This window comes from Flavobacterium sp. CBA20B-1, assembly GCF_028473145.1.
In the GTDB taxonomy this organism is placed as follows: domain Bacteria; phylum Bacteroidota; class Bacteroidia; order Flavobacteriales; family Flavobacteriaceae; genus Flavobacterium.
Genome location: NZ_CP092370.1, coordinates 173,015 through 230,685, shown reverse-complemented (window position 1 = coordinate 230,685; position 57,671 = coordinate 173,015). Strand labels below are relative to the sequence as shown.

Annotated in this window: 57 protein-coding genes and 1 pseudogene (2 of these 58 running past the window's edge); 22 read left to right on the top strand and 36 right to left on the bottom strand. The window is 34.5% G+C overall.

Going from position 1 to position 57,671, the window contains the following annotated elements:
• From MG290_RS01105 to MG290_RS01095, 3 genes are all read right to left on the bottom strand, one after another.
• Positions 1–663, bottom strand: the 5' portion of a protein-coding gene (locus MG290_RS01105; protein ID WP_264562091.1) for a metal-dependent hydrolase. It extends 324 nt beyond the left edge of the window; only the first 663 of its 987 coding nucleotides appear in the window; it begins with the start codon at positions 661–663; its stop codon lies off the left edge, out of view.
• Between the two features lie 56 nt (positions 664–719).
• Positions 720–1,199 (bottom strand): Lrp/AsnC family transcriptional regulator, encoded by a 480-nt coding sequence (locus tag MG290_RS01100; RefSeq protein WP_264562090.1) that lies wholly within the window; start codon positions 1,197–1,199, stop codon positions 720–722.
• A 128-nt stretch (positions 1,200–1,327) separates the two neighbouring features.
• Complete coding sequence (locus tag MG290_RS01095; protein ID WP_264562089.1) at positions 1,328–2,416, bottom strand: M14 family zinc carboxypeptidase; 1,089 nt, start codon at positions 2,414–2,416, stop codon at positions 1,328–1,330.
• 314 nt (positions 2,417–2,730) lie between these two features.
• On the opposite strand from MG290_RS01095, the gene MG290_RS01090 reads away from it, so the two are divergent.
• The 5 genes from MG290_RS01090 (at position 2,731) to MG290_RS01070 (ending at position 6,343) form a co-directional block, all read left to right on the top strand.
• Positions 2,731–3,144 carry a helix-turn-helix domain-containing protein gene (locus MG290_RS01090; RefSeq protein ID WP_264562088.1) on the top strand — a complete coding sequence of 138 codons (414 nt, stop codon included), beginning with the start codon at positions 2,731–2,733 and terminating at the stop codon, positions 3,142–3,144.
• Entirely contained in the window at positions 3,145–3,813 is a 669-nt protein-coding gene (locus MG290_RS01085) for a spermidine synthase (RefSeq protein WP_264562087.1), read from the top strand.
• A complete protein-coding gene (locus MG290_RS01080; RefSeq protein ID WP_264562086.1) occupies positions 3,810–4,703 on the top strand; it encodes a transporter in 894 nt (297 codons plus the stop codon). The genes MG290_RS01085 and MG290_RS01080 overlap by 4 nt, the downstream gene beginning before the upstream one ends.
• Before the next feature lie 45 nt (positions 4,704–4,748).
• Positions 4,749–5,495 carry a 3-oxoacyl-[acyl-carrier-protein] reductase gene (fabG, locus tag MG290_RS01075; RefSeq protein ID WP_257499158.1) on the top strand — a complete coding sequence of 249 codons (747 nt, stop codon included), beginning with the start codon at positions 4,749–4,751 and terminating at the stop codon, positions 5,493–5,495.
• 86 nt (positions 5,496–5,581) lie between these two features.
• Complete coding sequence (locus tag MG290_RS01070) at positions 5,582–6,343, top strand: META domain-containing protein (RefSeq protein WP_264562085.1); 762 nt, start codon at positions 5,582–5,584, stop codon at positions 6,341–6,343.
• Between the two features lie 43 nt (positions 6,344–6,386).
• Here the strand turns inward: MG290_RS01070 and MG290_RS01065 are convergent, their stop codons facing one another.
• Positions 6,387–7,280 carry a lysophospholipid acyltransferase family protein gene (locus MG290_RS01065; RefSeq protein WP_264562084.1) on the bottom strand — a complete coding sequence of 298 codons (894 nt, stop codon included), beginning with the start codon at positions 7,278–7,280 and terminating at the stop codon, positions 6,387–6,389.
• A 391-nt stretch (positions 7,281–7,671) separates the two neighbouring features.
• On the opposite strand from MG290_RS01065, the gene MG290_RS01060 reads away from it, so the two are divergent.
• The 5 genes from MG290_RS01060 to MG290_RS01040 are packed head-to-tail and all read left to right on the top strand — an operon-like array spanning position 7,672 to position 9,383.
• The gene (locus tag MG290_RS01060) at positions 7,672–8,079 is read left to right on the top strand and encodes a hypothetical protein (protein ID WP_264562083.1); all 408 of its coding nucleotides are present in this window, start codon (positions 7,672–7,674) and stop codon (positions 8,077–8,079) included.
• A gap of 5 nt (positions 8,080–8,084) precedes the next feature.
• The gene (locus tag MG290_RS01055; RefSeq protein WP_264562082.1) at positions 8,085–8,237 is read left to right on the top strand and encodes a hypothetical protein; all 153 of its coding nucleotides are present in this window, start codon (positions 8,085–8,087) and stop codon (positions 8,235–8,237) included.
• Positions 8,238–8,255: 18 nt separating this feature from the next.
• The gene (locus MG290_RS01050; RefSeq protein WP_264562081.1) at positions 8,256–8,645 is read left to right on the top strand and encodes a hypothetical protein; all 390 of its coding nucleotides are present in this window, start codon (positions 8,256–8,258) and stop codon (positions 8,643–8,645) included.
• 11 nt (positions 8,646–8,656) lie between these two features.
• Positions 8,657–9,052 carry a hypothetical protein gene (locus MG290_RS01045; RefSeq protein ID WP_264562080.1) on the top strand — a complete coding sequence of 132 codons (396 nt, stop codon included), beginning with the start codon at positions 8,657–8,659 and terminating at the stop codon, positions 9,050–9,052.
• 19 nt (positions 9,053–9,071) lie between these two features.
• Positions 9,072–9,383 (top strand): hypothetical protein, encoded by a 312-nt coding sequence (locus tag MG290_RS01040; RefSeq protein WP_264562079.1) that lies wholly within the window; start codon positions 9,072–9,074, stop codon positions 9,381–9,383.
• 95 nt (positions 9,384–9,478) lie between these two features.
• Here MG290_RS01040 and MG290_RS01035 read toward each other — a convergent pair whose 3' ends face one another.
• The 5 genes from MG290_RS01035 to MG290_RS01015 form a co-directional block, all read right to left on the bottom strand.
• Positions 9,479–10,048: a methylated-DNA--[protein]-cysteine S-methyltransferase gene (locus MG290_RS01035; protein WP_319800350.1), complete on the bottom strand. Its 570-nt coding sequence runs from the start codon at positions 10,046–10,048 to the stop codon at positions 9,479–9,481.
• 67 nt (positions 10,049–10,115) lie between these two features.
• Positions 10,116–10,556, bottom strand: a complete 441-nt coding sequence (rplI, locus tag MG290_RS01030) for a 50S ribosomal protein L9 (protein WP_257499167.1) — start codon at positions 10,554–10,556, stop codon at positions 10,116–10,118.
• Positions 10,557–10,619: 63 nt separating this feature from the next.
• The gene (gene rpsR / locus MG290_RS01025; RefSeq protein ID WP_002987043.1) at positions 10,620–10,916 is read right to left on the bottom strand and encodes a 30S ribosomal protein S18; all 297 of its coding nucleotides are present in this window, start codon (positions 10,914–10,916) and stop codon (positions 10,620–10,622) included.
• Positions 10,917–10,921: 5 nt separating this feature from the next.
• Entirely contained in the window at positions 10,922–11,263 is a 342-nt protein-coding gene (gene rpsF / locus MG290_RS01020) for a 30S ribosomal protein S6 (protein ID WP_129758677.1), read from the bottom strand.
• A 216-nt stretch (positions 11,264–11,479) separates the two neighbouring features.
• The gene (locus MG290_RS01015; RefSeq protein WP_264562078.1) at positions 11,480–12,166 is read right to left on the bottom strand and encodes a prolyl oligopeptidase family serine peptidase; all 687 of its coding nucleotides are present in this window, start codon (positions 12,164–12,166) and stop codon (positions 11,480–11,482) included.
• A 116-nt stretch (positions 12,167–12,282) separates the two neighbouring features.
• Between MG290_RS01015 and MG290_RS01010 the strand changes: the two genes are divergently transcribed.
• On the top strand, positions 12,283–12,870 hold the full coding sequence (locus MG290_RS01010; protein ID WP_264562077.1) for a hypothetical protein: 588 nt from the start codon (positions 12,283–12,285) through the stop codon (positions 12,868–12,870).
• Positions 12,871–12,880: 10 nt separating this feature from the next.
• On the opposite strand, the gene pdxH is transcribed toward MG290_RS01010, so the two are convergent.
• The 9 genes from pdxH to aroB form a co-directional block, all read right to left on the bottom strand.
• Positions 12,881–13,525 (bottom strand): pyridoxamine 5'-phosphate oxidase, encoded by a 645-nt coding sequence (pdxH, locus tag MG290_RS01005; protein WP_264562076.1) that lies wholly within the window; start codon positions 13,523–13,525, stop codon positions 12,881–12,883.
• Positions 13,526–13,529: 4 nt separating this feature from the next.
• Entirely contained in the window at positions 13,530–14,435 is a 906-nt protein-coding gene (locus tag MG290_RS01000) for a ribonuclease Z (protein WP_264562075.1), read from the bottom strand.
• Between the two features lie 23 nt (positions 14,436–14,458).
• Positions 14,459–14,785: a ribonuclease Z gene (locus MG290_RS00995; protein WP_257499180.1), complete on the bottom strand. Its 327-nt coding sequence runs from the start codon at positions 14,783–14,785 to the stop codon at positions 14,459–14,461.
• Between the two features lie 114 nt (positions 14,786–14,899).
• The gene (locus MG290_RS00990) at positions 14,900–15,826 is read right to left on the bottom strand and encodes an aspartate carbamoyltransferase catalytic subunit (protein ID WP_264562074.1); all 927 of its coding nucleotides are present in this window, start codon (positions 15,824–15,826) and stop codon (positions 14,900–14,902) included.
• Positions 15,827–15,857: 31 nt separating this feature from the next.
• The gene (gene pyrR, locus MG290_RS00985) at positions 15,858–16,406 is read right to left on the bottom strand and encodes a bifunctional pyr operon transcriptional regulator/uracil phosphoribosyltransferase PyrR (RefSeq protein ID WP_264562073.1); all 549 of its coding nucleotides are present in this window, start codon (positions 16,404–16,406) and stop codon (positions 15,858–15,860) included.
• A gap of 133 nt (positions 16,407–16,539) precedes the next feature.
• Positions 16,540–16,971, bottom strand: a complete 432-nt coding sequence (locus MG290_RS00980; RefSeq protein ID WP_264562072.1) for a DNA primase — start codon at positions 16,969–16,971, stop codon at positions 16,540–16,542.
• Between the two features lie 81 nt (positions 16,972–17,052).
• The gene (locus MG290_RS00975; RefSeq protein WP_264562071.1) at positions 17,053–18,024 is read right to left on the bottom strand and encodes a deoxyhypusine synthase family protein; all 972 of its coding nucleotides are present in this window, start codon (positions 18,022–18,024) and stop codon (positions 17,053–17,055) included.
• A gap of 112 nt (positions 18,025–18,136) precedes the next feature.
• Entirely contained in the window at positions 18,137–19,534 is a 1,398-nt protein-coding gene (locus MG290_RS00970; RefSeq protein ID WP_257499185.1) for an arginine decarboxylase, read from the bottom strand.
• A gap of 266 nt (positions 19,535–19,800) precedes the next feature.
• Positions 19,801–20,868 carry a 3-dehydroquinate synthase gene (gene aroB / locus MG290_RS00965; protein ID WP_264562070.1) on the bottom strand — a complete coding sequence of 356 codons (1,068 nt, stop codon included), beginning with the start codon at positions 20,866–20,868 and terminating at the stop codon, positions 19,801–19,803.
• Between the two features lie 75 nt (positions 20,869–20,943).
• Between aroB and MG290_RS00960 the strand changes: the two genes are divergently transcribed.
• Positions 20,944–22,116, top strand: a complete 1,173-nt coding sequence (locus tag MG290_RS00960; RefSeq protein WP_264562069.1) for a proline dehydrogenase family protein — start codon at positions 20,944–20,946, stop codon at positions 22,114–22,116.
• A gap of 901 nt (positions 22,117–23,017) precedes the next feature.
• Here the strand turns inward: MG290_RS00960 and MG290_RS00955 are convergent.
• A complete protein-coding gene (locus tag MG290_RS00955) occupies positions 23,018–24,211 on the bottom strand; it encodes an ATP-binding protein (protein ID WP_264562068.1) in 1,194 nt (397 codons plus the stop codon).
• 1,259 nt (positions 24,212–25,470) lie between these two features.
• Positions 25,471–26,304 (bottom strand): RteC domain-containing protein, encoded by an 834-nt coding sequence (locus tag MG290_RS00950; RefSeq protein ID WP_264562067.1) that lies wholly within the window; start codon positions 26,302–26,304, stop codon positions 25,471–25,473.
• Positions 26,305–26,520: 216 nt separating this feature from the next.
• Between MG290_RS00950 and MG290_RS00945 the strand changes: the two genes are divergently transcribed.
• Both MG290_RS00945 and MG290_RS00940 read left to right on the top strand, forming a co-directional pair.
• The gene (locus tag MG290_RS00945; protein WP_264562066.1) at positions 26,521–26,928 is read left to right on the top strand and encodes a DUF7793 family protein; all 408 of its coding nucleotides are present in this window, start codon (positions 26,521–26,523) and stop codon (positions 26,926–26,928) included.
• Positions 26,929–27,068: 140 nt separating this feature from the next.
• A complete protein-coding gene (locus MG290_RS00940; protein ID WP_264562065.1) occupies positions 27,069–27,833 on the top strand; it encodes a helix-turn-helix domain-containing protein in 765 nt (254 codons plus the stop codon).
• Positions 27,834–28,030: 197 nt separating this feature from the next.
• Here MG290_RS00940 and MG290_RS00935 read toward each other — a convergent pair whose 3' ends face one another.
• From MG290_RS00935 to MG290_RS00920, 4 genes are all read right to left on the bottom strand, one after another.
• Positions 28,031–30,562, bottom strand: a complete 2,532-nt coding sequence (locus tag MG290_RS00935) for an alpha/beta hydrolase family protein (RefSeq protein WP_264562064.1) — start codon at positions 30,560–30,562, stop codon at positions 28,031–28,033.
• A gap of 11 nt (positions 30,563–30,573) precedes the next feature.
• Entirely contained in the window at positions 30,574–31,941 is a 1,368-nt protein-coding gene (locus MG290_RS00930) for a RagB/SusD family nutrient uptake outer membrane protein (RefSeq protein ID WP_264562063.1), read from the bottom strand.
• 10 nt (positions 31,942–31,951) lie between these two features.
• A complete protein-coding gene (locus MG290_RS00925) occupies positions 31,952–34,948 on the bottom strand; it encodes a SusC/RagA family TonB-linked outer membrane protein (protein ID WP_264562062.1) in 2,997 nt (998 codons plus the stop codon).
• Positions 34,949–35,767: 819 nt separating this feature from the next.
• A complete protein-coding gene (locus MG290_RS00920; protein WP_264562061.1) occupies positions 35,768–35,986 on the bottom strand; it encodes a hypothetical protein in 219 nt (72 codons plus the stop codon).
• A 2,642-nt stretch (positions 35,987–38,628) separates the two neighbouring features.
• On the opposite strand from MG290_RS00920, the gene MG290_RS00915 reads away from it, so the two are divergent.
• Both MG290_RS00915 and MG290_RS00910 read left to right on the top strand, forming a co-directional pair.
• A complete protein-coding gene (locus tag MG290_RS00915) occupies positions 38,629–38,889 on the top strand; it encodes a helix-turn-helix domain-containing protein (protein WP_264562060.1) in 261 nt (86 codons plus the stop codon).
• 191 nt (positions 38,890–39,080) lie between these two features.
• The gene (locus MG290_RS00910; protein ID WP_264561096.1) at positions 39,081–40,061 is read left to right on the top strand and encodes an IS30 family transposase; all 981 of its coding nucleotides are present in this window, start codon (positions 39,081–39,083) and stop codon (positions 40,059–40,061) included.
• A gap of 400 nt (positions 40,062–40,461) precedes the next feature.
• Here MG290_RS00910 and MG290_RS00905 read toward each other — a convergent pair whose 3' ends face one another.
• On the bottom strand, positions 40,462–41,070 hold the full coding sequence (locus MG290_RS00905; RefSeq protein WP_264562059.1) for a hypothetical protein: 609 nt from the start codon (positions 41,068–41,070) through the stop codon (positions 40,462–40,464).
• 1,283 nt (positions 41,071–42,353) lie between these two features.
• On the opposite strand from MG290_RS00905, the gene MG290_RS00900 reads away from it, so the two are divergent.
• The 6 genes from MG290_RS00900 to MG290_RS00875 all read left to right on the top strand — a co-directional run bounded on the left by MG290_RS00900 (position 42,354) and on the right by MG290_RS00875 (position 47,052).
• Positions 42,354–43,211, top strand: a complete 858-nt coding sequence (locus MG290_RS00900) for a hypothetical protein (RefSeq protein WP_336297987.1) — start codon at positions 42,354–42,356, stop codon at positions 43,209–43,211.
• A 1-nt stretch (position 43,212) separates the two neighbouring features.
• Positions 43,213–43,623 (top strand): DUF5675 family protein, encoded by a 411-nt coding sequence (locus MG290_RS00895; RefSeq protein ID WP_264562058.1) that lies wholly within the window; start codon positions 43,213–43,215, stop codon positions 43,621–43,623.
• The gene (locus MG290_RS00890) at positions 43,613–43,858 is read left to right on the top strand and encodes a hypothetical protein (protein ID WP_264562057.1); all 246 of its coding nucleotides are present in this window, start codon (positions 43,613–43,615) and stop codon (positions 43,856–43,858) included. The genes MG290_RS00895 and MG290_RS00890 overlap by 11 nt, the downstream gene beginning before the upstream one ends.
• Positions 43,851–44,024: a hypothetical protein gene (locus MG290_RS00885; protein ID WP_264562056.1), complete on the top strand. Its 174-nt coding sequence runs from the start codon at positions 43,851–43,853 to the stop codon at positions 44,022–44,024. The genes MG290_RS00890 and MG290_RS00885 overlap by 8 nt, the downstream gene beginning before the upstream one ends.
• A 688-nt stretch (positions 44,025–44,712) precedes the next feature.
• Positions 44,713–45,771, top strand: coding sequence for a linear amide C-N hydrolase (locus tag MG290_RS00880; protein ID WP_264562055.1), 1,059 nt, complete (start codon positions 44,713–44,715; stop codon positions 45,769–45,771).
• Between the two features lie 108 nt (positions 45,772–45,879).
• The gene (locus MG290_RS00875; protein WP_264562054.1) at positions 45,880–47,052 is read left to right on the top strand and encodes a porin; all 1,173 of its coding nucleotides are present in this window, start codon (positions 45,880–45,882) and stop codon (positions 47,050–47,052) included.
• A 219-nt stretch (positions 47,053–47,271) separates the two neighbouring features.
• Here MG290_RS00875 and MG290_RS00870 read toward each other — a convergent pair.
• The 11 genes and pseudogenes from MG290_RS00870 to MG290_RS00820 all read right to left on the bottom strand — a co-directional run.
• A pseudogene (locus tag MG290_RS00870) lies at positions 47,272–47,448 on the bottom strand (DegT/DnrJ/EryC1/StrS family aminotransferase); the annotation flags it as partial.
• A 164-nt stretch (positions 47,449–47,612) separates the two neighbouring features.
• Positions 47,613–48,164, bottom strand: a complete 552-nt coding sequence (locus MG290_RS00865; protein ID WP_264562053.1) for a sugar transferase — start codon at positions 48,162–48,164, stop codon at positions 47,613–47,615.
• A 2-nt stretch (positions 48,165–48,166) separates the two neighbouring features.
• Complete coding sequence (locus MG290_RS00860; protein ID WP_264562052.1) at positions 48,167–49,069, bottom strand: NAD-dependent epimerase/dehydratase family protein; 903 nt, start codon at positions 49,067–49,069, stop codon at positions 48,167–48,169.
• 8 nt (positions 49,070–49,077) lie between these two features.
• The gene (locus MG290_RS00855; protein ID WP_264562051.1) at positions 49,078–50,202 is read right to left on the bottom strand and encodes a glycosyltransferase family 4 protein; all 1,125 of its coding nucleotides are present in this window, start codon (positions 50,200–50,202) and stop codon (positions 49,078–49,080) included.
• Between the two features lie 71 nt (positions 50,203–50,273).
• On the bottom strand, positions 50,274–51,350 hold the full coding sequence (locus MG290_RS00850; protein WP_264562050.1) for a right-handed parallel beta-helix repeat-containing protein: 1,077 nt from the start codon (positions 51,348–51,350) through the stop codon (positions 50,274–50,276).
• 13 nt (positions 51,351–51,363) lie between these two features.
• Entirely contained in the window at positions 51,364–52,395 is a 1,032-nt protein-coding gene (locus MG290_RS00845) for an ATP-grasp domain-containing protein (protein WP_264562049.1), read from the bottom strand.
• Positions 52,395–53,174, bottom strand: a complete 780-nt coding sequence (locus tag MG290_RS00840; RefSeq protein ID WP_264562048.1) for a glycosyltransferase family 2 protein — start codon at positions 53,172–53,174, stop codon at positions 52,395–52,397. Before MG290_RS00840 ends, MG290_RS00845 begins: the two co-directional genes overlap by 1 nt.
• Positions 53,171–54,283 carry an EpsG family protein gene (locus MG290_RS00835; RefSeq protein ID WP_264562047.1) on the bottom strand — a complete coding sequence of 371 codons (1,113 nt, stop codon included), beginning with the start codon at positions 54,281–54,283 and terminating at the stop codon, positions 53,171–53,173. Before MG290_RS00835 ends, MG290_RS00840 begins: the two co-directional genes overlap by 4 nt.
• On the bottom strand, positions 54,264–55,406 hold the full coding sequence (locus MG290_RS00830) for a polysaccharide pyruvyl transferase family protein (RefSeq protein ID WP_264562046.1): 1,143 nt from the start codon (positions 55,404–55,406) through the stop codon (positions 54,264–54,266). Before MG290_RS00830 ends, MG290_RS00835 begins: the two co-directional genes overlap by 20 nt.
• A gap of 6 nt (positions 55,407–55,412) precedes the next feature.
• On the bottom strand, positions 55,413–56,432 hold the full coding sequence (locus MG290_RS00825; protein ID WP_264562045.1) for a nitroreductase family protein: 1,020 nt from the start codon (positions 56,430–56,432) through the stop codon (positions 55,413–55,415).
• Positions 56,429–57,671 carry the 3' portion of a lipopolysaccharide biosynthesis protein gene (locus MG290_RS00820; protein WP_264562044.1) on the bottom strand. 173 nt of this gene lie beyond the right edge of the window, so the window shows 1,243 of its 1,416 coding nt (coding positions 174–1,416); the start codon falls outside the window, past its right edge; the stop codon is at positions 56,429–56,431. The genes MG290_RS00825 and MG290_RS00820 overlap by 4 nt, the downstream gene beginning before the upstream one ends.

Sequence of the window (57,671 nt, the reverse complement as noted above, 5' to 3'; positions counted from 1 at the left end):
ATCTGAAATATAAAAACCATTGGTATCTTGAATAATTACATTCCACAAAAAACTGTTTGAAAAAGTGGGTTTTATGGTTGTTTGAACGGTTTTAGAGGGAAATTGTTTATAAAACTGACCTTCCACCCTACTTTTTACCATTTGTTGAACACTCAATCCCCAAATTAAATAAAAGGTGCTTATACCTAAACCTGTGTATGTTATTGCTTTTTTCTTCTTCTTCAAACCCCAAAAAACAGCTATTAATAATGGAAGGGTGTAAAACAAATCGACTACAAAGACTGATTTCAAGGCTATTTTATTTGAAACAGGCCAAAAAAGCTGAGTGCCCCAAGTGGTAAAAACATCCAATAATGAATGCGTAAGCAAAATCAAAAATATGGTTATATATAGTTGTTTTAACGAAGTTTCTTGAAACCAGCGTTTAATTAGAAAAGTTAGGAGCATGCTTAACATTAAAAAGAACATAATGGAATGGGAAAATCCCCGATGGATTTCGATTTCGGTTAGCGGATCATTAAAAATCTTTGCAATGTAAATGTCTAAATCAGGTAATGTAGCAACGATTGCACCCAATAAAAATATCTTTTTGGTGCTTACACTTTTATTTAAAGCTACATGTGCAACGCTTACTCCTAAAACAATTTGGGTAAATGAATCCATAAAAAAACTGCTCATTTATAGGAATGAGCAGTTCAAAAATACAATATATTTCTTAATTACATGTCTTGAAAAATCGTGTGCATTAAGCGTTTTTTATCGTTAATGCTTTCTTCTAAAGAAATCATCGACTCGGTTCTGTAAACACCCTCAATATCATCGATCATAAAAATTACTTCTTTCGCATGACGAGTGTTTTTTGCACGAATTTTACAGAAAATGTTGAATTTACCTGTAGTAACGTGTGCCACCGTTACAAACGGAATTTCATTGATACGCTCTAAAACAAATTTTGTTTGCGAGGTATTGTGTAAGAAAATTCCTACATAAGCTATAAATGAATATCCTAATTTTTCGTAATCTAACGTTAAAGAAGAACCTTGAATAATACCTGCATCTTCCATTTTTTTAACGCGCACATGGACTGTTCCTGCAGATATTAACAATTTTTTTGCAATGTCTGTAAAAGGTACCCTTGTGTTATCAATCAACATATCTAATATCTGGTGATCAATTTCATCTAATCGAAACTTACTCATATAACAATTTTTATCAATTATTTTTTTATTTGTGAGTGCAAAAATACAATGAATTATTATAAAAAATATATTTTATAGTAATTATTTTTTAGATTTTAGCAAAGCATTAACATCTATATACTAAATTACTAAGAAATCATTACATTTTTTAGAGCATTTTCAAGGTCTTTTGAACTATTTACTACTTTTTTAGCAACATTTACAATGTTGTGTGAAAATTGATAGGCAGGCGCCGACTCAAAATCTACTTCGGGTTTTAACAACAATTCACCATTCAAAATATGCTCTTTAAAAACAATAGGAAGCTTTGAAAAGGTAGCATAATCGGGGTTTTCGGTAGCAAAATTTTCAATCAATAGATCTACAAAATTCTTCTGATTTTCAGGTATTTCCATATAGTGAGTAATCGATAAATTCTTATAATCTTCAGACAGTAAGGAATTCAACAAGATAATTAAGCTATCAAAAACCAGTTTTTTGGCAACCAAACGTTGGTAATCATTCGGATAAAACCCAGCTTCAAACAAAATAGTAGGTGTATTTAAATGGGTAAATAAATCACCAATACAATTTATATTGAAGCCATCATCGAACCGGCCAATATGTCCTGGAACCGACTTTTTTAATGATTGATGCATGGCAGCGATTAACTGCATAGCAAACTTTCGGGTGTTGTTGATACTGCGCTCTTCATTGTATGCCGGAGCTAAAAAAGAAAGCGTAGCAGCATTTGAAGTGTTTCCCGCAGAAAAAATAGTGCGTTGATCATGCATATTCAGTGCTAAATTTGGTTGCGTTTCATTAAAAACAGCACGCAACAATTGCGATTCTGGCTGTGAAAGGTTTACCGAATCTCTATTCAAATCAACCGCATTGGCATTTACACGAGTAAAGGCTTCTGCTCCATCAGGATTTAAAACCGGGATAAATGTAAACGAAAATTTTTCTAACCAATGCGTATTTTTTCCTTCATTCACATAGTGTAAAAAATCAACAATTGCCCGAGTAGTCGTAGTTTCGTTTCCATGCATTTGAGACCACAGCAAAATCTTAAAATCACCCGTACCAAAATCAACTCTGTAAATATTTTTTTGTTGCACACTTTTCCCTAAAATTGAAATTTTGAAAATGGATGCATCCAATTGTTGAAGGACTTTTTCTAAGTGAAAATTTGTGAAATATCGTTGATTGATTTCGGCTTGTTTTAGGAATTGCATAAGGCACTTTAAATTTTTATCAAATATAAGCGCATTTATCGAAGTGTTTGCATCCGAAGTGGTGTTTATTTTTGTAAACAAACAAGCAATACCATACCAGGCACTAAAATAAATAATAAATTTAATCTACTTAAAATCAAATAATTAAATATCATAATTTAAACTTTTAGTTTATACTTAAAACACACGTTACAATTGTAAATATTTTATTGTTTACATTTGTAAAAATTCGTAAGTTTACAATTGTAACAGCGTTTTTACGTATTTATCAATCTTTTTTAGTAATGAAATTCAGTTCGCAACTTCAAAAAATAATGCATCATTTTAAACTTTCTACCACCGAAATGGCAGATAAAATTAATGTGCCAAAAGCCACCATTTCGCACTTAATTTCAGAGCGAAACAAGCCCAGTTTAGAATTTATCACAAAGGTGCATACTACTTTTCCATCGATCAATTTGGAGTGGCTGATATATGCAAAAGAACCTTTTTTGATGGCTGAAAAAACTTCAGAAAATAATGTTTTGCATCCATCCCCTACTTATGATTTAGAAAAAAAATCGTACCCCGAAATAGCAATCGCAGATGAAAACTTGACCACTAGCAATGAAAATAGTTCTGAAAAATTAATTACAAATGAAGAAAACATTTTATCTTTCGGCTCTAAAAAAATTGACAGTATCGTGATTTTTTACAATGATGGCAGTTTTAAACAATACCAACCCTGAATGAATTTTTTAAAAAAATACCTAAGTTATTTGAATGTAATTCCCGAAAAAACCTATTCTTCGGCATACAGCGGTATTTTAGAAATTAATTGGCTAAACGGCAAAAAAGTTTTAGACACACAAAACACCAATTATTCTTATGGAAACTTGGGAAAAGTGCTGAAAAAAGCGCTGCAAGCTACCAAAACCGATTTTCGAAGCAACGAAGCATCAATACTTGTTTTGGGGTTGGGTGGCGGTGATGTGGTGCAACAATTGCGGAGAAATTTTCAATCAAAAGCTGTAATTACCGCAGTTGAAATCGATCCAATGGTGATTCAAGTGGCTATGAATGAATTTGGAATTATTCCCAATCAATCGCTTGAAATTGTAAATAATGACGCATTTCAATTCATAAAATATTCTTCAAAAAGATACCATGTAGTAATTGTTGATTTGTTTAACGATACCGAAATTCCTGAATTTGTTTTTCAAAACAGCTTTGTAGAGCAAATTTACAAGGTGCTTTATACAAATGGAACAGCAATTTTTAATACTTTTATACTCAATGAAGTACACAATTTGCGAAATGAAAAATTGCTTGCACTACTAAAAAAGCATTTTGAAGTGCAATCGTTTAAAAATTTATACGGACACAATCATTTAATGGTTACTCAAAAAATAAAATGAAAAAATACAGTTACATAGCAATTGCTTTGTTGGGTTTTATAACCGCAAACGCACAATATACAAAGGATATCAACACCAATCGACCAAGTTCTTCAATGGGTGCTTATAGTGTGAGCAAAGGAATTTTTCAGATAGAAGGTGGATACACTTATCAAAACGATGAATTTCATAGTGATAAAACCAATACTTTTAATAATTCTCAGGTGCAATTGCGCTATGGAGATATGTTGGAAAACTTAGAGTTTGTTGGCGATTTTTATTTCACCAGTTACAAACAAACAGATTATGGAATTGATATAACAAACAGCGGTTTTAGACAGTTGAACTTTGGTGTAAAATACCTGATTTATGATCACTATAAATATTATGTAGAAAAAAGAAACGTGTACAGCTGGAAAGCCAATCAACGTTTTAAATGGGGCAGATTGATTCCGGCAGTAGCACTTTACGCTGGTGGGCAGTTTAATTTTGAGCACAATTTGTATTACCCCAATTTACCCGAAGTGGGCTTAAAAACCATGTTGATTGCACAGCAACATCTAAGCAAACGCTTTAGCATGACCTACAATTTTATTGGTGAAAATGTTACCGAAGAAGCATACAGAAACATTAGTTATATTGTAACAGCTTCGTTGGGATTAAGCGACAGATGGAGTATTTTTGGCGAACACCAAGGAATTATTGATCGCAAATATGAAAACATTTCAGTTCCGTTTATGAACGAAGCTTCGCTGAAAGGTGGATTAACCTATAAAATTCATCAAAATTTACAGATTGATGCGTTCGGTGGAACAAGCCTTGAAAACAGTCCGCATAAAATTCAGGCTGGAATAGGTGTTTCATGGCGCAATCACAAAAAATTCGAGTTTAAAGATCCTACCGAATTATAATTTTTTATTTTTATATTTGCCTAAATGTGTTAAAAAACGTATTACATGAAATTATTAGAAGGAAAAACTGCAATCATAACAGGTGCAACCCGCGGAATTGGTAGAGGAATTGCTTTAACTTTTGCAAAACAAGGTGCAAACGTGGCATTTACATACAGCTCGTCTGAAGAAGCTGCAATTTCTTTAGAAAATGAATTAACAGCTATGGGCGTTCAAGCAAAATCATACAAATCAAACGCAGCAGACTTTAACGAGGCGCAAAGTTTGGTGGATAGTGTATTGGCTAGTTTTGGAACTGTTGATGTTTTAATCAACAATGCAGGTATTACCAAAGACAATTTGTTGATGCGTATGAGCGAAGAAGATTTTGACAACGTAATGGATGTAAACTTAAAATCGGTTTTTAACATGACCAAAGCCGTGCAAAAAACCATGCTTAAAAACAGAAACGGTGTGATTATCAACATGAGTTCTGTGGTGGGTGTGAAAGGAAATGCAGGTCAGGCAAACTATGCAGCATCAAAAGCTGGAATCATTGGTTTTTCAAAATCGGTAGCATTGGAATTAGGTTCTAGAAACATTCGTTGCAACGTGGTGGCACCAGGGTTTATCGAAACCGAAATGACTGCAAAATTGGGCGAAGAAACAGTAAAAGGCTGGACAGACGCTATTCCTTTGAAACGCGGCGGTACACCAGAAGATATTGCAAACGCTTGTGTGTTTTTATCATCAGATTTGGCTACCTACATTACGGGTCAGGTTATAAATGTTGATGGCGGAATGCTTACATAAAATAAACAATCATCTAAAGATATAAACCGTTGGATTTTTTAAGTACCAGCGGTTTTTTTGTATCTTTAATAGAAAATTATCTAGCTATGAAAAAGATCTATTTATTACTCATTTTTGCTCTGTTAACAGTGATTTTTTCGTGTAAAAGCAAACAAACCGCAACCGATGACAGCAAAACTGCAGTTAACTTCGATGAAAAGACATTTGATCCTTATTTTAAAGGATTAGGTACAGAACCTTTTTGGAATATTGAAATAAACGACGATTTTGTTGTTTATAAAGATATTAACGGAAAACAAGAAGTATTTACCATTCAAAACACCCACCAAGCCCAAGATGCAAATGTGCGATTGATTAGGTCAGAAAACAACAACAAACAGTTAGAAATCACGATTGCACAAAAACCGTGCTCTGATGGCATGTCGGATCAATCTTTTGATTACAAGACCGATGTTACGATCATTTCAAAAGATAAAGAGCTGCAATTAAACGGTTGTGGAAATTATGTGATTCCTGTAAAAATGCAAGGAAAATGGGAGCTTATTTCGTTTAAAGGAAATGAAGTTCCTGCTAACAAATTCTTAAAAACACCCTATTTACAATTTGAAAATGAAGAAAATCATGTAAGCGGCAACGCAAGTTGCAATGGTTTCAGTGGTGCTGTTTATTTTGATAACGAACACATTCGCTTTTCCAAATTAGGGGTAACACGCATGATGTGTGTACATGATAATATGGAAACCGATTTTTTGAAAGTTTTAGAAACCATAACCCATTACGAACTTAAGAATGATGAATTGCATTTATTCTCTGGAACTGATTTACAAATGATACTAAAGAAAAACTAACAAAAAAAGAAGACATTTGGTCTTCTTTTTTGTTGATATACCCTTATCGCGTTTTAAACTGTTGCTTTTGGTCTTTGTGTTTCCAGCGTTTGTGCGTCCAGAAATAATATGCAGGAGCCGCTTTTATTTGTTCTTCCACTTTATCCAAAAACATTCGAGTGGGCTTATATTTAGGCTCGTTTTTAATATCGTCGGTAATTTCAGAAAAAGTAGCTTGATAATGTCCGCGTTTCGTTTTTTCCACCTTTAAATACAAAATATTCATATTTAATTTTCTTGCCAAAGCTTCAGCACCCATGTGAACCGGTACTTCAATTCCCATAAAGGGTTCCCAATGCAAGTTTTCTCGTAATAACGGCGTTTGATCGCTTAAAAACAAATACGTTCCATATAAACCCTTTGCTTGATTTTCACGAATAGTGCCTGTTGTGTGATGTGTATCAATCAATTCAGCATTAAAACGCGAGCGAATGTCTCTAAAAAGTTTATCGAAATGTTTATTTTTTAACGCTTTATAAATTCCAAAACCTTTAAAATCTAAATGTTGCCCCAAACCAATCACCCACTCCCAATTTCCATAATGCGGCAACATTAAAATAATGCTTTTTTGTTTTTGTTCGTAGGCTTTCATTAGTTCCACATTTGTAAAAACAAAGCGTTTATCTAACTCTTTTGGAGAAATGGTGATGGTTTTTATCATTTCTAGAAACAAATCGCACAAATGAATGTAAAATTTCCGTTCGATTTCTTTTCGTTCAGCAGCTGATAAATGGGGAAATGTCAATTCTAAATTGTAGCGCACCGTTTTCACCCGATACTTCACCACTTTGTATAATATAAAATAAAAAATATTTGAAAGTAAATACAATACCCGAAATGGCAGTACAGACACACACCACAAAAACGCATATATAACGATAAATAAAAGATATTTCATTAATGAAATTTTTGCAAAGATAAAGCTATCTGTTTAGTAACAAGAATTTATTTGAATTGTTTTAACAGATGATTTTTTAAAATTTGTTAAAAATAAATTTGGATTTTAATTTTTTTTTAGCTAATATTTGCTTTATAAACATATCGAAAAAAATTAAGCGTTAGCTTCTATTTCTACCTTACAGGAATCTGGTAAATTCAAAAAAAGAGATGTAGAATAGATGGGTGAACGCTCACGCTTCGGCGTGGGCTTACCTATTTATATCTCTATGGCTTACCAGAGCCTCTGTAAGAATAAATAAGGTTTTGTCCCACGCTTTGTTATTTTATAAACTTTCATTTTGGGACTGAATGAAACATAATTTAAACCTATAATGAAAAAATTACTACTTATGGCAAGCTCGGTGTTATTAACACTTTCTTGCGGAACATCTGATGATTCATCATCTAACAATTCTAACAACAACTCTTCTTCAAAAATCACTCCCCCTGCTTGGATTCAAGGTACTTGGATCAAAAAGGGAGAAACTGACAATGTAGGTTATAGATTTACATCCGATGATTTTTGTCAACTTGTTATACTAAACGAATTTTGTTGGAAGGCATCTATGGGTGTTCAAAATTCAGATTCCTCGATTAGTCAAGATATAAGTAATACAACATACAGTATTAAATACACTGCAATGGGTATCTCTTCTATTTTTTCTTTTAAACAAAAATCTTCATCAGAAATTATATGGACGAATGCAAACGGTTTCGATGAATCTATAATAGAGCATTTCACTTATGTAAAACAGTAGTTAAAATGAAGAAAATAAAAGATGACGTAGTTACCATTTTAATATTAGTTATATCAATACTAATTTTTGTTCAATTTGTAAGAAGCTGTAAATCAAAACCAGGTGATACATATAATGGTTGGCACAAAGATGATCCAGAAATGAATCGAATCAAATAACTCTTAAATTTTAATATTATGAAATCAATACTTACAATTTTCATTTGCTGTTTAGCATTTAACATGAGTGCACAATCAACTTATTCCCAACCAAGACAGTACAATGAGTACATAAGTCCTATTGATGTCAATTTGGTTAATCATGTTTTAGCAAGTAAACAAAGTAACTATGACAGAAATAGTAAAAGAATACTTGATAAAATGGAAGTTATAGATAAACTTTTTATAAAATTATATGAAAGACAGAACAACACATTCACAGAAAAACAAACAAAATATTTTTCTTCATATTATGAGTATACAAAAACTATTACTAAAGATGAACTTACTAGCGAATCTAATACTCTATCAATACTACAAACTTTAGACGGAGTAGAAGAACAACTATACAAAATATTATATCCTTAAATCCTATCTTTATGAAAAATTTTTTAACAATTTTTGCACTTTTATTTTCGCTAATAACTTCTGCCCAGCAAGGAGATGTATATGTAAAAAGTTATGTAAAAAGTGATGGTACATTTATTCCAGATCATTACCGTACTCCAAAAACCGAAACTATTAATGATAATTACACGACAAAAGGGAATGTAAACCCTTACAATGGCAGACCAGGCTATATACCTAGAGAGGGAAATTACAAAACTCCAAAAACACAAACCTACTCAACTAATGAGTATAAGATTAAAACACTAAAATCTAAATCTTATTCTACAAACAATTATAAATCATATTATAACGGTTATTATAACACTCAACCAAAACCTATTAAGCGAACAAGGTTAAAATCAACAAATTCTTATTATACTTACTAACCTTTAACACATTCAAATTATGATTTTTAGAAAAAATGAAATTCCAGATAACTTTCATATAGAATTTATTAAACCTGATATCATTGTAAGATTTGACTTAAAAAAAGATGAAATTATTAATGAGAATGATGTTACATGTGTTTTTCTATTTCACCCTAAGATGCAACCTGGCATTTTAAATGTTATGGGAATTAAATTTTATGAAACCGTTAACAATACCATTCTTGAAGAATACTCTGTTGGAGGAAACAAACCATACCAAGTTTACATATATAAAGGAAAACCTTTCAATATTGAATTCATAAAAGAAAAATATATTAATTTAAAATAAATTATTCAAACCGTTCTTTTTTAGAACGGTTTTTTAGATATTATAAATCAAGAATATATTTAAAATGTATTAACAAATATATTTTTGTACAAAAACTATAACAAAACCAATTGATTTTGTGCTAAAGCACCTTCTAGCTGCAATAAAGCTTCTTTTCTATAAATTCCTCCTGCATAGCCAATCATAGAGCCATCACTGCCAATAATTCTATGGCACGGAACTACAACGGCTATTTTGTTCAAACCATTCGCAGTTGCAACTGCACGAATCGTTTTTTCATCGCCCAAAAAAATTGCTTGTTTTTTGTAGGTTGATGTATTTCCGTACGGAATTTGTAGCAACGATTGAAACACTTTTTGTTGAAAATCGGTTCCTGTAAATACCAATGAAACCTTAAATTTCTGTAATTTTTTATCGAAATATAAAGCAAGTTCGTCTTTTAATTGACTTAAATGTTGATTTTCTTGCTCCACAAACTGCGCATTCAAGCTTTCAGCTAACTTTAAAAGCGTTTTTTCTAAATGAATTTGATCGTGAAATTCCACCAGACAAATTCCATTTTCAGTAGCACCTAAAAACATTAAACCCAACGGAGATTGATAGGTTGATACAGCAATATGGTTGGAATTACCGGTAAGTTTTTGGTTTAAATCTAAAAAATTCATTCGATAAATTTAATAAAAAAAACCTTCTTAAAAAAAGAAGGTTTTCATTATACTATTTTGCAACTAATTACTCAGCAGCAACAACTTCGTATGGTAATTCAACGATTACATCGCGGTGTAAACGAACGTTTGCAGTATATTTACCTAAACGTTTGATAGTACCAGAAGTGATGAATTTTTTGTCGATTGATTGACCGTTTGATTCTAAAGCTGCAGCAATATCAGCGTTCGTTACCGAACCAAATAATTTTTCGCCACCAGCTTTAACAGCAATCTTGATCTCTAAAGCTTTTAATGCTTCTGCAGTAGTGTTTGCATCAGCGATTAATTTAGCTTCTTTGTGAGCTCTTTGTCTTAAATTTTCAGCTAAAACTTTTTTAGCAGACGGTGTAGCCAAAACAGCCATACCTTGAGGAATTAAGAAATTACGACCGTAACCTGGTTTTACAGTTACCACATCGTCTTTAAATCCTAATTTTTGAACATCTTGTTTTAAGATAATTTCCATGTTGTTGTCCTTTTTAAAGAGAAGTTAGCCCGCCAATGACGAGGCAACAACTTTAATTTGTTATTATTTTAATAAATCTGCAACGTAAGGCATTAAAGCTAAGTGACGCGCACGTTTTACAGCTACAGATACTTTTCTTTGGTATTTTAAAGAAGTTCCTGTTAAACGACGCGGTAAAATTTTACCTTGCTCGTTAACGAATTTCAATAAGAAATCAGCATCTTTATAATCGATGTATTTGATTCCAGATTTTTTGAAACGACAATATTTTTTAGTTTTGTTTGTTTCAATGTTTAAAGGCGTTAAATATCTGATATCTCCGTCTTTTTTTCCTTTTGCAGATTGCTCAATTGTTGACATGATAATTACGCTTTTTTAGTTTTTAATTTTTCTCTTCTTCTCTCTGCCCAAGAAATTGCATGCTTGTCTAAAGCTACTGTTAAGAAACGCATAACTCTTTCGTCACGACGAAATTCAGTTTCTAAACCAATAATTGCATCACCTGGTACAGTGTACTCGAACAAATGGTAAAAACCACTTTTTTTGTTTTGAATTTCGTAAGCTAATTTTTTTAAGCCCCAATCTTCTTTAGAGATCATTTTAGCCCCTTTTGAAGCAAGAAAATCTTCGAATTTCTGTACTGTTTCCTTTACCTGAGTTTCAGATAAAACGGGATTCAAAATGAAAACAGTTTCATAATGATTCATAATAATTCTATTTAATTTGTTATAAAATTGGGTGCAAATATATAACAGTTTTTTGTTGAAAACAAATGGTTTTGCTTTTTTTTCAGTTAGATTTTTAGATTTTAAAACAATTTTTGAAATCACAAAAATTTCACACCCTAGTTTTCAATAATTTTATATCAATTAACAATAATATCCTCTCATATTAACTTTTCAATATGATAAAACCATTATTTTTCACAACGCTTTATTGGCTTTTGTATGTTTTAACAACCATTCGTATAATTCCATGTGGCGGTACAAATCTTCTACACTGCCATGATTTCCTCCTTTTACAATTTCGAATTCAATTGGTGCATTTTTGTCACATTTTTTTACTGCCTTCACAATTTTTTGTGACTCCGAAAGCGGAACAATAAAATCTTTATCGCCGTGAATAACCTTTATGGGAACTTGAGCTAAATTACATGCATCATTCACATCACCACCTCCACAAATTGATACCGCTGCAGCTACCCTATTTGGGTATTCACCTATATACTTCATGGTTCCATACGAACCTAAACTCATTCCTGTGACATAAATGCGGGCTTCATCAATGGAATAATTATTAATCATATATTGCACAATTTCATCCACTTTATCTGCATTCCATGGTCCCGATGGAAGTTGCGGTGCAACTATATAAGCCGGAATATCTAATCCTTTCTCAACACCTTTTAAAACACCATAACGTTTCACGCGTTCTATATTTGTGCCCGACAAACTTTTTCCATGTAAGAATACAATTAATGGTGCTTTATCAGTTGTATTTTGGGGTTCATTCATCCAAAAATTATAGGCTGTTTTGTTTACTATTGCAGTCGGCTGTCCAAAAGCGCTTATGGTTAAAAACAAAAAAACGATTTTCAAAAAGATTTTCATCAACAATTTTTGCCGCAAATATACCATTATTTGTTTTAAAAAAAAGAAGGGTTTTTTTGAACAAAATTGTTAATTTCGTTTAAAATAGTACCTACACAATTCTTATTGCACTCCAAATGAGTAAAATTTTAATGACCTTGTTGCTTTTTGCTTCGCATTGTATGTATGCACAACACTTCACAAATGAAATAACTATTGTGCAAAATGGTGTAGAGGAAAAAATCACATCAGAAAACATAAAAATTCATTTGAAAAAACAGCCTTTTGCTATACAATTTCAAAGTAGATTGCATAATTCTTCAAGAGAAATTTTTAATGGATTAAAGGTTACCATCGTTAAAGAAAGGAGTAATATGCCAGTAATTGAGGAAGGCAATCTCATAAATTTAATTCCGTTTTTAGAAGAAGTTGCTGTAGTATTGCCTGATAACAATGGGTACTACACAACTGCAGAAATTAGCAAGTATGCGCACCATTATCTATTTTATGAAAACGAATCGCATAAAAACGTAGAATTAATGGCTAAAAAAAAGGAGTTAGGTTTGTTTGAGTGGAATATAAACCGTTTTAATTTTGAAGGAAAACAATTTCCTATTGAAAAATGGAACGAAAACCAATTGACTTTTATTTTTTTAAATGATTTTAACAGCAATAAAGTTATTGATGCCGATGAATTGCGAATCGTTCAAATTCAGTTTGAATAGTTTATGACTTTTAAGGCGCTAAACGTTCTATAAACCAATCGCCATCAGGATTAAGCGTATATTTAATGCGGTCGTGCAGCCTATTGGGTCTGCCTTGCCAAAATTCAATTGAAACCGGTTTTACTAAAATACCGCCCCAATTTGGTGGTCGATTTACTTCGGTATTAGCAAATTTCTCTTCTAATTCTTTTAGTTTTGTGTCTAAAAATTCACGGTTTGGAATCACTTCGCTTTGAGGTGAAACCACAGCACCTAGTTGACTTCCTTTGGGGCGCGAATGAAAATATCCATTGGAATATGCTTCGCTTTGCTTTTCAGCTATACCTTTAATGATAACCTGACGTTCTAAAGAATGCCAAAAAAACGACAAACAAACTTGCGGATTTTGCAACAATGCTTTGCCTTTTTCAGAATCGTAATTGGTTACGAATGTAAAACCGTTTTCATCGTACTTTTTAAGCAAAACAATGCGCGATTTTGGAAATCCATCTAAACCAAGTGTTGAAAGCGTCATGGCATTCACCTCTTCTACCCCACCAAATTCTTCTGTTTCATGGAACCATTTTCTAAATTGCATGAGCGGATTTTCGTCGATCATCGACTCCAACAATTCACTTTTTTCGTATGATTTTCTATAATTACTTAAATCTGTCATTTTTCTAAAATTTAAAAACCAAGCCATCATCTGCTAGTTGCACGGGCTGAAAAACTGTTTCGGCTTCTTGTTTAAACAAATTAATATCGGCATATCGTGTGGAATAATGTCCTAAAATCAAGTTTTTAACACCCGCTTTTTTTGCAATAGTGGCTGCCTGAATGGCGGTGGAATGCCCCGTTGGCAAACACTTGTCGATATCTTTTTCTAAAAAAGTACTTTCATGATACAACACATCCACATTTTCAATCATCGAAATCAGTGCTTCATTATAAATAGTATCCGAGCAAAATGCGTAGGTTTGGGTGGGCAGTGGATCAAAAGTTACAGTTTCATTTTTAATAATTGTTCCGTCTTCTTTTTTTAAATCGCTGCCTTGTTTTAGCTTGTTAAAATAGCAAACATCAATTCTTTGCTCAGTAGCGGCATCGATATTTATACGGCGCAAACCTGGTTTCTCTTTAAACAAAAATCCATTAGCATATATGCGGTGTTTTAAAGGAAGCGTGTGCACTGCTATCTTATCATCTTCAAAAATCAGTTCCGATTCTGTTGCTTCTAATTCATGAAAATGCAGATTGTATTTGGTGTATGATTTGCTTAACTTAATTTGCAACAAAATAATTTCTTTAATGCCTTTTGGGCCATAAATATGCAAATCGTTCGGGCGGTTTAGAAGTGAAAATGTAGAAATTAATCCAATCAATCCAAAAAAATGATCGCCGTGCAAATGCGATATAAAAATATGATTGATACGCGAAAATTTAATTTTGTGCTTGCGCAACTGCACTTGTGTTCCTTCTCCGCAATCGATTAAATACATTTGGTTGTTGATTTCCAATACTTGCGATGTGGGATTTGTGATGGTGCGTGGTGTTGCCGAATAGCAACCTAAAATACTTACTTTCATGAATGTTTTTTTCTGAAAACGATTTAGAACCCCAAATCTCTTTCAATTTCTTCCATTTCGATGATATCGAAACCTTCCTGAAGTGTTGGAACAACAATTATCTCTTCTGAAACTTCATCAAAATCAATATCGGCTACAATTACAAACGATTTTTTTTGTTTTTTTTGAAGTACTGCCAATGGTTCAAAAGGAATAATTTCAGACGGGCGCAACGCTATTTCTTCTAAATCGATAATGATGTTTTTGCCTTTGAAAACATTGGGTTGATCCATTATTTTTTCAGCAAAATCAGCAAAATCTTCGCTGCTTTTTTTAAATACAACAATGTTATTTTTTTCTTTTACTTTCATATTTATACAGTTATGTTTTTATTGGAACTCATGGAATCGCTATATCTATATTTGTTTTTGTTTGCAACAAATAATTTAGTAAAGGCGATTTTCCTTTTTCTTCTAAAAATACAATTATTTTATTTTAGATGCAAGTAAATAAATCACTGCCATACGAATTGCTACACCATTTTCCACTTGATCCAAAATCACAGACTGCTGCGAATCGGCTACATCAGAAGTAATTTCAACCCCTCTATTGATTGGGCCAGGGTGCATAATTACAATTTCTTTATCCAAAGAATCCAACAATGCTTTGTCCACACCATATTGCTGTGCATATTCGCGGGTTGAAGGGAAATAATTCACATCCAAACGCTCGTTTTGTACGCGAAGCATATTGGCAACATCGCACCATTCCAATGCTTTTCGCAAGTTAGGTTCGTATTTCACTCCCAAATCGGTAATGTATCGCGGCATCAATGTTTTCGGACCGCATACCATTACTTCTGCTCCCTGCATTTGGAGTGCAAAAATGTTTGATAAGGCTACGCGAGAGTGCAATATATCGCCCACAATAACTACTTTTTTTCCGCCTACTTCTCCCAAACGTTCTCTAATTGAAAAACTATCTAGCAAAGCTTGTGTGGGATGCTCGTGTGCACCATCGCCTGCGTTTACGATACTGGCTTTTACATTGCGCGACAAAAAGTGGGCTGCTCCTGGATTGCTGTGGCGCATCACCACCATATCTACTTTCATGGAAAGGATATTGTTTACGGTATCAATCAAAGTTTCGCCTTTTTTTACAGAAGATTGTGCTGCCGAAAAACTAATTACATCTGCAGACAAACGTTTTTGTGCCAGTTCAAATGACAATTTGGTTCGCGTGCTGTTTTCAAAGAAAATATTGGCAATGGTGATATCGCGTAACGAAGGTACTTTTTTTATGGGACGGTTGATAACTTCTTTGAACTGATCGGCAGTTTCAAAGATTAATTCAATATCATTTTTATTGATGTATTTTATACCTAATAAATGGTTAACGCTTAATTCTTTCATTTTGAATTTGCTGTTGAATCGTTTTGATTATTTATACGGGATTTGATAAAAGATATACTTCATCGGCAGTGGCATCTTCGTCTTTCCATTGCACTTTCACTTTTTCATTGTTAAAAGCATCTACTTGTCTGCCTCGGTAATCGGGTTGAATGGGTAAATGCCTGCTGAAACGACGATCTATCAATACCAAAAGCTCAATTTCGCTAGGTCTTCCAAACGATTGAATGGCTGTTAAAGCCGCACGAATGCTTCTACCAGTGTAAAGCACATCATCTATAAAAACTACGTTTTTATTTTCCACCAAAAAGTCGATTTGTGTTTTGTTGGCTTCCAATGGTTTGTTGCTCCGGCGGAAATCATCTCTAAAAAAAGTAATATCTAAAAACCCTAAATGAATAGCTGCAATTCCGTAATGAGCCGAAAGAATATGCGCAATACGCTGTGCTAAAAATTTTCCACGCGGTTGAATGCCTATTAAAACGGTATTCGAAAAATCGTTGTGTTTTTCAATTAATTGGCACGCTAAACGATGTAAGATGATATCAACCTCTTGCGAAGTTAACAGTATTTTTGAACTCATAGCGATGTGATGTTTGGGTGTAAATTTACAATTTTTATGATTATTTATCGCATTTTAATTATTGATTTTGAGCAAGTCTTTACAAATGTTTTAATGCAAAAAAAATCTAACTTAAAAAAGTTAGATTTTTTTATTACTCTTCTTCATCGTCAAAATCGTCGTCGTCTTCGAAGTCATCGTCATCGTCAAAATCATCATCGTCTGAATCATAATCTTCGTCCTCGTCCTCGTCGTTTTTGCGCTTGTCGGCTTTTTTCTTTGATGCTTTTTTAGGCTTGCTCTCTTCTTCTTCTTCGTCTATGTCTAACTCTTTCACATTGATAGAATCAACGGCTGGCAACTCCTCTTCTTCTTCAAAGTTTTCAATTCGGTCTTGCAGTTTTGTACTTACTTTTACTAAGTATATGGTATCTTCTGTACGCACCTCAACAGCTTCAATTAATTCGCCTTTTGCATTGGTAAACTGAATAACGTCTGCGTCGTCGTATCCGTCGGGAAATTTATCAACTAACAGGGTTAAAATTTCGTTTGTTAATTTTGCGTAATCAACAATTATTCGTTTCATTATTGTAGTAATTAGGTGCTTCAAAAATACTATAGCTACACGGAATTATGCAAATGTTTTGAAGCTTTTTTTTGATTTTTTTTATTGTCCTAATATATAAGCAAATACAAGTGGTGCCACGATTGTTGCATCTGATTCGATCATGAATTTTGGTGTATCAATATCTAGTTTACCCCAAGTAATTTTCTCATTTGGAACGGCACCTGAATAAGAACCGTAAGAAGTGGTAGAATCGGAGATTTGACAGAAATATGACCAGAAAGGTACATCTTCCCACTCTAAATCTTGATACATCATTGGAACCACACAAATTGGGAAGTCACCTGAAATTCCACCAGCAATTTGGAAAAACCCAACGCCTTTTCCTGCTGAATTGGCACGGTACCACTCTGTTAAATAAATCATGTATTCAATACCCGATTTTACTGTTGAAGCTTGTAAATTTCCTTTGATTACGTTTGCTGCAAAGATGTTTCCTGTGGTTGAATCTTCCCAACCCGGACAAACAATTGGTAAATTTTTCTCTGATGCTGCAACAATCCATGAATCTTTTGGATCGATTTCATAATATTGTTCCAAAACGCCTGAATTTACCACTTGATACAAAAATTCATGAGGTAAATAGCGTTCTCCTTTAGCTTCTGCAGCATGCCACACATCTTCTAAATGTTGTTGTAAACGGCGAAATGCTTCTTCTTCAGGAATACATGTATCTGTTACACGGTTAAAGTGCGTGTCTAACAATTCGCGTTCTTGTTCTGGTGTTAAATCTCTCCAATTAGGTATTCTTTTATAGTGCGAATGTGCCACCAAATTCATCACATCTTCTTCTAAATTGGCACCTGTGCACGAAATAATATGTACTTTATCCTGACGAATCATTTCTGCCAACGAAACGCCTAATTCGGCTGTTGACATGGCACCGCCTAACGAAATAAGCATTTTACCGCCTTCTAATAAATGTTGTTCGTAACCTTTTGCGGCATCAACCAAAGCTGCTGCATTGAAATGACGGTAATTATGTTCGATAAATTGTGAAATGGGTCCTTTCATATTTTTATTCTTGTTTAAAGTTTTCTTTGTTTAAAGTTTGTTGATTTTTAAAATCGTTTATTTGCTAATTACCTAATCTACAAATTATCTTCCTTATAAATCGTAAAAATTTTTATTTATTATAACCTAATATTTTTAAAACATCGTCTGCGGTTTGCTGTTCCGAAAAAACTTCGGTTGCCAAAATGCCGTTTTCATCGCGATCTATCAATATGTGTTTGGGTTGCGGAATCAAACAGTGATGAATACCTCCTTGTCCGCCAATGGTTTCTTGATAGGCACCCGTATTGAAAAAGCCAATATATAAAGGTTTTTCTTTGTTGAATTTAGGCAGATAAATCGCGTTCCAGTTTTGTTCTGAATTGTAATAATCATCTGAATCACAAGTCAATCCACCTAAAAGTACGCGTTCATAAGAATCGTTCCAGCGGTTAACAGCCAACATGATGAATCGTTTGTTAATTGCCCACGTATCGGGTAAAGTGGTGATGAAAGACGAATCGATCATGTTCCATTTCTCTCGGTCGTTTTGTTGTTTTTGATACAACACTTTATAGATGGCTCCACCCGATTCGCCTACTGTAAACGAACCAAATTCGGTAAAAATATTCGGCATGTCCACATCGGCTTCCTCGCACGCCATTTTTATTTGATTGATGATTTCATCGACCATATATGCATAATCGTAATCAAAATTCAGCGAGTTTTTAATCGGGAAACCGCCGCCTATGTTTAATCCTGTTAACGATGGACATTCTTTTTTAAGGCTGGTGTACACTTTTAAACATTTTCCCAATTCATTCCAATAATAGGCGGTGTCGCGAATGCCGGTATTGATAAAAAAGTGCAGCATTTTAAGTTCCACATTCGTGTTCTCGGCCACGGTTTTTCTGTAGAAAGGAAGAATGTTTTTGTAACCAATTCCCAAACGAGAGGTGTAAAACTCGAATTTAGGTTCTTCTTCTGATGCAATGCGGATTCCGATTTGGAATTTTCCTTTTATGCGTTCTTGCAACAAGTCCAATTCTTCGTAATTATCAATAATGGGAATGGTATTTTTGTGTCCGCCGTTTATCAATCGTGCAATATTTTCCACGTATTGGTCGCGCTTGAAACCGTTGCAAATTACAATCGTTTTTTTGTTGATTTTGCCATTTGCCAATAAATTCTCTACAATATTAATGTCAAAAGCCGATGATGTTTCCACATGGATATCATTTTTAAAAGCTTCGTTCATTACATATTCAAAATGCGAACTTTTGGTACAATAGCAATAGTAATAATTGCCCTCGTACTTATGTTTTTCCATTGCTTTTCTAAACCAACCTTTTGCTTTGTTGATGTTGTTTGAAATTTGCGGAAGGTAAGTGAATTTTAAAGGTGTTCCGTATTGTTCTACCAATTTCATTAAATCGATATTGTGGAACATTAAATGGTCTTTATTTAATGTAAACTCTTCTTGCGGAAAATAAAAAGTTTGGTTTATTAAGTCGAAATATTTAGTATTCATAAAAAAAATCCTGCGTTAAAAATTAATAATGGGTGGTGTGTATTTGTTTATGAATACGCTTTTCAAACCCGGATATTGGCAAAAGCAATCGAGAGTTTTTCGTGATACATCTGATTCTTGGTTACCGCCTTTAAAGGTTTGTAGCCCATGCTAGATGCTCCCCATTGATTTTGAACCCAATTCGAGATTTTTAGGAATGGTTTAATTATTTTTTTGCTGTAAATGTTACAAGTTTTGTTCACTAAAAAAATGTAATAACGTTTAAACTAATTTGTTAAATAATCGTTGAAAGCATCATAAATCATACCAGTTTCAACCGTTTCATTAATAACGCCGCTCCCAATTTCGTTTAAGAGCGTAAACTGTATATTGCCGTTTTCGTTCTTCTTGTCGTGTATCAGTAAATTGCAGCAAATTTCTATATCATTTTTGGTAAAAACAACACTTTCAAACATCAAAGTTAAAGTTTCTTTTATTTCTGTGTATATTTTTTTTGTTAACAAGTTCTTTTTATACGAAATAAAAGCCTCTAAAATCATTCCTACCGCAATGGCTTCGCCGTGTAGCAAAGGAGCAATACCCTTTCCGGAATGACTATAAGTTTCAATTACATGACCCAAAGTGTGCCCAAAATTAAGCAGTTTCCGAACGTTTTTTTCAAAAGGATCTTGCAAAACAATTTCATTTTTAATCGAAACCGAATGGTAGATCAGCAATAACAAATCTTCGGTGGTTAATTCACTCAAATTTTTCAGTTGATTCCAATAAGATGCATCGGCAATTAATCCATGTTTATACATTTCTGCCAAACCCGAACGCATTTGATTTCCAGGCAATGTTTCCAAAAAAGCGGCATCAATCAAAATCATTTGCGGTTGTGAAAAACTGCCCACCATGTTTTTTAATCCGCCTAAATTCACCCCGGTTTTTGTTCCAACCGAAGCATCAACCATTGCCAATAAACTTGTAGGTATGTTCACAAAATCGATTCCTCTTTTATAGGTTGCAGCAACAAAACCGCCCAAATCGCAGACCATTCCGCCACCTACATTAATAAGTAGTGCTTTTCTATCTATGTTCATCTCCACCAGAGTTTCCCAAACAGCATTACAGGTTTCAATGGTTTTGTTCTCTTCGCCTGCTTCTATCTCAATAATTTCAAAGGATACATCAATTGCCAACCATTGCAATACGGTATTCAAACAATATTTAGCCGTGTTTTCATCAACTAACAGTACCACTTTACTGTATTTTTTTTCGCCAATAAACTGCGACAGCCTTGCGTAGTAGTCGGTTCCAAAAAAAACAGGATAATTAGATGCTTGTATGTGCATGCTTAAAAAAATTTGCTGTAAAAATAAATCAATTTTTAGAACTATTGTATCTTTGCAGCACAACTTTAAACCAAAATGGAAAAGATATTTGATAATACCGCGGTTGCTTTTGCATTAAAAAACAATACCGAATTAAATAAGGCCTATTATTTATTCAAATTAATCAGCAGCAACACCTTGGTAAAACTGGGTACTTCGTTAACCAATTTCGCTATTTCTACCAATCTGCCTGTGAAAGGGTTGATAAAATCTACTGTTTTTGATCATTTTTGTGGCGGTGTTACCGAAGAAGATTGTTTAAAGGTGGTTGATAAAATGTACACCAAAGGTGTATCGTCGGTTTTAGATTATTCTGTGGAAGGAAAAGAAACCGAACAGCAGTTTGACCATGCTTTGCAAATGACCCTGAAAACCATTGAATTTGCCAAAGAACGAGCAGCCATTCCATTTGCGGTTTTTAAACCAACTGGTGTGGGTCGATTTTTCCTGTTTGAAAAGAAGGGCGAAAACAAAGCTTTTACCGATGCCGAACAGCAAGAATGGAACCGAGTGGTTGAACGTTTTGACTTGATTTGCCGAACAGCTTATGAAAAAGATGTTTTGTTGCTGATAGATGCGGAAGAAAGCTGGATGCAAGACGCTGCCGATGATCTGGTTTTGGATATGATGCGCACATACAACAAAGAAAAATGCATTGTTTTTAACACGGCACAAACCTATCGTTGGGACCGTTTTGATTTTGTAAAAAACACACATGCTATTGGTCTTCGTGAAGGTTTTCATGTGGGTTTTAAAGTGGTTCGTGGTGCGTATATGGAAAAAGAACGTGCACGTGCAGAAGAAAAGGGATATCCATCGCCTATTTGTGCTACCAAAGCACAAACCGATGCTACTTTTAACAAAACCATGACTTATATCGCTGAGAATTTAGATAATAAAATGGCATTGTTTGCTGGTACTCACAATGAAGAAAGCAGCTATTTATTGATGGATTTAATGACCCAAAACAACATTCCTCATACTGACAAACGTGTATGGTTTGGACAATTGTACGGCATGAGCGACAATATCAGCTATAATCTTTCCAATCACAATTACAATGTGGCGAAATACTTACCTTTTGGACCAGTATATGATGTGGTGCCGTATTTAATTCGCCGTGCCAACGAAAACACATCGGTTGCCGGACAAACCAATCGAGAGTTGGATTTGTTGGATAAAGAGTTAAAACGAAGAAGATCGAAGTAAAGAGAATAAATGCTGACATCCCCCTTAACCCCCCTTTCAAAGGGGGAAATTTTGTTTAATGTTTCTATTTCAGTTTTACAAAATACAGCAATACAATATACAGCAATACAATATACATTTAAAAAACACATCCCCCTTAGTCCCCCTTCAAAGGGGGAGTTTTTCAGCTTCAAAATAAGAATTAGAGTTTCATTCTAACTTTGAAGTTTAAACTTTAAATTAGTAAACGAGTGAACAAGTGAACCACAGATTAAATGATTTGCGTAAATTGCTTTATGAACTCCATTATTACAGAAATACATTATACAGAAATACAATATACATTTAAAAAACACATCCCCCCTAATCCTCCTTCAAAGGGGGAGTTTTTCAGCTTCAAAATAAGAATTAGAGTTTCATTCTAACTTTGAACTTTAAACTTTAAATTAGTAAACGAGTGAACAAGCGAACAACAGATTAAATGATTTCCGTAAATTGCTTTATGAACTCCATTATTACAGAAATACATTATACAGAAATACAATATACATTTAAAACCACATCCCCCTTAGTCCCCCTTCAAAGGGGGAGTTTTTCAGCTTCAAAATAAGAATTAGAGTTTCATTCTAACTTTGAACTTTAAACTAGTAAACGAGTGAACAAGTGAACCACAGATTAAAAGGTTTCCACAAATTGCTTTATGAACTACATTATTACAGCAATACATTATACAACAATACAATATGCATTTAAAAAACACATCCCCCTTAGTCCCCCTTCAAAGGGGGAGTTTTTGAGCTTCAAAATAAGAATTAGAGTTTCATTCTAACTTTGAACTTTAAACTTTAAACAAATCAACCACAGATTAAAAGGTTTCTCAAATTGTTTTATGAATTACATTATTACAGCAATACCAAACACATCAATACATAAACCCGAAAAGCCATAGTGGGATCTTGTTTCCAAATCCCGTTTCTGTCTTATCCACTACAATAAAGCTGTTCTTAATATTTTTTATCTGTTTAAAACTTTTCCCTGCTCCTCCCACTTCAAATAGGTATGTATCATTGACTAAAAAATCGCCTTGTTTTGAAGTACTTATTTGATGAAATCCATTCATTTGATTTGCAAAAAATGTTTCTCTCAAATTACCTTCGTTTACACCTGAAATAGCTAACGCATATTGCAAGTTTGTATTATCAAGGTAGATTTTATCAGGTTTATTCATCAAACTCATTCCCTTTTTGGAAGACATCAAATTGATGGTTAATCCTGCTTTTTGCAAATAATCGAGGTAGCGAACCGCATTGGCTCTGTTGGTTTCTATTTCAGCACTGAGTTTGGCAACATTCGGAGAAAAAGGCACTAACGAAGCCACAATCATCAGCATTTTTTTTATTTTGTGTACGGTAACATATTCAATATTTTCTACTGCTGGCAAATCATTTTCCAAAATGGTATTGACCACATTTTGCAATCGTAACGGATATACTTTTATCCCCTCTTTGTAAAACGGATAATAACCATATTCGAGGTATTTTTTAAACTCGGGCAACACTTTGATTTTAGCGATAATCTCTCCTGCGATATTTTGATGGTTTTGCAAAATATCTTCCAATGCAAATGGTTTCAAGTTGAGGTTGTTTTCAAAATTGAGAAACTCTCGAAACGATAATCCTTGCAAATGATACGTCACGGCTCTTCGGGAAAGATCGGCATTAGAACGGTAGATTTCCAATATAGACGAACCAGTAAAAACCACATACAAATCGGGATAACTGTCATAAATATTTTTGAGTTCAACAGACCAGTTGGGATAGCGGTGCACTTCATCCAAAAACAAATGCGTTCCTCCGTGTGCCTGAAAATAATCTACCAAATCTAAAAGCGTGTTTTGAGCAAACCAAATATTATCCAAACTAACATAAAGTGCTTTACTTTTATCCGAAAAATTCTCGACAATATGCTGTAACAATAAAGTTGTTTTACCTGTTCCTCTTGCGCCTTTGATACCTATCAAACGATTGCTCCAATCAATTTGATGATACAAATAACGGTAGTGCTTCGTTTCTACCGAATTCAGCAAACGTGTATAACTTCGAAATAGTGCTTCCATAACAATTTACTTTTGACAAAAGTACAAAAAAAGCACTTTAAAAGAACGTTTTTACCTCAAAAGTGTATTTTCAAAAGAACGTTTTTACTACAAAAACGCATTTTCAAAAAAACGTTTTATGTAATATTTACGATTTCTTTATCGCGATAAATAAATGACTCCGATACTTGTTAAAAGGTTAAATAGTGATTAAAGTTATATCAGTTTTAAACCTTAAACTTTAAACAAATTAACCACAAATTAAAAGGTTTCCACAAATTGCTTTATGAACTCCATTATTACAGAAATACATTATACAACATTACAATATGCATTTAAAAAACACATCCCCCTTGATCCCCCTTCAAAGGGGGAGTTTTGGGGAGTGATGTTATCTCTGTTTTATGATATACATTATACAGTAATACAATATACATTCATACGCTATACAGCAAACAAAACCTTAAACTTTAAACAAATCAACCACAGATTAAAAGGTTTTCACAAATTGCTTTATGAACTACATTATTACAGCAATACATTATACAGCATTACAATATACATTTAAAAAACACATCCCCCCTAATCCTCCTTGAAAAAGGGAAATTTTATATAAATGGCTAATTAAAGTTAAATGTGGGAAGAGTGATATGGTGTATTTGTTTCGGAAATTAACTGATCAAATATTTTAATAAAGCATATTATTTTGCACTAAAGGAGTGCATTTTTTTACTATTTTTTGCACTATTAAAGTGCATAGTTGTTTTTTCAATTCGCTTTCTTCTTTACAAAGAGGTAGCCTATAAGCTTATAAGGTGAAAAAGTACTATGGGTATAATGGTAAAAAGATATAACATTAAGAAATGTTTAAGTTACAACCATCTTAAACATCATTACTCCGTCATTTTATCACTTATCTTCTTGTGAAATGTGTATGTATAGTGTAAAGCATTTTATCAATTTTTATTAAGCTCCTTTACCTATTTTTTAGCAGCTTCTATTGAGTCAGATATAGAACTAATAAATATTTCTTGTTTGCCAATGGCTCCTTTGCTGTCCTAATTATTCTATTTAGTTTTTGCAAGCAAGCCGATTCACTGCCCTTGTTTCAACGATTCAATACCACCATGGTCGCTATGGGCTGTATTTCCTCTCCAATAGCGCTTAGATTGTTCCAAATAGTCTATTTAATTCTCTTTTATAAATTCAATAGTTTTAGTTTGCGGTTTTCAAGTTGCACTTCCGTTAAAGCGTGAGAAGCCCAAAAAACCGTGATTGCTTCAAGAATATGCGTCATCCAGCCTGCTGCGGAAATTATTCAAAAGTTTAACCAAAAACCTCGCTGGTTCGATCTTTCGTCTTTTAATATCTATGAACTCCCTGTAGAGCTGTTCCGTTATCTGAATTTGGAATAACCTGCCAAACTGCTGTGCCAATTGCTGTACGGAACACTTGTCGGTGTCAACCGCACCTGAATAATAAAGTGCATAAACCAATTCAACAGCATCCACCTTGTTGGCTTTCCAAACAAGCGGTATTTTTCCTTTAAGTTGTTCGGCTGGCAGCGGTGTTTTCAATAGGTTCAACTGCTTGTTATAGAGTAGTACCAACTGTTTGTATGAATTCATTTTAGCTAGCAGGAAACCATGTGAGCTGCACGATTCCGGATCGGCATTCAGGTTGTACAAAGCATAGGCCGTATCACCATGTGCTAACCGTGTAAAATAACGTTTGTCGTTATATGTTTCATTGTTTTTAATATAATTATAAAATTCTTTTTCATCTTTGAGAAAATACAGCAATCGGTTAATTTCTTCCTTGTAGGGCTTGGCACGCTGCATTTCAAGGTCGGCTACTTTATCATAAAATCCCTTTAATTCCAACATAAAGATATACGCCTGTACCAGCGGTGGTTTTAGTTCTTTAAAAAAGTGAATTTCATCTTCAACCGTAGTAAAGTGGTAATATCGTACTGCTGCATTCAAGTCTGCAATTGCTACTGCCACCTTTTTAACCTTATCGTTAAGCTGTGGTAACAGCAACGGATTGATAGTGTAAAATACTTCCATTTCGGTAAGTAGTTCTGATACTTGGAATCGTAAATTTAAGTTCATAACAAATAGTTCTTTAAGGGGTTTAAAAACACATGTTTACGAATTGGTTGGTTTTCAACAGCGCGCCTATTGTAAAACCTATGTTTAAATTTGTATCGAATATTATTGATATGCTACTATAGTATCGAAACTATTCGTTATTCAACACTTTTTTTACTTTATTTCACACTTTATGCCGTATTAATTTGTAATTTTAACATAACTAAACCAAACAATATGAAGCAACTGCTAAAAAATAAAACTGGCACCAATTATTTTGAAAATGACTTTGCCATATACTTTAAGAAAGAGGCAATACTGTACATTTTATTTAAAAACAAGCTACAGCTTAACTATCATACCGCAAGCAAGATTGTTCGTGATCGTTTATGGTTTCAAGCTTACAGTTCGTATCATGTTATATGTGACGTTTCTGCGCTTTACTCCATAGATGAAGCTGCCCGTGACTACCTTGCCACGAAAGGATCATACCTTGTTAAAACGGTTGCCCTTATATCAGACAAAGCGACGCTGTTGGAAATGGGTTCGATTTATACTATTTTTAACAAACCGAGCGCAGACACCAAACTTTTTTCTAACCTATATGCTGCTGAGGAATACATTAAAGCCAAAACAAAAAAATAATGAAGCATTTCAAGATTAGCGAAAAGCGGTGGTAGCATTTCCGTCACGCACTTCTGGAGCTGGGGAAGGGAAGGCTAGACCATCGTATAAAAACGGGAAATATAAATGATGCATTTGAGGGTTTGGAAGCGTTGTTTAACATGGTATTAGAAGAACTACGCAGACGCCTGCTGCATATGGCGTTCATAAAGCCGGCAAGCTTTCAGAGATACAGCAGCCATTACGTGGTTATAATAAACAACGAATTTGAAATAGTGAATACATGCGAATCATTTGCAAAGCATTACAAAGCCGAATTGGAGGAGTTATCAGGAAAATCACTATTGCAATTGGTCGATTATGAAACCCGTACCTTATTACATGAAATTTGTAATACATCGGTGGCAGTAGCTCCCCCGCTGAAGCACATACATTTGTTTACCAATCAGTTTCTCTGTTCAGCGAGCCAGATGGCAGTAAACAATACCATCGCAATAAACCTGTACCAGTTTCATCTGCATAAAGAATATTTTAAAGCTAGCTATGAGATGACCCAGACAGAAACAGCCCGGCTGTTAGAAAACAAGCGGCACTATGAAATTATCGAAAAAATTAAGGATTATATTGACCAGCTCCCTTTAACCGTTCGGGTACGTATGGAAGAAGTAGTTAAAGAATTCGGTATAAACAGCAACCTAGTGCAGAAGCTGTTTAAAGAACAGTATAGTTGCAGTATTTACGAGTACCAGATATCTTTACGGATGGATAAGGCATACTACTTGATCTGCTATACCCAAAAATCGTTTAAGGAAATTGCAGCAGAAACAGGCTATCGCCAGTACAGTGACTTTGTAAAGTATTTTAAACAGTACTACAATATACTTCCGGGCGTACTGCGTGCACAAAGAAACCAGAAAAAAGTTTAAGTGTGTTACTATATCGGCAGTTTCCAGCTTTTACGTGTTACAATATTAGGAACACATTTTCTACACCACCGTTTTGCTTTTAAAAGCACGGGTTAAAAACGTTAAATACGGGCGATATGTATAACACTTCATTACTTTAACTTATTTCATTCAAAACAAAAACGACTGCCTCAAAGACAGTCGTTTCTTACATAAAATTAGTTTAACCAATCGGATTCCGTCTTACCTTTAAGGTAATAATCAAACCATTCTTTGGTTCTGCGGCTTACATCTATACGATTCTTAGTTTCATTGATGCTGTGTCCTTCGTTTTTGTAAAGTAATAATTGTACGTCTTTACCCAAACGCTTCATTGCGTTAAACATATAAAGACTCTGCTGCCAGTTGATCACGTAATCTTTATCGCCCGTGATGAGTAACAGCGGAGTGGAAATATTTTTCGCATGATGAACCGGTGAGTTTCTAAAATACAACTGCTGATCATCAAAAAAACTTTTGCCAAAACGCCATTGTTGTGTTTCGAATCTGAAAATATCAGGTCTGTAAAGGTCAAAACTGTAGGTGAGATACATACTTACGGCATCAGCAACTCCGGCACTAGAAACTGCTGCTTTAAACCTTGGCGTTTGCGTGATGACAAAATTGGTTTCATAACCTCCGAACGAGTGCCCATAGAGCCCCATTCTTTCTGTATCGAGTGGAAATACTTTTGTAAGGAAATCGACTGTTTCATTGATACACTTTAGGGCAGAGTTGCCCGTTTCTCCTATTTCGTAATAAATATCCGGTTCAATCACAAAATAATCATCTGCGGTGTACTCCCTGAAGTTGATATCGGTTACACTTAAATCTGTCGGTGCAACATACTTATTCTGTTTTTTAAACTTTTTTTCGTAGATAGCTACCACTACCGGATATTTTACAGCATCTTTTTCTCTATAGTTCTTTGGAAAGCGGACAATACCGCCCCTAATCTCAGATTTTTCGTTGTACCAATAAAAATGCTCCGATTTTACTTCGGCGGCTTTCTCATCCCAAGTATTACTTTGGTGCAACAATGTTTCTTTTCCTGCTTTAAGATCATAAACGTACAAAGCAGGTGGAACATTTACCTTTTCTTTTACATACATAAGAAAATCATTAAACCGTTTGATTTTTGAGTAATGCGCCTTATCCCAGACCAATGGAAGCTGTGTACCATCGTCTTTTAACAATTCAATCCCTTCAAACTCGTGCAGGCCCGCTGTCCATGTAACAACTAAATCGTTGTGCGATTTGGTAACAATTTCAAAGGGAGTAATGGATGACTGTTGCAGCTCGTGATTGCAATTACAGATGCTGTAATTCTTTTCGTCTTTTTTCCCACTGGTTTTACGGGTGATTGTTTTTAGTTGCCAATCGTAATACCATATATCTTGCTGATCGTTCACATAAAAGCCTTTATCTTTCCATTGCAACGGTGCGTTTAGTGATTGGGTTCCAGTTATTTTATAATACTCGTGTTGGTCACTGTAAAACTTCCCATCGGTATTTTCAGTTATGCCTACTCCGCTACCCTTTCTTTCGTCAAAATAATACCAATGATTATCTTTATAATAAACCAAATGAGGGAAGCCTTTGTATTGCATCAGGTTGGAACGATCCGAACTAAAATCACTAAAATAGCTAAAACTGTTTTTCTCAAAATTGTATTTATATAAACTAACGGGCGGGTTCAGCAGGGACGTATCATCGTGTTGCAATAGCTCATATCGGTACAGATTTCCGCTATGGTCAATTAGGTAACCCAACGCCTTTCCAGCTTGCATTAACGATGTTAAGTTGCCGGTTTTACCATTTAGTACCGCCAATTGGTTGGTATATTTTCTGTGCAAATCGACCGCTGCCGGAAAGCCCTTTTTAGTACCGTTCCATATCGTTACATTTGCGCTATTAGGGTCGGTGTTTTCCAATGGTTTTACTCCCACAACAATTTGATCGTTTGGAAGTACCATCAACGAACTGAACGAAGTATCGATTAGGAGCTGCTGCTGCTCATTTTTAATAGCATAACTTCCTATCTTATTCCATTTATTTGACAATCTGTACAGATGAACATGTGCGTCATCTACAAAAAACAGATAGGCATTTTTTCCAGCTGCATCCCATTTCACTTGCTTTAAATTAAATGAATTTATACCGATAGCATTGTATTTTACTACACTTCCCCTTTTTAGGTCTTTTACATATAATTGGTTGTTTTTTGTTTGATACAGTAATTTCTCAAGGTTGTTATCAAAACTATAAAATACTACATCGGTAATTGTTTCAGAGGAATCTGCTTGTATATTGAGGAGCGTAAGCTGCGATGTGTTTTTGTTACTATATAACACGGTAGAAAGCGGTGCTGAAATCTCCATTGCCGTAACCTGATGTATGGTATCTATTTTCTTAGTATTAAAATCGGCTACATACAGTTGTTTTTTACTGTAACTGTAAAAAATACCTTTTTGATCTGTTACCAGCATGCTGTTATCTACATTCTTTAAAACAAGCTTTTGGTGTGTATCTGTTTTATAAACCATACAGTTACTTTCGCTGTCGGTATCAGTAAAATAAACCATTGTTTTCCCCGATGCGGTAATAAAAGCGGGGCGTAAGGTTTCCGGTTCGTTGGTATTAGCCTGCCCCCATACGGGGCAGACCATATAAACCAACAAACAAATTAAATAATATAGAGCGGTTTTCATTGTTTCTTTTTTTAATAGCCGGTGTTCTGAGGCAGCAGGTTGGGGTTTAATAATAATTCGTTTTCAGGCAGTGGCCATACGCTTGCGTAGGGTTTCCAATTGGGTTTAACAGCCTGTAAATCCATCAAGCGGTCTGTGCGTTTTAAATCGTAAAAGCGGTGACCAAATTCACAAAAGAATGCTACCCGTCTTTCCTGAAGAATGGCATCCACTGCTTGATTTACCGATTGGATTTCAACAGCTTCTAGCCCCGCTTGGTTTCTTATCTGGTTTAAATAACCGTTGCATGCGTCCCAATCTTGTAAATGGGCTGTTGCTTCAGCGGCAATCAAGTACATTTCTTCTATACGCATCACTAGGGAATATTCCACCGCAGGACTGCTAAAACCCATTTTTTTGTATTTGTAGTTGTGCGCGTTCTGCTGGTCGTTGCCAATAAACTTTACCCAGTGTTCTTTTCGCAGGTCACCGGGTTCAAACATTTCTAAAAGCGACGTACTTAATTTAATGTTTGGCGCAGGAACAGCAAAAAAAGTATAGGTAAGTGCTTCGTAGGTATTCATACCGTTAATGGTTGGTTTCAATTGCCAAATAGCACTTTTACTTTCTTTGAGAAAAAGGCTGTTTATAGCAGAGAGTGTATAGTCTGCATTGTTTATAAGAGCTTCTGCATACTGCTGAGCCATTGGCCAGTTTTCCATATAGAGATATATTCGCGCCATAAAAGCTTGTACGACAGATTGGTTGATGCGTACCCGTTCTGCTGTGGGATAGGTTGGCAACAATAATTCTTCGGCATCTTTTAAATCGGTAAGGGCACGTTCCATTACCGCATTGACCGACAACTTGCCTATTTTTTGGTTTACCTTGTAGTCAACCGATGTCACATAAGGTACGTCTGCAAAAGTTTGTGCCAAATAAAAATGTAAAATTCCCCTAATAGCTAAGGCTTCGCCTTGTAGTTGTGTTTTGACAGATTCTGTAATTCCTGTGGACTGTTTGATACCTTCCAAAATATTGTTTACAGCATAAATCTGTGCATAGGTTTGGTTCCACAGGGCACTTACGCTTGAATTATTTGCCAATACGGCACCGTTGTAAAAATTCATGTAATCGGGAAAAGCAGGTGAGGTTACTTCCAACTCATCGGTGTAACAACCCAATAATACGGGTGCAGCACCGGCATTTCCAGATAAAAACCCGTTCTCTGTGAGTAAAACATAGGCATGATGCAGTGCCGCTTCGGCGGTACGGTCGTCGTTGAACGTTTTGGTTTGATCCACCATTTGTTTTGGTACTTCCACTTCTAAAAAGTCGTTGCAGGCTGCGGTGAGAAGCATTATGCCGCAGGATACCATATATATCGTTAATTTTTTCATGATTTAATATTTAAAAGTTAATGGTAACTCCAAAGGATATCGTTCTGAGCGCTGGAAGAAACCCCAAAGCGGTTTCGGGATCGCTGCCCCAGAACTTTGTAAAGGTTACCAGGTTCTGTCCCTGTAAAAACGTGTTAAAGGAAATACCTGCCAATTGGGGAATTTTCCACGCGTATTGGAGCTGTAGGGATTTCAAACGGATGTAGGAGCCATCTATAACTACCTGATCGCTGTTGGCAAAATTCTGGTATGCCCGGTATGCATCGGTATTTGCTGTTAACGATGGCTGTTGGTAGGAAGGCATTTCGCTACCCGAACCAAAATAACTGCCAGCACGTACGTTTTTATTTTCCATTTCACCCAATAAATTGCTGCGGAAATCGGGTGAAAACGCTTTTTGCTTTACAAACTGAAACAAGAAATCGAGACTCCAGTTTTTGTATTGAAAGGAATTGTGAATGCCACCGTAAAAACGCACCCCCACATCCATTGCTAGCGTGCGGTCGTTCAAATCGATTTTACCATCGTTGTTGGTATCTTCAAATTCAAAAAGCCCCGTTTCTGGGTTGATGCCCGTGTAGCGGTACATTTTACGGATGGTAACCGGTTTACCGATTTGGTATTGGTTGGCATAGGTTGATTGCTCTAAATTTGGAAAAGCAATGAGTTCGTTTCGGGGTATGGTAAGGTTCAAACGGGTGTTCCAAGACCATTTCTCTTTTTGCAGGTTGCTGCTGCGTAGGGTGAATTCCCAGCCCCGGTTTTCTACGGTTGCACCCAAGTTTGCCTGTACGCTTGGAAAACCTGTTGTTCCAGGCAATGGGATACCTACTAGCTGATTCGAGGATCGGTTTCGGTACCATGCAGCCGAAGCAGCCAACTTGCCGTTAAAGAACTCAAGTTCCAGTGCTGCTTCTAATTTTTTATTGGTTTCCCAACTAAAATCGGGATTGTATAATCGTAACGGTTCTAAGGTTACCTTGCCATCATAGGTGTACAAGCCCAAACCTAATGTGTTTAGGTACTGGTAGTCGCCAATGAGGTCATTACCTGCAATACCGTAGCTTGCACGTAGTTTTCCAAAACTTAGCCATGAATTATATTCCAATGCCTTTTCCCGGCTGAAGAGCCATGCGGCGCCCAAAGCACCGAAGTTGCCCCACTTTTTGTTGGAGCCAAACCTGCTGGAACCATCCCTGCGGGCGGTAGCGTTTAGGATGTACTTGTCTTTATGTGTATAGTTTACTCGGGCAAATAGCGCATGGTATCTGTAGCGTGTTTCTGCATCTTTAGTAACACGTTGGGTAGCGGCACTTTGAATGTTCCTAATGAAATCATTTGATAAGAAATTGCTTCCACTTAATCCCAATACATCTTGTGAACGTTCTTCGAAGGTACTTCCCAATAATACTTCTAACCGTGCATTATCATTACTGTACGAATAATTTAGCTTAGGTTCTACAATCCAGCTTTCTTTGTGAAGCGTAACCACATTTACAGAAGAGTTGGCACTGGTGTATTGCAATGAGGGATTCATCATGGTAGAAGGCATGGTACGAATCTCTTTACCCTGCGTGCGGGTAGCGCCACCAAGCAGGCTGAACCTTATATTCTTTGCAACTTCGTAAGACAGATTCAATTGTGCGATTAGATCGGATGTTTCGGAAAGGTATTGCGCGTTTAATTTTGCCAACGGGTTTTCAAAGGTGTTGTTTTCCCAATTGATAGTTCCTTGCTCATCGTACAAAGCTGGCGCATTGGGTGGTAGAAAAACCGCTGTTGTTAGATCGGTTGCCATGAGCTTGTTGTCCTGGTCGTTCTTTTGCACACTTCCCTGAAAATTAAACCTGCTGTCTTTGGACTGGTGGTTTACATTCAGCATAAAGTTGGTACGCCTGTACCCGAAATCTCCGGGATATACCGTACCATCTTTCCTATGGGTGGCACTAAAGAGGTAGCTGGTTTGTCCGGATCCCCCACCCACGGAGAACTGTGTGTTTTGTGATAGCGCTTTCCCGCCGATAAATTCTTTTTGCCAATCGGTGTAGCGATGCTGATCCCAGGTGCCGTTTATATCGTACGCATTTTCTGGATATTCAGCGATACCACTATTGGCAAAGGCATCACGGCGCATTTGCAGGTACTGCTGTGTGTGCATTAAATCCATATATTTAGAAACCGTGCTTACGGCAGTGTGAGACTGCAAGGAAAAGGTAGTCCGGTCGGTAGTACCTTTTTTGGTTGTGATCAGCACTACTCCATTGGAACCACGCGACCCGTAAATAGCTGTAGCATCGGCATCTTTCAACACTTCGATGCTTTCGATATCGTTGGGGTTTATGCTGTTTAATGGGCTCACATTCCCTAAAGGCATGATACCTGAGGACAATTCTTGGTCAGCGTTTGACTGCCCGGCATAGGGCACACCATCAACGATATACAGGGGCGCATTCCCCTCGGTGCGTAAACTGTTGCGCCCCCTTATCTGTATATCGAAGCCACCGCCAGGGGTACCGCTACTTTGCGTAATATTCACCCCTGCCATACGCCCTTGCATAGCGGCCAGTGGGTTGGCAATTGGTTGCTGACTGATTTCTTTACTTGTAATTTTAGCTATACTGCCTGTGCGTTCTTTGTCTTTTACGTTATAGTAACCGGCATTGATCACCAACTCTTCTAAGGTATCGTCGTCTGCTAAAAGTGTAAGGTTTAGCACCTTGCCTGTGACGCGAATGGTCTGGGTTTTGAAACCAAGGTATTCAAAACTAACATACGAATCACGTTGAACTTCTAAAGAATACCATCCTTCTTGATTGGTTTGGGTACCATTATCGGTATCGTTCTGCCACACGGTTACGCCTTCAAGGGGCATACCGTCGACACTTTTCACCACGCCGCTTAAAACTATTGTTTCTTGCGCGTGTAATTTGTTGCTGTTAAAAAAAAGTAGTAAGAGCAACACCCACATAAGGGGTACAGCAAGTGCTGCAAAAGTAAAATTTTTCATACTTTTGTAAGGTTAGTTAATAATTAATTGACTTTGATCCCTTCTGCGAAGCGCCAACTTGTGTTAGAGGGGATTTTTTTTATCCTGCTAGGTTTTGGAAACCTTGTAGGTTTATGTTTTAGTTTTTATCATCATTCTTTTATTTAAGTTTATTGGACTATTTGGGATATTAATCTCATTTAGTCGTAATATGAATCTTTTGGTTTTATTCTTCTTTATAACTAAAGAAGCAAAGTTTTTTTACTCTTACCTCATCCTTAAAACGGTCAATTTAAATTTTGAATCCTAAAGAATCGAATCGTAGCAAAGCTACCCGATTCTTTTACGTATTCTTCAATTAATTGACGCTCGTTTTAATTATAATGGCGCCCTAATTCGTGTTAATAGCTCTATCCGATCTGTCATGCTGCACTTCCGCTAAAGCGAGACAAGCATGTAGCATCGCATCTGGTTTTGTGTCTCCACAGAAAATAACTAAGAGCTTCGGCACATAACCGCCTTTCGGATTTTAACTACTTCATTCAACTAACTAACTATATTAATATTTATCTATTATGGTTTGAAAAGTGATTATGTGCTTTGCTCCTACCTTAGCAAACTACTTTTTTGTATTATGATTTGTTTTTAGTTGCAAGGATTTATTTTAACTGTTAGCTTACAGCTAGCGATTTTTAGTTTGTTTTAATTCATAATTTGTTTTTAAAAAAGTTATTCCGTTTTTCAATCAAAAATCGAATAGTTCTATCCATACTGTCATGCTGCGCTGGTCACTGAGCTCAGTCGAAGTGCAACATCGCATCCTACTTTACGTATAGTTTGTCATCTTGAACGGCATGCAATGGAGTGAAAGATCTCTTTCGATTCTGAATCTCCATTGTTCTTGCTAGATGCATTTCGATTTTTTCTGTACTTTTTAGAGACAAAAAGTACCAAAAGTCTTTTATTGCGGCGATCTTTTAATCGGTCGAAATTCACTTTTGAAGCTACCAGATCGCGGTTCGATAAACTCACCGACCATCTAATCTGTTTACGCTTCATTAAGTGTTTCGACGCTCGATCAAAACCTCATACCGCGTAGGTTACATTCAAGCTGGGTTTTCAATCAAAAATCCAGAAGTTCTATCTGATCTGTCATGCTGCACTTCCGCTAAAGCGAGACAAGCATGCAGCATCGCATCCGGTTTTGTGTCTCCACAGAAAATAACTAAGAGCTTCGGCACATAACCGCCTTTCGGATTTTAACTACTTCATTCAACTAACTAACTATATTAATATTTATCTATTATGGTTTGAAAAGTGATTATGTGCTTTGCTCCTACCTTAGCAAACTACTTTTTTGTATTATGATTTGTTTTTAGTTGCAAGGATTTATTTTAACTGTTAGCGTATAGCTCGCAATTTTTAGTTTGTTTTAATTCATAATTTGTTTTTTAAAAAAGTTATTCCGTTTTCAATCAAAAATCGAATAGTTCTATCCATACTGTCATGCTGCGCTGGTCACTGAGCTCAGTCGAAGTGCAGCATCGCATCCTATTTTGCGTTTAGTTTGTCATCTTGAACGGCATGCAATGGAGTGAAAGATCTCTTTCGATTCTGAATCTCCATTGTTCTTGCTAGATGCATTTCGGTTTTTTCTGTACTTTTTAGAGACAAAAAGTACCAAAAGTCTTTTATTGCGGCGATCTTTTAATCGGTCGAAATTCACTTTTGAAGCTACCAGATCGAAACGGTGCTTTGCACCCCGATCTGCTTTCGCTTCATGCAGCGTTTCGACACTCGATCAAAACCTCATACCGCGTAGGTTACATTCAAGCTGGGTTTTCAATCAAAAATCCAGAAGTTCTATCTGATCTGTCATGCTGCACTTCCGCTAAAGCGAGACAAGCATGCAACATCGCATCCTGACTTGCGTTTAGTTTGTCATCTTGAACGGCATGCAATGGAGTGAAAAATCTCTTTCGATTCTGAATCTCCATTGTTCTTGCTAGATGCATTTCGGTTTTTTCTGTACTTTTTAGAGACAAAAAGTACCAAAAGTCTTTTATTGCGGCGATCTTTTAATCGGTCGAAATTCACTTTTGAAGCTACCAGATCGAAACGGTGCTTTGCACCCCGATCTGCTTTCGCTTCATGCAGCGTTTCGACACTCGATCAAAACCTCATACCGCTTAGTTTATACTCCTATTCAGTTTTCAATCAAGAACCTATTGTTTACAAACCCGGATTTGAAATCGACATTATTTTTTCAGCGAGTGTCAACTCTATAAAAAAAATAGTTAAATCAAATACTCTTCTTCTTTGATCGCACCAAAGAAGCAAAGTGCTTTTATCGCGGTCAAGCTTTTAGCGGTCAAAACTTAATACCGTCAGCTAAAAGTCCATCTGTGATTTTATGCAAAACTGAATAGTTGAACAATTGTATTTTATCATGTAAAAAGCATTTTTGCAAATGGTGTTTTCGCCGTTTGTTTTTAATTTATTATCTTTAACTGTTTTTACTTTATAAAACCACGATTTTGCCATTTTAAATTTTCTGTATTTTCTGACTTAATTGAAAAATTTAGAATAAATTTCTGTTTTTGAACGTTTTTTCCGAAAATGTGTTTTATGCACTATCCATGCTTTATCCATACAGTATCTATTTAGTATCCTCGCTGTTGGTAAACCGAAAATTTTTCGGTTTTCACTTTTGGTAAAATGACTTAAAATCGACTTCTTTTTTCTTGCACTTTTAGACTAAAATGCGATTTGAATTATTCTTGATTAGAAAATCTGGTTTCAATAAAATCAATATTTCTTCTTTGACGCACCAAAGAAGCAAAGTGCTTTTATTGCGGTCAAGCTTTTAGGCGGTCAAAATTTGGTTTGTTGTCTAGCGCATCGGAACGATCGCTTTGCGACCCGATGTGCTTAACGCCAACTTCACCTTTTTGACACTCGCCAAAATCTTAATACCGCTGGTTTAAAGTCTATATTTGTTTTTAATTAAAAATCTAATAACACAATTCACTTGATTATGCTGCACTTCCGATAAAGCGAGACAAACCATGCAGCACGCATTATATTTTGCGTCTAGCTTTGTCATCTTGAACATTTGAGATTAAGAGGAGAAGCGTAAACTTTTGTGATATAATAGGTCGCTAGACCTATGTCGATTCTAAATCTCCATTGTTCGTGGCTAATATTTCGATTTTTTCTTCTTTACTACCACAATTATTTTTACAGCTTGGACGCCGTGAACCTTACGGTTTGATTTACCATATACAAAATGAACTATGAAATTTAAGTTTAAAGGTTAAACGACCACAAAAAATAATATCTTTTAAATATTAGTGCCTGTACACAGCACCATAACCGGCAAAAGGTTGAGTAAAAAGCATATAAAAAGGCGTGAAACTCAACAAATCTGCTTTTGAGGTACTGGTATACCTTACGTACAGATAAGAGAGCTCACGCCATGGTCGTGAGCTAATCTACTTATCATCTCGTACGCTAAAAATTACCAGTTTTCAAAAGCGAGATTCTAAGCAATAGCTTTAAATATTTTTAATAAAGTATCGCAAAATTACACGTTCAGTGTAATTATATCAACAAATATAAATAAAAAATTTGTTTGTAGGTTAAAAAACCTACATTTTTTTTTACAATTATGAAGAAATTGTCTTAATTAATTTTTTAAGATGATGGATAGAGATAATTTCCAGATTTTATTTGGAAAAAAAATAGAACAATTAAGAATCGAAAAAGCTTTAAGTTACCGACAATTAGCACAGAGATGTTCTGTCGATCATAGTAATATAAGTAAAATTGAAAAAGGAGAAATAAATATTAGACTTTCAACAATTTTAGAACTGGCAATTGGATTACAAAAAATGCCTAAAGAATTACTAGATATAGATTTTGATTTTGAAAAGTATTATAAAGAGCTTGATAAAATTTAAATTAAATGATTTAGTGTAATATCAATTTTTTCGCTAATTATATAACTCTATTTTTTAATAACTTAGATTCAACTAATAAATGCAACCGCATAAAAAAAACAGGGGGAACATTTTAGCCCCGCGGGGCTAAAATGTTCCCCCTGTTGGCGAAAAAACACCTTACTTTGTGGTTCCGACACTACAAAATAAAGATGGGACATTTAACGCTTGAACAAAGATACAAAATTGAAACTTACCACAGCTTAGGTAAACGAATTATTGAAATTGCCGACTATATCGGGAGAGACAAATCGGTTGTTTCTAGAGAAATCAAGAGAAATTCTGATGGCAGAAACGGAATTTATAAAGCCAGTTTAGCACATCGAAAAGCCCAAAAAAGGCATCAAATCAAGCCTAAAAAACTTACATTCACTCCAGAGGTTATAAGCAATGTAAAACAGTATTTAGAGCAAGATTTCAGTCCGGAGCAAATGGTAGGAAGAGCCGTTTTAGAAGGAAAAAAAATGGTTTCTCACGAACGTATTTATCAGTATATCTGGAAAGATAAGCGAGCCGGTGGCAACCTATACAAACATTTGAGAACCAAAGGTAAAAAATACCGCAAAAGAGCTAGTTCAAAAGACAATAGAGGATTGATAGCCAATAGGGTAGATATCAGCAAACGACCGCAAATTGTGGAGAAAAAAGAACGATTTGGAGATCTAGAAATAGATTTAGTTATTGGTAAAGATCATAAAGGTGCACTATTAACTATTAACGACCGTGCCACAGGATTACTTTTTATGGGAAAAATTGACAGCAAAGAAGCAAAAGCCGTAGAAACCAAAACAATAGAACTTTTAAAAGACTGGAAACCTTTATTATACACCATTACATCAGACAATGGAAAGGAATTTGCCAACCACGAGCAACTCTCAGAAAAGCTCGCTATTGATTACTTTTTTGCAAAGCCATATCATAGTTGGGAAAGAGGTGCTAATGAAAATTTAAATGGTTTAGTAAGACAATATTTTCCCAAAAGTTCTAACTTTGAATCGATAACCCAAGATCAAATTAATAGAGTTATTAATATTTTAAACAACAGACCACGAAAAAGATTTGGTTTCAAAACGCCTAACGAAGTTTTTGCTCTAAAAATGAACGAAAATAGACGAGTTGCATTTAAAACTTGAATCCACGTAATGTATCCGTGTACCAAGTAATTATTAATGATTCTTTTTTAACTTAACGGGCAAACAAATTTTAAATTAATTAGCAGATTATTGCTGTGCCATTTATTAATTTATCTTTGTTAATTACAAAAGAGGAAGAAAACCTGAAATAGAAAGTCTTCTCCTAAAGATAGAGAAAACATGCGAAAATCAATCCAAAAAATTCGCTACTTCCTCATAAGACAGTCCGGTGTACAAACAAAATTCGCTCACCGAAATATAAGCATTCTGCGGTTTATTAAACATTTTGCGTACTGCATTTATAATACGGATACTTTGCCGGTAACTTTTCCCGGTGATCCGTTGGATATCTTTAGGATAAATGCACAATCTTTTTTCCTGTTTTTTCATAATAATTTTTTTAAAAGTTGAATGACTGGGTGAACGCAATCACATTTAAGCTTTGGAACAGTAAATTACAGAAATCTTTTCCATATCTTTTTTGTAGTTTATCTGGACTCATTCGTGTAATTATGTGTGTGTTTGAAGATTGAATTAACCTCATCTCTATTAGTTCCCTTACTATTTCAATTTTGCTGTCGCTGTAGCTTAAAATGGGTTCTAAACCTAAATCGTCGAAGCAGTAATACGTTTTATATGAACGATATTTTTCTATGGTATTTTTTCCAAAAAGTTTGCAATAAGCTGCAACTTCTCTACTGCTGCGTATTATATATTGGTGTTGCGGTTGAAAAAAAGGTTTGATTAAATGCATCAGGCTGGTTTTTCCACTATTTTGTGCTCCGATTATTAGCAATCCTTTTTGTGTATCAATGCTGTAAAATTTTGACTCTTCGCTGTTTTGCGAAGCGTAGGCTAGTAGTCTGTAAAGTGGCTGCATTTGTGATTTATGAATGGTGTAACTGCTTCCATATAGATTTCGCGCTTGCTGCTGCAGATACTGAATGCATTTAAAATAGTTAAAATGTCGGTTACCATTTTTGATTTCGAAGGTGTCGGTTAGCTCCATAAGTTCTCGTATTTATTTTGCTAAATACGGGTATATGATTTTGTCACTTTCCCAACTTGGGAGAAAAAAAATTGGATGAGGGCGCGTACCAGAGATGCATGGCTTATGAATTGTTGAACTTTTGAATTGGTGATGTGATGGTATGTTAATCTGTGTTTTGTTTGATTTTTTACCGAGGATGTACAGATGAAGAAAAAACGATCTCTTTCAAATCTCATTCTCCATTGTTAGTAATTGATGCATTTCGGTTTTTTCTTCTTTTAAAACTAAAAGAAGCAAAAGTTTCTTTGATCTTGCCGTGGCTCACAAACGGTTACCTTTTCGCTTTTAAAGCTATTTCATCGAAACCATCGCTACGCTCGCCGATGTGATTACGCTTCCGCTTAAGCGAGACAGGTTATGCAGCGAGGCAACGTTCGTTTTCTTGCCAATGGCGCTTAGATTGTCCTTATTAGGCTATTTGGTTTGATTTAAAAATTCAATAATTTTATTCTGTTTTTTATGTTTAACAACGTGGTAGATTTCTTTCGAATCTCATTCTCCATTGTTTATAATTGATGCATTTCGGTTTTCTTCTTTTAAAGCTAAAAGAAGAAAAAGTTTCTTTAATCTTGCCGTGGCTCGCAAACGGTTACCTGTTCGCTTTTACGGCTATCCCATTGAAACCATTGCTGCGCTCGCCGATGTGATTACGCTTCCGCTTAAGCGAGACAGGTTATGCAGCGAGGCAACCTTCGTTTTCTTGCCAATGGCGCTTAGATTGTCCTAATTAGGCTATTTGGTTTCATTTAAAAATTCAATAATTTTATTATGTTTTTTATGTTGAAACAGCGTGGTAGATTTCTTTCGAATCTCATTCTCCATTGTTCGTAATTGATGCATTTCGGTTTTCTTCTTTTAAAGCTAAAAGAAGAAAAAGTTTCTTTGATCTTGCCTCATCCTTAAAACGGTCAATTTAAATTTTAAATCCTAAAGAATCGAAACGTAGCAAAGCTACCCGATTCTTTTATGAATTCTTCCATTAATTGGAAACTTCCCGAAATGTGTGGAACAGTTTTTTTTAATTATAATGGGAATCTCTATTTCTGCTGCTTTCTAGTCCATTCGCTATCAAAATTGAACAGCTGTTTGCGAAATATAAAATCTTTAGCGTAAATGTTGCCGCTCGGTATATTCTATTTATAAGGTGAAAGAATATCTGTAAATAACAACTTTAGTTATAGAAAACGAACCCTTTATTGACAAATACTACCAAGTACTGCCAAATGGAGCAATACTTTCAAATGCAGCTATTTTTATTTTCAACTTTGCTGCAGGTAATCCTACAAAAGTTGCAACGAAAGGAACCAAAAACATTTTTATTCATTTTAAAAAAATTAAAAATTATGGCTTCACAAGACGGCATTTTTAAGATTAAGGGGACACTGGGTGGTGTTACCTTTTACAAGACCAAAGACGGGCATCTGGCACGCGAGAAAGGCGGGATTGACAAAAAACGTATGGCAAAAGATCCGGCATTTAAGCGTACCCGTGAAAACGGCAATGAATTTGGCAGAGCCGGGACTTACGGCAAGTATCTGCGGAGTGCTTTCAGACCGATGTTGAACAATACGTCGGACAAACGTGTGGTAAGCAGGCTGGTTAAGGATCTGATGACGATTATTAAAACCGACACGGTTAATGCCCGTGGCGAGCGCACTCCGCTTGAAGGGGATTTTGAACTGTTGCGCGGATTCGATTTTAACAGCAACGGCCTTTTGAGCAATACACTTTACGCACCTTACAACGCTTCTATTGATCGTGTTTCTGGAGCAGTGAGTGTGGAACTGCCGGAACTGGTTCCCGACCAGATGATCAACGCTCCGACCGGAACCACTCACTTTAAGATTGTAACAGGTGCTTCGGAAGTAGATTTTCAAGCTGGAAACTCGTTAACGGTTTATGAAGGAACAGCAGAAATTCCGTGGGACAATACCCTATTACCGCCCTTAGCGCTGGATTTGAGCGTTACACCGGCAAGCTCCCTACCATTGGTACTGCTTTTAGGCGTGGAATTTTATCAGGAAATCAACGGCGTTTTCTACATGCTGAATAACGGTTCGTTCAACGCGTTGGCAATAGTTAACCTTAACAAGCAGTAATATGCTGGTGCTTCAACGTGTTTATTTGGCTACTGCCACACATGGCGCGCTTACACTAAACGGAAAGCACATTGCACATACCATAGAATTGCCCTGGCGGGAAAACAAAAAAAGTATCTCGTGCATACCGGAAGGAACCTATGTGTTGAGACGCAGGTATTCTGAAAAATTCAAATGGCATTATGTGTTATTGGATGTTCCCAAACGCAGCTGCATACTGATACACCCAGCGAACAATGCGCAAAAGGAACTTCAAGGGTGTATTGCTCCAGTTAGCAGATTTGTAGCTGAAGGGACAGGCATGGAATCGCGCAAGGCGATGCAGAAACTTACGGATGTGTTGGAACCTTACCGAAAAAACGGTTCTATTACCTTATGTATAATCTCTAATACCTTAGAAAATGGAAAATAATAATGTAGTGGAGCGTGCGCTGGCACCGACTCCGAAATTCTTTAAAACTTTGCGTACCATAGGATTGGTTCTTGCAGCAGTAGCTGGTACTATTTTAACAGCACCTATCGGATTACCGGTAGCCGTGGTAAATATCGCCGGATACCTTGCTGTTGCAGGAGGCGTTTTGTCTGCCGTATCACAAATCACTGTTGACGACACAAAAGCTCCGTTTAAAAAAGACAGCAATGACTGAAGGCAGAAACTGGTTTATGGGTGGGATGCTGCTCTCTTGTTCGTACAGCCTACTTCAGGCAGATGTATTTAAGACGGTTGCGCTGGCGATTATAGGCACGCTGACGAGCTACCTATTTGGCAAACTGCTAGCGCTCGCAGCCAATTGGTTGCGTAAGAAAAAGTAATACTAATTTAAAAGGGATTGTCTTGAAAGAGGCAATCCTTTTTTTTTAAAAGCGATTTTATTCAGATCCGGAAATAATTATGACCGTAGTAAGTTTACATAATCGTATTTTATCCAAAAGGGTATGTAATTATTCTTTAAATACAAACACATTAACATGAAACCCTGATGCCATTTATTGACTTCGATTATACGGGAATAGCGTTTTACAATATACCTATAAAAATGCTAGGTGTGTTTTTACTGAATAATGTATATTGTATAATGCATATTGTTTATCCGGGTGCTATAGTTTGTTTGGTACGACACGTGAATCATTTAATCTATGGTTCAATGGTTTAAAGTTTAATATGTTTGAACTGTATAGCGTTCCAATATATATTGAATTGTTGAACTCAGGAATTAGTGAATTTTTTGGGAGGGAAGTTCAAGGTTAGATACCACATCCTCCCTTAATCCCCTTCAAAGGGAGGTTTTGAGTAAAAATGCTATTTCAATTTTACAAAATACAGCATTACATTATACGTTTAAAAAACACATCCCCTTTGATGCCCCAGAAAAAAGTACAGTTCACAATATAATGAATATTGGTTTTGCTGTAATTATTTACTGGTTATGTTGTGTTTTTTTGATAACTTTACTATTTAACAACAACAACGATTTATTAAAAAATTAAACAAATTCAAAACATGAAAAAAATTATTTTTTGTAAAACCGCCTTTTTTTTTACAACTGCTCTTTTTTTTGGCAGTATTGAAAAAACCAATGCCTGCACCCGCGTAGTTTATAAAGGGAGTAATCAAACCGTTATCACAGCCCGATCAATGGATTGGAAAGACGAAATCGATGCAAATCTTTGGATATTTCCTCGCGGTATGGAGCGATCTGGAAATGTAGGAAAAAGTTCTGTAACATGGAGTTCAAAATACGGTAGCGTAATTACAAGCGCATGGGATATTGCAACAACAGACGGAATTAATGAAAAAGGACTTGTAGCAAATGTGCTTTGGCTTGTAGAAAGCCAATACCCAAAATTCGACCCTAAGGCATCAAAACCAGGTCTTACCATTTCTGCATGGGCACAATATGTTTTAGACAATTATGCTACGGTTAAAGAAGCTGTGAATGATTTGGAAAAAGAATCATTTGTGGTCGTTTCTGACTTTATACCAGGAACCGATAAGTTCACTACCCTGCATCTATCAATCTCTGATGCTTCTGGCGACAACGCCATCTTTGAATATATTGGCGGTAAGCTTAAGATACATCACGACCCTTCATACACCGTTATGACCAATTCCCCGGTGTTTGATGAGCAACTAGCAATTAGTAAGTATTGGCAAAGTATTCCAGGCACCATAATGCTTCCGGGTACAAACCGAGCGGCCGATCGTTTTGCACGCGCAGCCTATTACATCAAGGCAATACCGCAAAATGCAGATACCCAAACATCGGTTGCAAGTGTATTCAGCGTTATACGCAACTGTTCTGTGCCATTAGGAATTTCATCAGAAACCGAACCCAACATATCCTCTACGCGCTGGCGATCGGTTGCAGATCATAAAAACTTGGTTTATTATTTTGAGACGGTGAAAACACCTAATACTTTTTGGGTGGACCTTAAAAAAATAGATTTTAGTAAAAAAGGTGCTGTGAAAAGATTGAGCGTAAGTAAAAATGAAACCTATTCAGGAGAAGCATCTAAAAATTTTGCAGACAGCAAACCTTTTCACTTTTTAGGTTTGTAAACCGTAAATTATACATTTGGCTGTTTTAATATTTGCAGACAACAACTATTGAAACAGCCTTTTTTATGTTACTTTTAACGACTATTAAACAACCACGTGTAAGCTTGTATGTTCAGAATTATACCATTCTTTTTTTATTTAATTTTTGGGCTCTTTTCTGTCACTTGTGCGGGGCAAGTAACAAATGACTCTTTAACAATTACTGTTACACCCTATGTTGGGCTTCGATCACAAATAGCTGCTTTTAACAAGCAGTTGGAAATTCAAGACAACGCATCAAGATTTGGCACGGAGTTAAGCATTAAAAAAGGATCTATTGCATTTATTGCTGGTACAGAAATTCAGTTAAACATGTTTAAAGGAGGTTCAAACTTCAATGCAGACGCAAACCTTTCTGGTGAATTCTTAACCATTCAGTTAGAACAGCCGCAGCAAGTTTTTGGAAATCGTTTGGGATATTTGGGGATTGATCTGGGATCTTACGGAAAAATCACCATTGGCAAACAGTGGAGTGTCTACAGAGATGTAACATCTTACACTGATCAGTTCAACGTTTTTGGTGCTAAAGCGTCAGCTACATTTGTTGCAGGTACAGATGGCGGTGCAAACGGAACCGGCAGAGCCGACCAGTCGTTGATTTACAGAAACAAAATCGGTCGTTTCCATATAGGCACTCAGCTACAGTTAAGAGGCGTAAACAACAACAAATATATCGATGGATTTGGAATATCGGCTCAAGTTAAGCTTAGCAACACCATCCTTTTAGGCTCTGCCTACAACAGGGCTTTTATAAGTGCTAATCTACTAAACAGCAAAACCGTTTTGGGGCTTAACGGTCACCCAACCTATTTGGCGGTTGCAGCTAAATATCAAAAAACAAACTTTACTTTTAGTGCGGTAGCTATTTTGCAGAACAATGGTGATTTTACAGAAGGCTTTTTAAAAAATGATTCTGAAACAGAAAATACTCTTCCCTCTGTTGTGTTTAATGCAAAAGGATTTGAACTTTTTTCAAAATACCAATTCCAAAAAATTGCGCTTCTTGCAGGATACAATCTTTACCTTCCTTCCATATCCAGACAATTACCAATAGCAACAAAATTTAAAAGAAACGACATTATTGCCGGCATGTCTTATCAACCTTTAAAATATATTCAGATCAATTGTGAACAGAGGTTATCATTTGGTAAAACTGCCTTTGGTGCAAAAGAACCTAGTGTATTTACAATAGGTATGAAACTTGATATTTCCGACTCCTTTATTAGAAAGATCATTATGTGAGCAGGATTAATTTAGAATTTATTAAATGTCTCTACTGATGAATTTGTTATAAAGGAAAAAAGTGATACCGATAGAAAGTGATACAATATCTATCCTAATGCTTAAAACATAGAACTTACAACAATACAATATACGATTTTATTTAGGTATTTCGCTTTTGGTATCATTTAATCAAGTAATAAAACAAAAAAACGACCGATTTGCATCGGTCATTTTTGTTTATTTTGAAAATACTTCTTTTATTTTTTTAGCAATGCGTTGGCGTTCTTCATCTGTTAAGTTAGATCCTGACGGTAAGCATAAGCCGTCATCAAACAACTTTTCGGATACATTTGTTCCGTAATACGGCGCATTGGCAAAAATAGGTTGTAAATGCATCGGTTTCCAAAGTGTAAGATTGGATATACTAATTTAATTTGGACTTAAAATCATTATTTTAGGTTATAACCACAAAAACAGTGATTTATTATTAGTTTTTAGGGTTATAAGCATAAAAGTTTGACACTATCCCTTTAACCTCATCGCCTAAACAACTATATCCTTTAGTCTTGATCACCACATTACTTAACCACTCGATCGCCCTGTCCTTTACCGCCAACGGTAGCAAAGATGTATTTAAAATAATCTACAATCGTTAAACTTTTGATCATTTCAGCATCTTTAATTGCCAACTCTTTAGGGGTAGACATATCAATTTCGTTGATTTGTGCCAAACCAGTAATTCCTGGAACAACCTTGTAAACGCCACGGCTGTCGCGTTCTTCAATTAATTCTGTTTGGTTGAATAGGTTTGGGCGTGGTCCCACTAAACTCATATCGCCAAAAAGCACATTGAACAATTGCGGTAACTCATCTAATTTAGATTTGCGCAAAAAACTACCAAATTTGGTAATTTCTGCCGTATTCGCCAAGTGCGTAGCTACCGATTGTGCCTTTACATTCATGGTTCTGAATTTATACAAGGTAAACGGCTTTTTATTTTTACCCACACGTTCTTGTTTAAAAACCGGCGATCCAGTATCAAACAAACCTATAATATATAATACCAACATGATTGGTAATAAAAACAATATTCCGAAGAATGAAAACAAGAAATCGAACAATCTGATCATAATTATTTTTTAAAACTTTGAATGGTTTTCACCAAACCATCTTCAGCAGACAAAGGTAATTTATATATGTTTAAAGCTGTTTTTATTTTTTTGTTAGAAACCACATAACTTTCCGTCAGTTTTTTTAAACGCTCAGAATTTAATGGTAATTTCAGCTTATCTCCTATTTGAGCCACGCCTTTTATAAAGTTGCCAGATATATTCCACAAATTCGTTTTTCTGCCTGATGCTTTACCAATAATTTTAATCAGTTGGTTTGTTGAAATAGCTTCATCATCAGCAAAATTATAAATACCAGACTCAACTTCTTTATTTTGCAACATAGTCAAAACAAGAAATGAAAGGTTATCAATACTTAAAAAAGAACGTTGATTTTCAAAAGCTGCCAATGGCCACGGAATGCCTTTATGTACAACTTTGTATAACAAATTCAAATTTCCTTTATTTCCCGGCCCATGTATCATACACGGGCGTATAATAAACAAACGCTTGCTTGCTGGCAGTTTTTGGTTCAATAGATAGGTTTCGGCTTCCAATTTTGACTGTCCGTAAGGTGTAACTGCTTTAGGCATAATATCTTCATACAAAACACCCTCAACCGTATCTGCAACCGCCTTTACCGAACTAAAAAAGAAAAAATCTTTACTATCTGACTTTAGAAATTCCTTGAACAGTTCAATCGTTAAATCGCGGTTCACTTTAAAATATTCATCAGCCGATGAAGTATTTGCAGTATCATGGGCTTTGCCAGCCAAATGAATAATGGCTGTTACATGTTTATTGATATGGTTTTTCCAATCGGTTGCTCGCAACGACAAATCTTGTACTTCAATATCTTGTTTATTAAGATATGCGGTTAGGTTTTTGCCTACGAAGCCCGATGAACCTGTGATGATTGTTTTCATGATCTATTCTAATTTAACACATTTGAATAAATTTCCAAATGTTTTTTTACGACGGAATTCACATCAAATTCACGTTCTGCTTTTAGACGAGACTCATTCCCCATACTTTCAATTAATTTAGGGTTTAAAACTAATTTCTCAATAGCCTGTGCTAATTCTACTACTGAATATACAGGTACTTTCAACCCATTAATCCCTTCATCTACACATTCCCTACAACCGATTGCATAAGTTGTAATAATCGCCCGACCAATAGCACAAGCTTCTATCAAGGTTTTAGGCATACCTTCTCTATATGAAGGTAAAACAACAATATGTGAATCTTGATATACTTGCACCATATCCTTTTGATAACCAATCCATTTAACATACTCCTCATCCTGCCAATTATTCAAATATTCCGCCGAAACACCTGCTTTATTATCTTCATCTGCAAGCCCTGAAAGTATAAATTGTAATTTAACCTTGTATTTTTCTTTTAGTAAATCACTTGCTTCTTTGAGTTCTTTAACTCCTTTATCCCATAACATCCTACTCGGTAACAAAACTTTTATAGGGTCAAAGCCTGGAAAAGGGCTGTGTGCAAATTTATTTAGATCAACACCCGAACCTTTAATACGTTGTATTTTGTTTTTAGACGAAATTATTTTTAATTCTTCTAAAGCTTTCTGGTCATCACCGTTTTGAAAAATTACGGTTAGGTTATCACGGTTAAAACCATACTTCATAAGTTTAACCATCATTTTTTGCACTAGGCCTTTCCTACTACCCGTAAAGTTATATCCTAATCCGCTTACAGCATTTACAACCCCTTTAATTTTCAAAATTTTTGCAGCTATAGAGCCATAAGTAACAGGTTTTAATGTAATATGGTGTACCACATCCGGTTTTACCGACTTATATAAAGCATAAAATTGTTTTAGTGTATTTAATTCGGTGATTGGATTAGTACCAGAACGTGAAAATTTAAAATCAATATACTTAATCCCATCTACCGCAATTTCAGCTGCTCTTCCTGTATCTTCACACGCTACTAATACCTCCCAACCTTCTTCAATTGCTTCTTGAGCAATACATAGTCGATGTGAAATAAAAAACCAGTCTGTGTTACAAACCATTAACAATGTTTTCATCTTTTATAAGTTATTCTTTATTCTTTAAGAAATGTTTTGAGCGATATTACAAAGGTACTGATGTGAATGACTTAGTTTTTATAGTATACATTTTCCTTGTAAGAAGCTTTTAACAGTAATGTAGGATTACTTATCCTGTTATCAACGCTAAAATTACTAATATTTATTGTTGGAAAAAGAGAGTATTTATCTCTATGTTCAAATGGCTTTTTTGTATTTATAGTTTTAACGTTACTAATTTTAATATTTCCTTTCATTGACTTTTTTTTATCCAAAGTCTTAAACCCAGCGAAATAAACACCACACTGATTATCTTTAGAAGTGAAGTTATCTATCAACAAATCAAAATTCCTACTCTCAATTTCGCTAACATAATTTCCTAAATTGGTAGCTATCCCCGTTACACAATTACTTGTAGAAACATTTGTTACCGAAATATTTTTTAAAATATATTTCGTTTTATCAGGTTCTATCATAATTCCCGCTTGTGGTGGTGTCCCTTTTATATTGGATATTGTTCCGTTTTTAATTTTTAAATTATTTACGCCACCAACCGTGATTCCGTTTCTACGACAGTATGAAATATTAAAATCTGAAATTATAATATTAGCAGTTTTATACATTTGTTTTCCTAAAAAACCTTTAGTTCCATAAGCAACTATAATACCATCCCCCCAACAGTTAGTAACCTTAGCATTGTTAATCGTAATATTTTGCGAATTTCTTATATCAATTCCAAATCCCCATTCTCCTTTTGTACCTTTGTGTTTTTTTAAATCTCCTTCTATATTTGCATTGGTTACTGTCACGTTTTCTACACCATGAATTGCTAAAACATGGTATCGTTCTTTATCAGTAGGTATAAGTTTCAATTTTGAGTTTGATTGAAACTTTATATGCGAATTTGAAATAGCTAATAGTCCTGTAGTAGAAACAGTAAAATTTGGCATTAAAACATTATTATATTTATTTAACGCTGCCTGTAAATATTTTGTATAATCAACAGAGCCATCCTTCTTATATCCTTTAGGTAAAGCATTTGTTATATCATAATATTGTTGTTGTTCTCCAAAAACGGCTATTGCAGCTGCTTGTCCTTTACAGCTAAAAAGTATTAAGCTAATTATAAAAAATATTGAATTTTTCATTATATTTCAAAATTTAAATCATTCTTTTAATAATCTCATTAGGGATATTTAAAAGCTCATTGTGCCATTTACCCTCTCTATCAAAATATCCATTTGCTGCTAATACTGCATGATGCGAAAAGCCATAACTTATCTCGATTATTTTTCCTTCTCCAGTTTTACTATCTACAACATAATCGTATCCCATACAGTTGAACCCTAATTTATCTGAAGTTGCAAATGCTGAATCTATAACGTTTTGAGTAACTTTATCTTTATCATAAAACAAATCACCCCCACCCGAAGCACGAAATTCTCCTTGACGAATATTTCTTCCTATGTAAGATAATTTATCCCCGATTACTACTATTTTCAGATCATATCCATCATTTGGTACAAACTCTTGTAAATAAACATAACCACGTTCTATATTGAACTTTTTTGCATTGGCTAATGAACGTAAAAACTCTGGAATTCTTTTTGCTCGATTGATAAAAGTTTTTAAACTCTTTGATGATTTAATGTTAGAAGATGCTTTATACATTAGACTTGGCGCACTGCTTAATCCTGAAGTAAACATCTTTTTACCATAGCTTATTAATTCATCAGTTGTATCTAATTTCTTTACGTTATGAGAGCCCGAACCATTTCTTAATTTAGCAATGATAGGAAAGGAAATTTCTTTTTTGTATATCGCTTGTTTAAGGTCATCTAAATTATAATAATAAAATGATTGAGGAATTGGAGCATTAATACTCTCTAATAAATATGTTTCTGCCAATTTATCATCAAAGTGCCAAGCGTCTTTGAAAGACGGAAAAACTGTTTTGCCTTGATCTTCTAAAGTATTTAGAATATTTCCTGCCATTAACATATCCTTAAACGAATAGTTGCTATAATGCCACAAAATAATATCAAAATCCATCAGCTGGCTGATTACTCCTATTTTATATGGATTAACCACTTTGTAAGAAATGTTATTTTCCTCACAATATTCTTGCCAAGCCAAACTCCAATTGGTTGTATGAAGTTTTTCTTGTTTGTCGTATAATATAGCTATTTTCATTATTTCACTTTTTTAAACCTTAATTTTCTTGGTACTATCGATCTATATAAAAATTTCAGTAGATAAATAATTATTGGAAACAAAGTAAATGTTTTTAAACAATAGGTAACACTTAACTTTATAGCATTTTTTTGATATGATTGTCCTTTTGAAGCCTCAAAAGATTGATTTTGGTGAATCCTATGAAAATTTAATTGTTGATTTATTATTGCTAATGTTTTTTTCTTATCAAAGGCTAACCTATACCATAATTCTGCATCAAACTGAGATGTTCTACTTTCGTCATAAATAGTATCTTTCTTTTTAATTATAACCGAAGAATGAGAAATAATAGATTTATATAACATTTTTTTAGGATTGATAAATTCAAATGTAAAACCATTATTAAAATTATCAAACTTCACAGAATCCGAAAACAGTCCCGTCTTAGTAGCTAAAACAGTAATATCAGGATTTTTTCTTAATATGGTCATTTGAGCTTCTAACTTTTGTGGATGCCAGATATCATCAGCATCAATAATTGCTACCCAATTAAAATTCGCTTTAGAAACCGCAAAGTTTAGAGCTTTTCCACGTCCTAAATTTCCTGGTTGAAATATAAAAAGTTTATATTCGGGATTTTGTTTTTGAAACACTTCTAATAATTGAACCGTATTATCAGTAGAACCATCATCTACAATAATATGTTCAAATTCTTTAAAAGTTTGGTCTTTAATACTTTCTAAAGTTTCTAAAATATATTTAGAACCGTTTTTTACTGTTGTTATTATTGAGATCATATACCTAATACGTTAAATACTATAAACAAACTTACGCCTAAAATAACAGAGCCTAATTTTAAATTGTTATATTTAAAACTTGATAAATCAAAAATTGGATACATAATAAAAGGAATGAAAGTCCAAGACAAAATTCCAAATCGATCAGAAAAAGGTACATTAAACATTAATATAAAATATGAAGTCAATAAAATATACGTTGTGTAAATTTGACCATATAAAGGATAATTACTTTTAATAAATTTTAGTTTTGAGATATAATGACCTATAAAAACAAAAAACAAATTAAAAAGGAAAAAATCTATACGAAAGCCAATTTTATAATTTTTGACATTTTCTCCCATATACCCTTCCATTCTATCTAAAAATAAATTTCCAATAACAGGCAGATTAGATAAAACTGTATTAAGGTCAAACTTCATATATGATAAAACAATTGTTATAAATAATATAACATAAGCTACTTTAATATTTTTAACATACTTACTCACAAAAAATAATAAAATAACTAATAATAAAGAAAAGTGAAAAAAAGGGGCTATTATTAATGGCATCAGGAATCTTTTATTGTCATCTGTCCTATTTAAAAATATACTAATGCCCCATATTACAAACGCACCACCTATACCCTGCCTTAATACATTTGTAGACAAACTTATAAAAATAAATAAGCTTGCAAAAAACCATAATAGAAATACTTTGTTTATACCCTTAAACTGCTTTATTGCATAATAAATAGGTACCACAAATAATAATGATAAAAAGAATAAGTAATTATTAGGCGAAATACCACAAGTAATTAACAACTTATTAAATAAATTAAAACCGATATCAGACCCTATAATTGAATCTCCGTACAAGTACATTTCTTTGTAGAATCGAAAATATCTGTCTGTATCTACGCCTACACTCAAATCTCTTGTTGACAATAAGACATAATAAGCTGCTAAAAATAGGAATATAATTATATTTTGATATTTAATATATATTAGTTTTTTTTCAAAAAAACTGCCTAATACATCAAATAATATTATCAGTGTAAAAAAACCGTAAAGTATGTAAAAGTTTGTATAAAAGCTTTCCATTAAATCATTGGATAATTTTTTCAAATATTATTTGCCACATCTCGTCTATTTTCTCTTTTTGAACTGCACTTTGATTCAACAAATTTTCTTTTTCAGATAGCAATTCATTGTCTGTAAAAAATTCATCTACTTTATTAAGATAAACTTCTTTCCTATCATCTACTTTAAAAATATTTTTTTCAGTATTAAAATCTTCAAAAAGCATTTGATACTTATGACTCCAACCTATCGCAATGGAAGGTATTGCTTGAGATAAACTTGATACTAAACTATGAAAGCGTGAACCAATCAATGCTTTACCTTGCGAAATAATACCTTTAAGTTTATATATATCTTTTTCCCATACAATTTCTATTGGATTAGGTAATTTATTGTTAATTGCTTCTGCTACATGATAATCCCCAACACCTTCGTGAATAAGAAAAATTGTACTAATCCCCTTAGAACTCAACTTCAAAATAGTTTCTTTCAGCATTTCGGTATATAGTTCTTCAATATTCGGAAGTTTAGAAGTTGTGATTACTTTTTTATTTGGAACGATTAAAACAGCATCTTTTAAACGAATATACTTTTCATCAACCTGGGGCTTGAGCAACATTGTAAAATCAGGCATCAGTTTTACATTTTTATGTTTTATGTCCAACTTTTCAAGATACTCAAAAGATTGTTTATCCCTAACAAATACATAGTCTGCCAAATTAATAAAACGCATTGTGTGTTGGTTGTTTAATTGATTATTAAACGGTCCCAATGCTTGTGGCATTACTACCAATTTCGTTTTATTTCTTTTGAATTTCTCAAATTTATTAGCTACATAATTTGCCATTCTGTAAGTCCACTGATCACCGTAAGCAAAACCAGAAGCCTCAAAGAAAACATCTATCTCTTTTTCCAATACGATATTGTTTTTTAGTCTAACAGATTTAGGTATAAACCTCCCTAAATCACCTAAATCCAAAATATGTTTTCTATAAGTAATTCTCTTATAAAAACCTTTCTGAGTCAATAAATCAAACTCTGCTTTAGACGAACAACTTAAAACAAATTTTGCATCTGGGTATTGTTCTTTTATTTTATTTACTATTGCATATAGCATCATTTCCGCTCCTTTGTTTACAAAACGAGCACCGTATATTTCTACTATCATAATTATCTAAATAACTGTTATTGCATCTTTAACATCTCTCTTACAAGAAAAAGGAATAAACCCTTCCTGATCTGCATAACCAACACTTATCAACATTGTTACTCGTTGATTATTATCTAATTTTAATATAGATTGAATCTTTTTTTCTTTTATTTCAATATCAGGCCAGTTAATTATACAAGAACTTAAACCTAACGTTTCCAACGCTAAAATAAAACTCATTGCAGATAAACTACTATCAATATAAATAACATGTCTATCCCTCTCATCAAAATATGCACTTAAATCTCCAACAACAGCTATTAAAAGAGGAATATTATCTGCATATCCTGTCGTCCCCATAGGTAACTTTGACAATCTTCTTAATATTTTTTCATCTTTAATTATATAATACTTAAATGGCTGTCTGTTACAAGCGCTTGGAGCTTGGAGTGATAATTCTATCGCTTTATTTATAAGGTCAAGATTTACTTCTTTTTGTTGATACCATCTTACAGATCTTCTTCTTTTACTTAAAATTAAAAAATCATCATAAGAAATTGTAGATTCAACTCTTTCACTGCTTTTGTATGGAATATTCTGTCCCTCAAAGTTATCGGCAGTTTCAACAAATTTTTTCTTCATCTTTCCTATAATAGGATTATTAGAATCCGTTATATCAAAATAATTATTTAAAACTTCTTTAGCCCAAGATATTTGAGAATCAATATTTAAGTTATTCCTTAAATTTAAATAGGTATCAACAGTCTCTTCTATAAAATCTAAGGCAAAAGTTGATCTTCTATTTTTCATAGAAATACCTTTCTCTATTTTATGAATATTCCTCACTAATTGATATTTATTTTGATTTTGACCCAATGACATTCTATAATAACTTCGCTTTCCTTGAATAACAGAAAACATTTCTCTATTAAAAGAAGTATCAAAAAAGAAATAATACAATTTAGCTAGAGTTCTATTAGAATAAAATAGCTTTAGTAATACTAGTTTTATTTGTTTATATATATACTTAATTTTTTTCTTCATAATTTTAATTTTTGTAATTCTTTTTTATATGCTAAACTTGACAATATAAATATAAGCGTGATGGAAATAATTATACTTATAACAAAGTTATTTTTCAAAAATAAATACACAACATAAATAATTAAACATATTAATGCAGTTTTGTATATTGATTTAATCAAATCATAATAATTAAATCCAATTAATTTCCGCATAAAGTACATAGCTATAATAACAGAAGCGACTCCATTAAAAACTATGCTCCAAGCAGTTCCTACAATACCGTAAAAATATGTTCCTAATATTATCGATGGAATATATATGATTATAGTCTTAAAAAGTTGAATTTTAAATTCTAAAGAGGCATAACCTAACGCTCTAATTAAAGAAGTATTTGAACCAGCCATTACTGTCACAATTGAACTTATTGACAGAATTTGAATAATATCTATTGCTTCATTCCATTTATTACCATATACTAATTGAAGTAAATGCTCTGAATAAAGGAATAAAATAATCATTATAGAAGAAACCGTAAGTGTATTAAACTTAACAATCTGTCCATAATAATTTCTTAAAGCTTTTTTATCATCTCTGATTTTTGCATATATAGGGTACATAACTTTAGAAATAATACCTACCACGGCTGATCTAATAATACTGGTAATTTGAAATGAAAAAGCATAAAGTCCTAAATGATGCTTATCGACTAATTTTCCTATAAGCAGATAATCAATTTGAGAAGTCACACTATTCGTTAATTGAGTTCCTGTTGCAAATACTCCAAAACCAAATATTTTATCAAATTCCTCTTTACTCCATAAAAATTTAGGAAACCACCTATTGAAATAAAAATATATAGGTAATGATGATAATGAAATAACGGCACCATTTATAGCTATACTCCACAATCCAAAACCATTGTAAGCCATTATTACAGATACAACACAAGCTATTAGATTTCCAATAAAATTTACAGCTGCTAATTTATTAAATTCTAGATTTCTTGTAAGTTTAACTAATTGAATGATATTAAATGAGTTAAATATTATATTTAATGACAGAATAGGAAAAACCTTTATTAATATTGGTTCGTTATAAAAATTAGCAGCTATAGGACCGATAATTAAACATAACAATAGATAAACTATAATGTTTAGTCCGAAACCCGTCCAAAAGGCTGTATTATACGTTTTTTCAGTAATTTCTTTTTCGGACATCTGGATTAAAGCGGAAGCAAAACCGAAATCAACAAATGCT

What these genes read in the sequence shown, in the direction of transcription:
- MG290_RS01100 (WP_264562090.1), bottom strand. Translation starts at nt 1,199, where the DNA reads ATGAGTAAGTTTCGATTAGATGAAATTGATCACCAGATATTAGATATG.
- MG290_RS01095 (WP_264562089.1), bottom strand. Translation starts at nt 2,416, where the DNA reads ATGCAATTCCTAAAACAAGCCGAAATCAATCAACGATATTTCACAAAT.
- MG290_RS01090 (WP_264562088.1), top strand. Translation starts at nt 2,731, where the DNA reads ATGCATCATTTTAAACTTTCTACCACCGAAATGGCAGATAAAATTAAT.
- MG290_RS01085 (WP_264562087.1), top strand. Translation starts at nt 3,145, where the DNA reads ATGAATTTTTTAAAAAAATACCTAAGTTATTTGAATGTAATTCCCGAA.
- MG290_RS01080 (WP_264562086.1), top strand. Translation starts at nt 3,810, where the DNA reads ATGAAAAAATACAGTTACATAGCAATTGCTTTGTTGGGTTTTATAACC.
- fabG (WP_257499158.1), top strand. Translation starts at nt 4,749, where the DNA reads ATGAAATTATTAGAAGGAAAAACTGCAATCATAACAGGTGCAACCCGC.
- MG290_RS01070 (WP_264562085.1), top strand. Translation starts at nt 5,582, where the DNA reads ATGAAAAAGATCTATTTATTACTCATTTTTGCTCTGTTAACAGTGATT.
- MG290_RS01065 (WP_264562084.1), bottom strand. Translation starts at nt 7,280, where the DNA reads ATGAAATATCTTTTATTTATCGTTATATATGCGTTTTTGTGGTGTGTG.
- MG290_RS01060 (WP_264562083.1), top strand. Translation starts at nt 7,672, where the DNA reads ATGGCAAGCTCGGTGTTATTAACACTTTCTTGCGGAACATCTGATGAT.
- MG290_RS01055 (WP_264562082.1), top strand. Translation starts at nt 8,085, where the DNA reads ATGAAGAAAATAAAAGATGACGTAGTTACCATTTTAATATTAGTTATA.
- MG290_RS01050 (WP_264562081.1), top strand. Translation starts at nt 8,256, where the DNA reads ATGAAATCAATACTTACAATTTTCATTTGCTGTTTAGCATTTAACATG.
- MG290_RS01045 (WP_264562080.1), top strand. Translation starts at nt 8,657, where the DNA reads ATGAAAAATTTTTTAACAATTTTTGCACTTTTATTTTCGCTAATAACT.
- MG290_RS01040 (WP_264562079.1), top strand. Translation starts at nt 9,072, where the DNA reads ATGATTTTTAGAAAAAATGAAATTCCAGATAACTTTCATATAGAATTT.
- MG290_RS01035 (WP_319800350.1), bottom strand. Translation starts at nt 10,048, where the DNA reads ATGAATTTTTTAGATTTAAACCAAAAACTTACCGGTAATTCCAACCAT.
- rplI (WP_257499167.1), bottom strand. Translation starts at nt 10,556, where the DNA reads ATGGAAATTATCTTAAAACAAGATGTTCAAAAATTAGGATTTAAAGAC.
- rpsR (WP_002987043.1), bottom strand. Translation starts at nt 10,916, where the DNA reads ATGTCAACAATTGAGCAATCTGCAAAAGGAAAAAAAGACGGAGATATC.
- rpsF (WP_129758677.1), bottom strand. Translation starts at nt 11,263, where the DNA reads ATGAATCATTATGAAACTGTTTTCATTTTGAATCCCGTTTTATCTGAA.
- MG290_RS01015 (WP_264562078.1), bottom strand. Translation starts at nt 12,166, where the DNA reads ATGAAAATCTTTTTGAAAATCGTTTTTTTGTTTTTAACCATAAGCGCT.
- MG290_RS01010 (WP_264562077.1), top strand. Translation starts at nt 12,283, where the DNA reads ATGAGTAAAATTTTAATGACCTTGTTGCTTTTTGCTTCGCATTGTATG.
- pdxH (WP_264562076.1), bottom strand. Translation starts at nt 13,525, where the DNA reads ATGACAGATTTAAGTAATTATAGAAAATCATACGAAAAAAGTGAATTG.
- MG290_RS01000 (WP_264562075.1), bottom strand. Translation starts at nt 14,435, where the DNA reads ATGAAAGTAAGTATTTTAGGTTGCTATTCGGCAACACCACGCACCATC.
- MG290_RS00995 (WP_257499180.1), bottom strand. Translation starts at nt 14,785, where the DNA reads ATGAAAGTAAAAGAAAAAAATAACATTGTTGTATTTAAAAAAAGCAGC.
- MG290_RS00990 (WP_264562074.1), bottom strand. Translation starts at nt 15,826, where the DNA reads ATGAAAGAATTAAGCGTTAACCATTTATTAGGTATAAAATACATCAAT.
- pyrR (WP_264562073.1), bottom strand. Translation starts at nt 16,406, where the DNA reads ATGAGTTCAAAAATACTGTTAACTTCGCAAGAGGTTGATATCATCTTA.
- MG290_RS00980 (WP_264562072.1), bottom strand. Translation starts at nt 16,971, where the DNA reads ATGAAACGAATAATTGTTGATTACGCAAAATTAACAAACGAAATTTTA.
- MG290_RS00975 (WP_264562071.1), bottom strand. Translation starts at nt 18,024, where the DNA reads ATGAAAGGACCCATTTCACAATTTATCGAACATAATTACCGTCATTTC.
- MG290_RS00970 (WP_257499185.1), bottom strand. Translation starts at nt 19,534, where the DNA reads ATGAATACTAAATATTTCGACTTAATAAACCAAACTTTTTATTTTCCG.
- aroB (WP_264562070.1), bottom strand. Translation starts at nt 20,868, where the DNA reads ATGCACATACAAGCATCTAATTATCCTGTTTTTTTTGGAACCGACTAC.
- MG290_RS00960 (WP_264562069.1), top strand. Translation starts at nt 20,944, where the DNA reads ATGGAAAAGATATTTGATAATACCGCGGTTGCTTTTGCATTAAAAAAC.
- MG290_RS00955 (WP_264562068.1), bottom strand. Translation starts at nt 24,211, where the DNA reads ATGGAAGCACTATTTCGAAGTTATACACGTTTGCTGAATTCGGTAGAA.
- MG290_RS00950 (WP_264562067.1), bottom strand. Translation starts at nt 26,304, where the DNA reads ATGAACTTAAATTTACGATTCCAAGTATCAGAACTACTTACCGAAATG.
- MG290_RS00945 (WP_264562066.1), top strand. Translation starts at nt 26,521, where the DNA reads ATGAAGCAACTGCTAAAAAATAAAACTGGCACCAATTATTTTGAAAAT.
- MG290_RS00940 (WP_264562065.1), top strand. Translation starts at nt 27,069, where the DNA reads ATGGTATTAGAAGAACTACGCAGACGCCTGCTGCATATGGCGTTCATA.
- MG290_RS00935 (WP_264562064.1), bottom strand. Translation starts at nt 30,562, where the DNA reads ATGAAAACCGCTCTATATTATTTAATTTGTTTGTTGGTTTATATGGTC.
- MG290_RS00930 (WP_264562063.1), bottom strand. Translation starts at nt 31,941, where the DNA reads ATGAAAAAATTAACGATATATATGGTATCCTGCGGCATAATGCTTCTC.
- MG290_RS00925 (WP_264562062.1), bottom strand. Translation starts at nt 34,948, where the DNA reads ATGAAAAATTTTACTTTTGCAGCACTTGCTGTACCCCTTATGTGGGTG.
- MG290_RS00920 (WP_264562061.1), bottom strand. Translation starts at nt 35,986, where the DNA reads ATGAAGCGTAAACAGATTAGATGGTCGGTGAGTTTATCGAACCGCGAT.
- MG290_RS00915 (WP_264562060.1), top strand. Translation starts at nt 38,629, where the DNA reads ATGATGGATAGAGATAATTTCCAGATTTTATTTGGAAAAAAAATAGAA.
- MG290_RS00910 (WP_264561096.1), top strand. Translation starts at nt 39,081, where the DNA reads ATGGGACATTTAACGCTTGAACAAAGATACAAAATTGAAACTTACCAC.
- MG290_RS00905 (WP_264562059.1), bottom strand. Translation starts at nt 41,070, where the DNA reads ATGGAGCTAACCGACACCTTCGAAATCAAAAATGGTAACCGACATTTT.
- MG290_RS00900 (WP_336297987.1), top strand. Translation starts at nt 42,354, where the DNA reads ATGCAGCTATTTTTATTTTCAACTTTGCTGCAGGTAATCCTACAAAAG.
- MG290_RS00895 (WP_264562058.1), top strand. Translation starts at nt 43,213, where the DNA reads ATGCTGGTGCTTCAACGTGTTTATTTGGCTACTGCCACACATGGCGCG.
- MG290_RS00890 (WP_264562057.1), top strand. Translation starts at nt 43,613, where the DNA reads ATGGAAAATAATAATGTAGTGGAGCGTGCGCTGGCACCGACTCCGAAA.
- MG290_RS00885 (WP_264562056.1), top strand. Translation starts at nt 43,851, where the DNA reads ATGACTGAAGGCAGAAACTGGTTTATGGGTGGGATGCTGCTCTCTTGT.
- MG290_RS00880 (WP_264562055.1), top strand. Translation starts at nt 44,713, where the DNA reads ATGAAAAAAATTATTTTTTGTAAAACCGCCTTTTTTTTTACAACTGCT.
- MG290_RS00875 (WP_264562054.1), top strand. Translation starts at nt 45,880, where the DNA reads ATGTTCAGAATTATACCATTCTTTTTTTATTTAATTTTTGGGCTCTTT.
- MG290_RS00865 (WP_264562053.1), bottom strand. Translation starts at nt 48,164, where the DNA reads ATGATCAGATTGTTCGATTTCTTGTTTTCATTCTTCGGAATATTGTTT.
- MG290_RS00860 (WP_264562052.1), bottom strand. Translation starts at nt 49,069, where the DNA reads ATGAAAACAATCATCACAGGTTCATCGGGCTTCGTAGGCAAAAACCTA.
- MG290_RS00855 (WP_264562051.1), bottom strand. Translation starts at nt 50,202, where the DNA reads ATGAAAACATTGTTAATGGTTTGTAACACAGACTGGTTTTTTATTTCA.
- MG290_RS00850 (WP_264562050.1), bottom strand. Translation starts at nt 51,350, where the DNA reads ATGAAAAATTCAATATTTTTTATAATTAGCTTAATACTTTTTAGCTGT.
- MG290_RS00845 (WP_264562049.1), bottom strand. Translation starts at nt 52,395, where the DNA reads ATGAAAATAGCTATATTATACGACAAACAAGAAAAACTTCATACAACC.
- MG290_RS00840 (WP_264562048.1), bottom strand. Translation starts at nt 53,174, where the DNA reads ATGATCTCAATAATAACAACAGTAAAAAACGGTTCTAAATATATTTTA.
- MG290_RS00830 (WP_264562046.1), bottom strand. Translation starts at nt 55,406, where the DNA reads ATGATAGTAGAAATATACGGTGCTCGTTTTGTAAACAAAGGAGCGGAA.
- MG290_RS00825 (WP_264562045.1), bottom strand. Translation starts at nt 56,432, where the DNA reads ATGAAGAAAAAAATTAAGTATATATATAAACAAATAAAACTAGTATTA.